The following is a 57669-nucleotide window of genomic DNA, read 5'->3' on the forward strand; positions in this document are numbered from 1 at the left end:
GACTCCGTCATCGCACTCAGCAGCACCGGATGCGGAGAGACCTCGACGAAGATCCGCTGCCCCTCACCCGCCAGAACCCGCACCGCACGGTCGAAGTACACCGTCGCCCGCAGGCTCCGGAACCAGTAACCGGCGTCCAGCTCCTCACCCGTCAGGGTCTCGCCGGTCATCGCGGAGACCATCGGGACACGGCCCCGGCGCGGGGATATCCCGGCGAGGGCCGTGGTGATCTCCTCCTCCAGGCGGTCCACCTGGACCGAGTGCGAGGCGTAGTCCACCGCCACCATCCGCGCCCTGGCACCCTCGGCCTCGAACTCCGCCTTCAACTCCTCCAGAGCATCCGGCTCACCCGAAACCACCGTCGCCGACGGCCCGTTCACCGCCGCCAACGACGCACGCTCACCGAAACGGACGAGACGCTCCTCGACCTCGGAGGCCGGACGGCTGACGGACAGCATCCCGCCCCGGCCCGCCAGCACCTTCAGGGACTTCGAGCGCAGCGCGACCACCCGCGCACCGTCCTCAAGGGACAACATCCCCGCAACCGTCGCCGCGGAAATCTCCCCCTGCGAATGCCCCACCACAGCCTCCGGGGCAACACCAGCCGCCTCCCACACCGCAGCCAACGACACCATCACCGCCCACAGAGCAGGCTGAACCACATCAGCCGCCTCCAGGACCGGAGCCCCCTCCGCCCCCGCCAGTACGTCGTCCAACGACCAGTCCACGTACGGCGAGAGCGCCACGGCACACTCGGCAAGCCGGGCCGCGAACACCGGCGAAACCCCCGCCAGCTCACGCCCCATCCCCACCCACTGCGAACCCTGACCCGGGAAGACAAACACCGGACGGGCACCGGAGCGGGCCGCCGCCGAGACCACCGAACCCGAAGGCACACCAGCCGCCAGACTCTCCAGCCCCGCCACCAACTCCGTACGGTCACCGCCCACCACCACAGCCCGGTGCTCGAACGCCGACCGCGTCGCCGCCAACGACCACGCCACATCAGCCGGCTCCAACGACGGGCGCCCGGCCAGCCACTCCCGCAACCGGCCCGCCTGCGCCGCCAGCGCCTCCACGGACCGACCCGACACCACCCACGCACCGGCATTGGAGACGAGCGGGGGCGCGGTCTTCGTCGGCGCGGGCCTTGACGCCTCGTCGTAGGCGGGCGCCTGCTCCAGGATGACGTGCGCGTTGGTGCCGCTGATACCGAAGGAGGACACGCCCGCGCGGCGCGGCCTGCCGTCGGCGGGCCAGGGGACCGCTTCGGTGAGCAGCCGAACCTGTCCCGCCGACCAGTCGATGTGCGGCGACGGCTCCGTTGCGTACAGGGTCTGCGGCAGCTGCTCGTGCTGGAGCGCCAGCAGCATCTTGATCACGCCCGCGACACCCGCGGCGGCCTGGGTGTGGCCGATGTTGGACTTCACCGAGCCCAGCCAGACCGGACGGCCCTCGGGGCGGTCCTGCCCGTACGTGGCGAGGAGCGCCTGCGCCTCGATCGGGTCACCCAGCGTCGTACCCGTCCCGTGCGCCTCCACCACATCCACATCAGCAGCCGACAGACGCGCATTCGCCAACGCCGCCCGGATCACCCGCTGCTGCGACGGACCATTCGGCGCCGTCAGACCGTTGGACGCACCGTCCTGGTTGACGGCGGTGCCGCGCACCAGCGCGAGGACCGGGTGCCCGTTGCGGCGAGCGTCCGAAAGACGCTCGACCACCAGCATGCCGACGCCCTCGGCCATGCCCATGCCGTCGGCCGTGGCGCCGAACGCCTTGGAGCGCCCGTCCACCGCCAGCCCGCGTGCCTGCGAGAAGCCCACGAAGCCGTCGGGTGTGGCCATGATCGTGGCACCGCCGGCCAGCGCCAGTGTGCACTCACCCGAGCGCAGCGCCTGCGCCGCCAGGTGCAGCGCCACCAGCGACGAGGAGCACGCGGTGTCCATCGTCACCGCGGGGCCCTCCAGACCGAAGGTGTAGGAGAGCCGGCCGGACAGCACGCTGGTCGCGTTGCCGGTCGCCAGGTGACCGTCCACGCCCTCGAAGTCCGAGGCTCCCTCCAGGCTGGCCTCGGCGTAGCCGGAGCCGTAGCCGCCGACGAAGGCGCCGGTCTGGCTGCCGCGCAGTGCGGTCGGGTCGATCCCCGACCGCTCGAACGCCTCCCAGGAGGTTTCGAGGAGCAGCCGCTGCTGCGGGTCCATCGCCAGCGCCTCACGCGGGCTGATCCCGAAGAACGCCGGGTCGAAGCCGCCGGCGTCCCGGAGGAAGCCGCCTTCCTGGGTGTAGGAGGTGCCGGCGTGTCCCATGTCCGGGTCGTAGATGGACTCCAGGTCCCAGCCGCGGTCCTGCGGGAACGGGCCGATCCCGTCCCGGCCCGCGGCCAGCATCTCCCACAGCTCATCAGGGCCGGCGGCGCCGCCCGGGAAGCGGCAGGCCATGCCGACGATGGCGATCGGGTCGTCCACCACCGTGGCGGACGGGGGTACTGGGTCGGCCGCTGCGGGCACCTCGCCCGCCAGCTCGCCGCCGAGCATCGTGGCCAGGGCGGCGGGGGTCGGGTAGTCGAAGACGAGCGTGGCGGGCAGCCGCAGCCCGGTCTCCGTCCGCAGCCGGTTGCGCAGTTCGACTCCGGTGAGCGAGTCGAAGCCGAGGTCGGTGAAGGCCCGTGCGGGCTCGACGGCCTCGGCCGACGCGTGTCCGAGCACTGCGGCCACGAGCGTCCGCACCAGCTCCAGGAGCATCCGGTCGCGTTCCTGGCCGGATCGCCCGGCGAGCCGGCGGAGCAACGCCTGCGCGGCATCCCCGCCGCCGGCCGACCCGGCGGCGGCCGTACGCCGTCCCGGGGTGCCGGCCAGCCGCCTCCACAGCGGCGGGACCTCGCCGCTGCGCGCGGCCAGCGCGCGCAGGTCGGCCACGTCCAGCCGGGCCGGTACCAGGGCGCCCTCGCCCCGGGTCAGCGTCCGCTCCAGCGCCGTGTCCAGTACGGCCAGGCCCTCGTCGGCGCCGAGCGCGGCGAGTCCGGAGCGTGTGATGCGGGAGAGCAGCTGCTCGCCCAGGTCCCGGCCGATGCCGGCCTCGTGCACCCACGGCCCCCAGGCAAGCGAGAGGCCGGGCAGCCCGGCGGCCCTGCGCTGCCGTGCCAGGGCGTCGAGGAAGGCGTTGGCGGCGACGTAGTTGCCCTGGCCCGGGGCGCCGAGTGTGGCGGCCGCCGAGGAGAACAGGACGAAGTTCTCCAGGTCGCTGTCCCGGGTGAGTTCGTGCAGGTGCCAGGCGGCGTCCGCCTTCGGCCGCAGGACCGTGGCCAGCCGCTCCGGGGTGAGGGTGCCGATCACACCGTCGTCGATGACTCCGGCGGCGTGGAAGACGGAGCCCAGCGGGCAGTCGGCCGGGATGCTCGCCAGCAGCGAGGCCAGCGCGTCGCGGTCCGCCACGTCGCAGGCGACGACCCGGACCTGCGCGCCGAGCGCGGCCAGTTCAGCGGCGAGCGCCGCGACACCCGTGGCGGCCGGGCCGGAGCGGCTGGTCAGTACGGCCGTCTGGGCCCGTCCGGTGGCCACCAGATGGCGGGCCACCAGGCCGCCGAGTGTGCCCGTTCCGCCCGTCACCAGCAGGGTGCGCGGGCCGCCTTCGGAACGGTCCCCGGGCTGTTCAACCGCAGTTCCGGCACCGGACGGACGGTTCAGCCGGCGCCCGTACGCGACCTGTCCGCGGAGCGTCAGCTCCGGCTCGCCGGTGGCGAGGAACCTCGGCAGTACGGCGAGCCGTTCGGCACAGCCGGTGGTGTCCTCGTCGGCGGGAAGGTCCACGAGGAGCAGCCGGCCGGGGTTCTCCGACTGCGCGGAGGAGAGCAGGCCGCGCGCCGCGGCCGCCGGCAGGTCCACCACGGGTCCGCCGTCCGCGGCCGCGACGGCGCCGCGGGTGACGACGGCAAGCTGTGCGGAGTCCAGGTGCTGTTCCGCCAGCCACCGCTGGGCCAGTTCCAGCACCTCGCCGGTCAGCCGCCGGGTCGTATCCGGGACGGTTTCGGCGCCGTACGGGGTTCCGTCGACGCAGATCAGCGCTGTATGCGGGGCGACTTCGCCCGCCTCAGCCGCCGCGGCCGCCTCTGCGATACCGGCGAAGGACCGCACCGGGCGACCGGCGGCCCGCAGACCGTCGGCCACACCGAAGCGGTCGTCGCCGAGCAGCACCCACTCGCCGTCCGGGACGGGAGCCTCGGCCAGCGGGGTCCACTCCTCGGTGAAGAGGGTGTCGCCCAGCGTGTTGCCCGCACCCTCCAGCTGGTCCGCCGACACCGGGCGGCTGACGAGCGATTCCACCGTCACCACCGGAGCCCCGGCGGGATCCGATGCGGTCAGCGCCAGGCCGCCCCTGGCGTCCCGGCGCAGCCGGGCCCGCAGCACCGACGCACCACTCGCGTGCAGTTCGACGCCGGTCCAGGCGAACGGCATCCGGACCCGGCCCTGTTCCCCGGCCGCGTCGCCGTCACCACCGGCATCGGTCAGGGGCGAGCCCGCCAGGAGTGCGGCGTGCAGGGCCGCGTCGAGCAGCGCCGGGTGCAGACCGAACGCGGCTGCCTCCCGGGCCGCCTCCTCGGGCAGTGCCACCTCGGCGAAGACGTCGCCGCCGCGCCGCCAGGCGGCCCGCAGCCCGTGGAAGGCCGGACCGTATACGTCGGCGAGCAGCCCGGTGTAGACGTCGTCGACGTCGAGTGCGGTGGCGCCCTGCGGCGGCCATACCGCGAAGTCGTCCACCGGCGTCCGCGGGTCCGCCGGGGACGTGGCAGCGGGAAGGAGCGCACCGCTCGCATGCTGCACCCATGTCTGGGGTGCGTCGGCTGTGCCGGCCGCGTCGGCCGTGTCGCGACGGGAGAAGACCTCGACCGTCCGGCGGCCTTCGGCGTCGGCCTCGGCGAGTACGACCTGGACCTGCACCCCACCGCCGTCGGCGGGCAGTACCAGCGGCGCCTGGAGCGTCAGTTCCTCCAGCGCCCCGCAGCCGACCTGGTCACCGGCGCGTACGGCCAGCTCGACGAAGCCGGTGCCAGGCAGCAGCACGGTACCGCCGACGGCGTGGTCCGCCAGCCACGGCTGCGTACGCACCGACAGACGTCCCGTGCACACCAGACCGGCCCCACCGACCAGTTCGACGGCCGCGCCGAGGAGCGGGTGGTCCACCGCGCCCAGGCCCAGCGACACCGCGTCCCTGCCGCCGCCGAGCAGCGCCAGGGAGAGCGTGCCCTGCGGCCAGTAGCGCTCGTGCTGGAAGGCGTACGTCGGCAGCTCGACCCGCTCGGCGGCGGGCAGTACGGCGCGCCAGTCGACCGGCGCCCCGCCCACGAACGCCCCGGCGAACGAGGTGACCAGCTGGGCCGCACCGTCCTCGTCCCGCCGGAGCGTCCCGCAGACGACGCCCGGTACGGTGCCGGGGCCGGCCTCCTGCGCGGCCTCTTCCAGGGTGTCGTTCATCGCGCCCAGCAGCACCGGATGCGGGGTCACCTCGATGAAGAGCTGATGGCCACGGCCCGCCAGGGTCCGTACCGCACGCTCGAAATGCACCGTCGCCCGCAGGCTCCGGAACCAGTAACCGGCGTCCAGCTCCTCACCGGTCAGGGTCTCGCCGGTCATCGCGGAAACCATCGGGACACGGCCCCGGCGCGGGGATATCCCAGCGAGAGCTGTGGTGATCTCCTCCTCCAGGCGGTCCACCTGGACCGAGTGCGAGGCGTAGTCCACCGCCACCATCCGGGCACGGACACCCTCGGCCTCGAACTCCGCCTTCAACTCCTCCAGAGCATCCGGCTCACCCGAAACCACCGTCGCCGAAGGCCCGTTCACCGCCGCCAGCGACGCACGATCGCCAAAGCGGGCGATGCGCTCCTCGACCTCGGAGGCCGGACGGCTGACGGACAGCATCCCGCCCCGGCCCGCCAGCACCGTCAGGGACTTCGAACGCAGCGCCACCACCCGGGCACCGTCCTCAAGGGACAGCATCCCGGCCACCGTCGCCGCCGCGATCTCCCCCTGCGAGTGCCCGACCACCGCACTCGGAGCGACACCAGCCGCCTCCCACACCGCAGCGAGGGAAACCATCACCGCCCACAGAGCGGGCTGAACCACATCAGCCGCCTCCAAGGCAGGCGCACCCTCCGCACCGGCAAGGACATCGGCCAGCGACCAGTCCACGTACGGAGACAGGGCGGCAGCACACTCAGCAAGCCGGGCCGCGAACACCGGCGAAACCTCCGCCAGCCCGCGCCCCATACCGACCCACTGCGAACCCTGACCCGCGAACGCGAAGACCGAGCGCGCTCCGAGACGGGCCGTACCGGACACCACGGCGGCGGAGGGGACACCACCGGACAGGCTCTCCAGCCCCGCCACCAGCGCGGTGCGGTCAGCGCCCAGGATCACGGCCCGGTGCTCGAACGCGGACCGGGTCGTCGCCAACGACCACGCCACATCAGCCGGTTCAAGGTCAGAGTGTCCGGCCAGCCACTCCTGGAGCCGCTCCGCCTGCGCCGCCAGACCGGTAGCCGAACGGCCCGAGACCACCCACGCACCGGCGCCCGACACCACCGGAAGCGCGCCCGGTGCACCGGTCGGCTCATCGGCGGTCTCATCGGGCTCCGCAGCCGGGGCCTCCTCGATGATGACGTGGGCGTTGGTGCCACTCATCCCGAATGAGGAGACACCGGCCCTGCGGGGGTGCTCCCCCGCAGGCCACGGCACCGCCTCGCTCAACAGCCGGACCTCGCCCGCGGTCCAGTCCACGTGCGAGGACGGTTCCTCGGCGTGCAGGGTCTGCGGCAACTGCTCGTGCTGAAGCGCCAGCACCATCTTGATGATCCCGGCGACACCCGCTGCGGCCTGGGTGTGACCGATGTTGGACTTCACCGAGCCCAACCACAGCGGCCGGCCCGCCGTCCGCTCCTGACCGTAGGTGGCCAGCAGCGCCTGCGCCTCGATGGGGTCGCCAAGGGTGGTGCCGGTGCCGTGTGCCTCGACGGCGTCCACGTCACCGGCGGTCAGCTGGGCGCTGGCCAGCGCTGCGCGGATGACACGCTGCTGGGACGGGCCGTTGGGGGCGGTCAGACCGTTGGACGCACCGTCCTGGTTGACCGCGCTGCCCCGTACCAGGGCCAGCACCTTGTGGCCGTTGCGGCGGGCGTCCGAGAGCCGCTCGACGACGAGCATGCCCGCGCCCTCGGCCCAGCCGGTACCGTCCGCGTCCTCCGAGAACGCCCGGCACCGGCCATCCTCCGAAAGCCCCCGCTGGCGGGAGAAGTCGATAAAGGTGCCGGGGGTGGCCATCACCGTCGCACCACCCGCGAGCGCCAGCGAGCACTCACCCGAACGCAGCGCCTGAATCGCCAGATGGAGCGCCACCAGCGACGAGGAGCATGCGGTGTCCACCGTCATGGCCGGACCTTCCAGGCCCAGTACGTAGGAGACGCGGCCGGAGAGCACACTGGTGGCGTTGCCGGTCAGCGAGTGTCCCTCGGTCCCGGAGTCGCCCTGGTTGGCCAGCGAAAGCCCGAACCCGTAGCCCGAGGTGAAACCGCCCGCGAAGACACCGGTCGCGCTCTCGCGCAGCGATGACGGGTCGATCCCGGCCCGCTCCAGCGCCTCCCAGGAGGTCTCCAGCATCAGCCGCTGCTGCGGGTCCATGGCCAGCGCCTCACGCGGACTGATCCCGAAGAAGTCGGCGTCGAACTCCGCCGCGCTGCCCAGGAACGCGCCCTGGGCCACGTACGAGGTGCCCTCGCGCTCACCGTCCGGGTCGAAGACGCCGTCCAGGTCCCAGCCGCGGTCGGTGGGGAAGGCACCCACCGCGTCGCCGCCGGCGGTGAGGAAGTTCCAGAACTGCTCGGGGGTTCCCGCGCCGCCGGGGAAGCGGCAGGCCATGCCGACGATCGCCAGCGGTTCGTCCACCGCGGCCGCGGCCACGGCGACCACCGGGGCGGCCGTGTCGCCCTGCCGTCCGGTCAGTTCTCCGCGCAGGAACACGGCCAGCGCCAGTGGGGTCGGGTAGTCGAAGACCAGGGTGGCGGGCAGCCGGAGACCGGTCGCGGTGTTGAGCCGGTTGCGCAGTTCGACCGAGGTCAGTGAGTCGAAGCCCAGGTCCTTGAAGGCGCGCCGGTCCTCGACCGCTTCGGCCGAGGGGTGGCCGAGCACCACGGCGGCCTCGCCCCGTACGACGTCGGTCAGCACCCGCTCCTGTTCGGAGCGGCCCATCCCGGCGAGCTGACGGGCGAGTTCCCCTTCCGCGTGGACCACGGTGAGGGTGTTCCCGGCCGCCACGAGCCGTCGGCGGGCCTCGGGGAGGTCCCGCAGCAGCGGCCTTCCCAGCACATCCGCGGCGCCCGCGTCGGATCCCAACTGCTCCCAGTCCACGTCCATGACGGTCACCAGGGCGTCCGGGCCCTCCAGTGCCTCGCCCAGCGCACGGGCCGCGAGCCGCGGGTCCATAGGAGGCAGGGGCATCTGGCGCATCCGCGAGCGGGCCGCCTCACTGGACTCCGCCAGACCGCCTCCGCTCCACGGGCCCCAGGCCACGGCCAGACCGGCAAGACCGCGGCTGCGGCGGTTCTCGGCCAGCGCGTCCAGGTAGGCGTTGGCCGCCGCATAGCTGCCCTGTCCGGGGCCGCCGAGGGTGGCAGCGGCGGCGGAGAACAGTACGAAGGCGTCCAGGTCACGGTCCGCGGTCAGCTCGTCGAGCAGGTCGGCGCCCCGGGCCTTCACCCGCAGCACCGTCTCCAGGCGCGGTGCGGTGAGGCCGTCCACCATTCCGTCGTCCAGCTGCGCGGCGGTGTGCAGGACGGACGACAGCGCCGGGCCCTCGGCGTCGATCCGGTGCAACAGGCCGACCAGTTGGGCCCGCTCGGTCACGTCGCACGCGACGATCTCGACGGCTGTTCCCGCCTGTGCCAGCTCGGCGGCCAGCGCCGCCGAGCCCTCGGCCGAGGGGCCCGAACGGCTCGTGAGCACCAGGCGTTCGGCACCACGGCCCGCCAGCGAGTGCGCCACATGCCCGGCGACCGCACCGGTGCCGCCGGTTATCAGAATGCTTCCGCGTTCCGGCCGGCTCTCCCCCGAACCGCGCCGTGACACACGGGACAGCCGCCGGCCGAGGAGCCCGGTCGACCGGACGGCCATCTCGTTCTCGTCGCAGCCTGCGAGCGCGCCTGCCAGGCGCGAGGCGGCCCGCTCGTCGAGCGACTCCGGCAGGTCGATCAACCCGCCCCAGCGGTCGGGGTGTTCCAGCGCCACGACCCGGCCAAGGCCCCAGACCTGTGCCTGTACGGGACGCGTCGGCGCCTCACCCGGTCCGGCCGCCACCGCGCCGCAGGTCGCCACCCACAAGGGTGCCCCGATTCCGGCGTCCCCGAGCCCCTGCACCAGAGCCAGCGTGGCGGCCAGGCCGCCGGCCACCGCCGAGTGCTCCGGCAAGGGCGTCTCGTCCAGCGCCAGCAGCGACAGCACACCCGACACACCGGAAGCGTCCGCCACCGACTCGCGCAACAGAGCGGCGACATCCGCCCGGTCCACCGTCCCGGACCCCACCTCGACCACCACGACCTCAGCACCACGCGCCTCAAGCGCAGTCGTGCACCGCTGCCGCATCTCATCCCCGGCACCGGCCGCAAGAACCAGCAGCCACGTGCCCGGAAGAACGGGAGAGTCGGGCTCCGTGACCACCGCCCAGGAGGTGCGGTAACGCCAGTTCGCGGTCAGTGAGCGGTCCAGTTCACGGCGCCGCCAGGACGCCAGCGCGGGCAGCACGTCCCTGAACGAAAGGCCGCCGTCCACCTCAAGGGTCTCGGCGAGCCGGGTCAGGTCCTCGCCCTCGACAGCCGCCCAGAACTCGGCTTCCGCCTCGGTACCCGCGACGATCCTGTCCACGCCGCCACCGGCCCGCGGCGGCGCGAGCGAGAGAATGCCCTCGGGCCAGTACCGCTGGTGCCGGAAGGCGTACGTCGGCAACTCCACCGGCTCACCGACCGGCAGCACCCTCTCCCAGTCCACCGGGGCACCGCTGACGAACGCCCGCGCCAGACCGGTCAGCAGGCTCGCGACGCCCTCATCGGTGCGGCGCTGCAGCGGGACGAAGGCCGGCTCCACGCTCTGCACCCCGGCCACCGCGTCCGGACCGAGGGAGGACAGCGAACCGTCCGGACCCACCTCCACGAAGACCGAGACACCCTCACGGGCAAGGGCCGCCACCGCATCGGCGAACCGCACCGCCTGCCGCGTCTGCGCAGGCCAGTACCCCGCATCCGGCTCCGACACCAACTCACCACTCAGCGCACCCGCCCACATGATCTCCGGACGGCAGTACTCGATCCCCTCCGCAACCGAGGCCAACTCCGTCAGCACCGGGTCCATCGCCGGGGAATGGAAAGCGTGCGACACCCGCAGCCGCCGCACCCGACGGCCCTGCTCCCGCCACAACTCCACCACCGCATCCACGGCCCCGGCATCACCCGACACCACCACCGAATCCGGACCATTGACCGCAGCCACCGCGACATCACCGGACACCTCCACGAGAGAGGCGACCACCTCCGCCTCCGACGCATTCACCGCAGCCATCGCACCACCCGAAGGCAGCTCCTGCATCAGACGGGCACGCGTCGCCACGAGCCTGCACGCATCAGGAAGCGAAACCACCCCGGCCACATACGCGGCAGCCACCTCACCCACCGAGTGACCCACCACCGCATCCGGCCTCACACCAGACGCCTCCAGCACACCCGCCAGAGCAACCTCGAAAGCAAACAACCCCGCCTGCGCGAACAGCGTCTGATCCGCAAGCCCGCCATCCACACCATCGGCATCCAGGACCACATCCCGGACCCGAACCGAAGAGCCCAACTCCAGCTCCAACAAACCGCACACCCGGTCGAACACCTCGGCAAAGACCGGGCTGCCCGCATACAGGTCCCGGCCCATACCGGCCCACTGAGCACCCTGACCCGCGAAGATCAGACCCACCCGGGCATCCGCGGGTGCCACACCCGAGACCACCGCACCCGAGGACACCCCGGCCGCCAGATCGGATACTGCGGACATGAGCTCGTCCCGCTCCGTGCCCAGTACCACCGCACGGTGCTCGAACGCGGACCGAGTCGTCGCCAACGACCAGGCCACATCCGCCGGTTCCAGCCCCGGACGGGACGTCACCCACTCCCGCAACCGACCCGCCTGCGCCGCAAGGCCCTCAGCCGTACGACCGGAAACCACCCACGCACCAGCACCCGACACCACCGGAACTGTCGGCTCCGCCGCCTCGCCCGCCTCTACGGCGGGGGCTTCCTCGATGATGACGTGCGCATTCGTCCCACTGATCCCGAACGCCGACACCCCAGCCCGACGCGGACGCTCCCCCACCGGCCACGCCACCGACTCATCCAGCAGCCGCACCTCACCCGCCGACCAGTCCACATGCGACGACGGATCACCCGCATGCAACGTCCGCGGCAACCGCTCATGCTGCAACGCCAACACCATCTTGATCACACCAGCAACCCCGGCCGCGGCCTGGGTGTGCCCGATGTTCGACTTCACCGCACCCAGCCACAACGGAGCACCCCCCGCACGCTCCTGACCGTACGTAGCCAGCAACGCCTGGGCCTCAATCGGGTCACCCAGAGTGGTCCCCGTCCCGTGCGCCTCCACCACATCCACATCAGCAGCCGACAGACGCGCATTCGCCAACGCCGCACGAATCACCCGCTGCTGCGACGGACCATTCGGCGCCGACAGACCATTCGACGCACCATCCTGATTCACCGCCGAACCACGCAACACAGCCAGCACCCGGTGACCCTTGCGCCGCGCGTCCGACAAGCGCTCCACCGCGAGCATGCCGACGCCCTCGGCCCAGCCCGTACCGTCTGCGTCCTCGGAGAAGGCGCGGCAGCGGCCGTCCGCCGAGAGGCCCTGCTGACGCGAGAACTCCACGAACGTGCCCGGTGACACCAGCACCGTGACGCCACCCGCCAGTGCCAGGGAGCACTCACCCATCCGCAGTGCCTGGACGGCAAGGTGCAGCGCCACCAGCGAGGACGAGCAGGCGGTGTCGATCGTGACCGCCGGGCCCTCCAGACCCAGCGCGTACGAAACACGGCCGGAGAGCACACTGGTCGCGTTGCCCGTCATCAGATGGCCCTCGACGCCGGAGCCCTCCTCGCCGGCCGCCCAGGAGAGGCCGATTCCGTATCCGGAGGCGAAGCCGCCGGCGAAGACACCGGTCGAACTCTCCTTCAGGGAGGACGGGTCGATGCCTGCCCGCTCCAGGGTCTCCCAGGCCGTCTCCAGCATCAGCCGCTGCTGCGGGTCCATCGCAAGGGCCTCACGCGGGCTGATCCCGAAGAATCCCGGGTCGAAATCGGCCACTCCCTGCAAAAACGCACCCTGGGCCACGTAGGAGGTGCCCTCGCGCTCACCGTCCGGGTCGTAGATGCCCTCCAAGTCCCAACCGCGGTCGGTCGGGAAGCCACCCACCGCGTCGCTGCCGGAGGCCAACAGCTCCCAGAAGTCCTCCGGACTGCCCACCCCACCCGGGAAGCGGCACCCCATGCCCACGATCGCGACCGGCTCAGCCGCCTGCTCCTGCACCTCACGCAGCCGGCCGCGGGCGTCCTGGGCGTCCGCGATGGCCCGCTTGAGGTAACTACGAAGCTTGTCTTCGTTGGACACGGTGAGCTCCTTGCAATGATTTTGAGCAGAGTCGGAGGTGACCCGTCCCGCACAGGTGCGGGGACGGACCGGTCGGCCGTGGCCGGTCAGGGCCTGAAAGGTGTCACTCGAGTTCCTCGACGAAGGCGAACAGCTCGTCATCGGTGGCGTCGTCGATATCGGCTGTGTGCCGCTTCTCGCTTCGGTCGGCGGCCTGCTCCCCGATGGTGTCCAGCAGCCGCCGCAGCCGGCTGGTGGCCATTTCGCGTACCGATTCGTCCATGAGTCCGGAGCGCATAGAGGCCTCCAGCCGGTCGAGTTCGCCCAGGACCGGTGCTGCCGTCGCCTCTTCCGGGGCGATCTCGGTGCGCAGCCGGTCGGCGAGCGCGGTCGGGGTGGGGTGGTCGAAGACGAGAGTGGCCGGCAGCCGCAGCCCGGTCACGGCGCTGAGCCGGTTGCGCAGTTCGACGGCGGTGAGCGAGTCGAAGCCCAGATCCTTGAAGGCCTGCCGGGCCTGCACCGCGTCCGCCGATGTGTGCCCGAGCACCGCGGCGGCCTCGGCGCGGACCGCGTCGGTCAGCACCCGGATCTGCTCGGAGCGGCCGAGACCGGCCACCCGAGTGGCGAGTTCGCCGTCGCTGGAGCTGCGCGAGACTCCACCCGCTGCGGCCCGCTCCGCTGCCAGTCGGCGGATCTCCGGGATGTCCCGGACCAGCGGCAGGTCCAGTTCGTCCGCCGAACCAGGTGCCGAGCCCAGCTGCTGCCAGTCGAAGTCCATCACCGTCACAGTCGGCTCCGGTCCGTCCAGCGACTCGCCCAGTGCCCGGACTGCGAGCTGCGGGTCCATCGGCGGCATCGGGATCCGGCGCATCCGGGAGCGGATGGCCTCGTTGGACTCGCCCAGACCGCCGCCGCCCCACAGGCCCCAGGCGACTGCCAGACCGGCAAGACCACGGGCCCGCCGGTTCTCCGCCAACGCGTCCAGATACGAGTTGGCCGCCGCGTAATTGCCCTGACCGGGCCCGCCCAAGGTGGAGGCCGCAGAGGAGAACAGTACGAACGCGTCCAGCTCCAGACCCGCCGTCAGCTCGTCCAGCAGCGACGCGCCGTGTGCCTTCACACCCAGCACGGTCTCCATCCGGGCAGTGGTGAGGCGGTCCACCACACCGTCGTCAAGGACGGCCGCGGTGTGCAGCACCGAGGACAGGGCAGGTCCGGTGCGGCCGATCCAGTCCAGCAGCCCGGTCAGGGGTGCGCGCCGGGATACGTCGCAGGAGACCACGTCCACGTGGGCGCCGGCGGTGGCCAGCTCCGCGGCCCGCGCGGCGATACCGGGCGCCGCCGCGCCGGAGCGGCCGGTCAGCACCAGCCGTTCGGCGCCGCGGCTGATCAGCCACTGCGAGATGTGCCCGGCGATGGCTCCGGTGCCGCCGGTGACCAGCACGGTCCCCCGCGGCGTCCAGGGGGTGCGGGGGTCGCGCCGCGGTACCCGGGACATCCGGCGGCCCAGGATCCCGGCGGAGCGGATGGCCGCCTCGTTCTCCCCGCAGCCTGCCAGCAGCGCCACAAGCCGGGCGCCCGCCCGGTCGTCCAGTGTCTCCGGCAGGTCGACCAGCCCGCCCCAGCGCTCGGGCTGTTCCAGTGCGATGACCCGGCCCAGACCCCAGACCTGTGCCTGCGCCGGGCGGGCCAGCAGCTCACCCGGGCCGGCCGCGACCGCACCGCGGGTGGCCAGCCAGAGCGGTGCCTCGATACCCGCGTCCCCGAGCGCCTGGACCAGGGCGAGGGTGCCGGCCAGTCCGGCGTTCACCACCGGGTGGTCCGGCAGCGGTGTCTCGTCCAGCGCCAGCAGAGACAGCACTCCCGAGACGGCGGAGGTGTCCGCCGCTCCGGTCAGCAGCGCGGCCAGTACTGAGCGGTCCGCCGTTCCGGCCGGAACCTCGACCACCACGGACTGGGCGCCGCGGCTGGAGAGCGCGGCAGCGGTCTGCTCGGCCGCACCGCCGTCCCCGCCCGCCGGGGCCACCACCAGCCAGGTGCCGGACAGCAGCCGGGAGTCCGGCTCCGTGATCGCCGACCAACTGATGCGGTAGCGCCAGTTGGCGGCGGTGGAGCGCTCCTGTTCCCGGCGTCGCCAGGAGGCCAGCGCCGGAAGCACCTCGCTGAACGGACGGCCCGCGTCCACGGACAGGGTCTCGGCGAGCCGCGTCGGGTCACCGCCTTCGACGGCGGCCCAGAACGCGGCGTCCACCTCACTGCCGGACCCGTCTCCGGCGGCGACGGCGCCAGGCACCGGCAGCGTCAGGAGACCTTCCGGCCAGAACCGGCTGCGGCGGAACGCGTAGGTCGGCAGCTCGATCTGCTCACCCGTGGGAAGGACCGACTTCCACTCCACCGGGGCGCCGTTGACATATGCCTCGGCCAGCGAGGTCACCAGCCGTTGCGTGCCGCCCTCGTCGCGCCGGAGCGTCCCGCAGACGGCGGCCGGCTCCCCACCCGGTCCGGTTTCCAGGGCGAGGTCCTGCAGGGTGTCGTTCATCGCGCCCATCAGTACGGAGTGCGGGGTGACCTCGATGAAGAGCTGGTGTCCGCGGCCCGCCAGGGTCCGTACCGCGCGGTCGAAGTGGACCGTGGCACGGAGGCTCCGGAACCAGTATCCGGCGTCCAGCTCCTCACCGGTCAGGGTCTCGCCGGTCATCGCGGAAACCATCGGCACCCTGCCCCGGCGCGGGGCCACCTCGGCCAGAACGGAGATGATCTCCTTCTCCAGCCGGTCCACCTGAGCGGAGTGCGAGGCGTAGTCCACCGCCACCATCCGCGCCCTGGCACCTTCCGCCTCGAACTCCGCCTTCAACTCCTCAAGCGCGTTCGGCTCACCCGAAACCACCGTCGCCGAAGGCCCGTTGACCGCCGCCAGCGACGCACGCTCACCAAAGCGGGCGATGCGCTCCTCGACCTCAGAAGCCGGACGGCTCACCGACAGCATCCCGCCCGCACCAGCAAGCACCTTCAGCGACTTCGAGCGCAGCGCCACCACCCGGGCACCGTCCTCAAGGGACAACATCCCCGCAACGGTCGCCGCAGCAATCTCACCCTGCGAATGCCCCACCACAGCCTCCGGGGCGACACCCGCCGCCTCCCACACCGCAGCCAACGACACCATCACCGCCCACAGAGCAGGCTGAACCACGTCAGCCGCTTCCAACGCGGGCGCACCATCCGCACCCGCCAACACCTCGTCCAACGACCAGTCCGCATACGGTGACAGCGCCGCCGCACACTCGGCAAGCCGCTCCTTGAACACCGGCGAGACCTCCGCCAGCTCCCGGCCCATCCCCGCCCACTGCGAGCCCTGACCTGCGAACGCGAACACCGGGCGGACGCCTGAGCGGGCCGTGCCTGACACCACAGCGCCGCCCGGAACACCCGTAGCCAGGCTCTCCAGACCACCGGTCAGCCCGGCGCGGTCCGTACCGACCACCACCGCCCGGTGCTCGAACACCGAGCGAGTGACCGCCAACGACCGGGCCACATCGGCCGGTTCCAACTCGGGACGGCCCACCGTCCACTCCCGCAGCCGCGCCGCCTGCGCGGTGAGGCTGTCCGCGGTCCGCCCGGAGAGCAGCCAGGCACCTGCGCCGGCGACCACCGGGATCACCGGTTCGGTACCCGGCTCGGTGGTGGCCTCATCCGTGTCATCGGCGGGCGCCTCTTCCAGGATGACGTGCGCGTTGGTGCCGCTCATCCCGAACGCCGAGACAGCGGCCCGGCGTACCCGGTCGCCGTCGGAGCACCAGTCCACCTGCTGGTTCAGCAGCCGGACCGCACCGGCCGTCCAGTCCACGTGGGACGACGGTTCGTCCGCGTACAGCGTCCGTGGCAGCTGCTCGTGCTGGAGCGCCAGCACCATCTTGATGATCCCGGCGACACCCGCAGCGGCCTGGGTGTGACCGATGTTGGACTTCACCGAGCCCAGCCACAGCGAGCCGCGCTCGCCGCGTTCCTGGCCGTACGTGGCCAGCAGCGCCTGCGCCTCGATCGGATCACCCAGCGTCGTACCGGTCCCGTGCGCCTCCACCACATCCACATCGGCGGTGGAGAGGCCGGAGTTGGCCAGCGCGGCGCGGATGACCCGCTGCTGCGAGGGGCCGTTGGGGGCGGTCAGACCGTTGGACGCACCGTCCTGGTTGACGGCGTCTCCCCGTACCAGGGCCAGCACCTTGTGGCCGTTGCGGCGGGCGTCCGAGAGCCGCTCGACGACGAGCATGCCCGCGCCCTCGGCCCAGCCCGTACCGTCCGCGTCCTCCGAGAACGCCCGGCACCGGCCATCCTCCGAAAGCCCCTGCTGCCGCGAGAAGTCGATGAACGTACCGGGGGTCGCCATCACCGTCGCGCCACCCGCGAGCGCCAGCGAGCACTCACCCGAACGCAGCGCCTGGCCCGCCAGATGGAGCGCCACCAGCGATGAGGAGCATGCGGTGTCGACGGTGACCGCCGGGCCCTCCAGGCCGAGGGCGTAGGACACGCGGCCGGAGAGGACGCTGGTGGCGTTGCCGGTCAGTACGTGTCCCTCGGCCCCGGACTCCTCGACCTGCCCTGCCAGCGTCACGCCGAGCCCGTAGCCGGAGGCGAAGCCACCCGCGAAGACGCCGGTGGCGCTCTCCCGCAGCGAGGACGGGTCGATCCCGGCCCGCTCCAGCGCCTCCCACGACGTCTCCAGCATCAGCCGCTGCTGCGGATCCATCGCCAGCGCCTCACGCGGACTGATCCCGAAGAAACCGGCGTCGAACCAGGCGGCGTCCCGCAGGAAGCCGCCGGAACGGGTGTACGTGGTGCCTGTGCTCTCGCCGTCCGGGTCGTAGACGTTCTCCAGGTCCCAGCCCCGGTCGGTCGGGAACCCGCCCACGGCGTCACTGCCGGAGGCCAGCAGCTGCCAGAACTCCTCCGGGCTGCCCGCGCCGCCGGGGAAGCGGCAGGCCATGCCGACGATCGCCAGCGGCTCGTCCGCCGGGGCCGCGACCCCGGTGGCGCCCGGAATCGCGGCGGTGTCCGGCTCCCCGTCGGTCAGCTCGCCGCGCAGGAACGCGGCCAGCGCGACCGGCGTCGGGTAGTCGAAGACCAGGGTGCTGGGCAGCCGGAGCCCGGTGGCCGTGTTGAGCCGGTTGCGCAGCTCGACAGCGGTCAGCGAGTCGAAGCCCAGATCCTTGAACGCACGCCGGTCCTCCACCGCCTCGGCCGAGGTGTGGCCCAGCACCACCGCGGCCTCGCCGCGCACCACATCCGCGAGCAGCCGCTCCTGCTCGGTGCGGCCCAACCCGGTCAGCTGACGCGGCAGTTCACCCTCGGCGTGGACGACGGCCGGGACGTCGCCGACGGCGGCCAGCCGGCGCACCTCGGGCAGATCCCGCACCAGTGGCCGCTTCAGCACCTCCGCGGTCCCCGGCCCCGAGGCGAGCTGCGGCCAGTCCACGTCCATGACGGTGACGGTGGCATCCGGGCCGCTCAGCGCTTCGTACAGGGCACGGACGGCGAGCTGTGGGTCCATCGGCGGCATCGCGCCGCGTCCGACCCTCGCCCGCACGGCTCCGCTCGACTCGGCCATACCGCCGCCGGACCAGGCGCCCCAGGCCACGGCCAGCGCGCTCAACCCACGGGCACGCCGGTTCTCCGCGAGGGCGTCCAGATAGGCGTTGGCCGCCGCGTAGTTGCCCTGACCGGGGCCGCCGAGGGTGGCGGCGGCCGCGGAGAACAGTACGAAGGCATCCAGGTCCAGGTCGGCGGTCAGCTCGTCCAGCAGGGCCGCGCCCCGGGCCTTGACCGCCAGCACCGTCTGCAGACGGGAGACCGACAGCCGGTCAACGACGCCGTCGTCCAGCACCGCAGCGGTGTGCAGCACCGACGACAGCGCCGGTCCGCTCCGCGCGATCTGCTCCAACAGGCCGCACAGGGACTCCCGTTCACTCACATCGCACGCCACGACCTGTACGGCGGAACCTGCCTGGGCAAGCTCCGCAGCCAGCACCGCCGCACCTTCAGCCGCCGGACCGGACCGGCTGGTGAGCACCAGCCTCTCGGCGCCCCGGCCGGAAAGACGGCGCGCCACATGGCCGGCGATCGCGCCCGTCCCACCGGTGATCAGGACGCTGCCGCGCGGCGACCAGCCCTCTCCGGAGACGTGTCGCGTCACACGTGCGAGCCGGCGGCCGAGGATTCCGGACGGCCGCAGGGCCACCTCGTTCTCCCCGCAGCCGGCCAGTACCCCGGCCAGCCGTGCACCGGACCGCTCGTCGAGCGTCTCCGGCAGGTCGATCAACCCGCCCCACCGGTCGGGGTGTTCCAGCGCCACGACCCGGCCAAGCCCCCAGACCTGTGCCTGTACGGGACGCGTCGGCGCCTCCTTCGCACCGGCCGCCACCGCGCCGGATGTGGCCACCCACAGCGGTGCCTCGATCCCGGCGTCCCCGAGCCCCTGCACCAGGCCGAGGGTGGCTGCGATACCGCCGGTCACCTCCGAATGGTCCGGCAGCGGCGCCTCGTCCAGCGCCAGCAGAGACAGCACCCCGGACACCGCGGAGGGCTCCGCCACCTTGCCGAGCAGCGCGGCCAGTTCGGCGCGCTCCACCGTCCCGTACGGGACATCGATCACCGCGACCTCGGCGCCTCGGGCAGCCAGCGCAGCCGCACACTGCTGCCGTGGCATCTCCGCGGAACCGGCCGGTACGAGCAGCACCCAGGTGCCGGTCAGCACGCGCGGGTCGGGCTCGGCGACGGGCGACCAGACCGTCCGGTAGCGCCAGTCGGCGGTGGCCGACCTGTCCAGCTCACGGCGGTGCCACGATGCCAGCGCCGGGAGCACCGTGCGGAGCTGCTCCTCGTCGTCGATGGCCAGGGTGTCGGCGATCCGTGCGAGATCGCCGTCCTCCACCGCTGCCCAGAACTCGGCCTCCGCAGCCGTGCTCGCGGCGTCGCCGTGTACAACGGCCGACGGCATGAGCGGGAGAATGCCCTCGGGCCAGTACCGCTGGTGCCGGAAGGCGTACGTCGGCAACTCCACCGGCTCACCGCCCGGCAGCACCCTCTCCCAGTCCACCGGGGCACCGTTGACGAACGCCCGTGCCAGACCGGTCAGCAGGCTCGCAACGCCCGCCTCGTCCCGCCGTTGCAGCGGGACGAAGGCCGGCTCCACACTCTGCACCTCAGCCACCGCCTCCGGACCGAGGGAGGACAGCGAACCGTCCGGACCCACCTCCACGAAGACCGAGACACCCTCACGGGCCAGGGCCGCCACCGCATCGGCGAACCGCACCGCCTGCCGCGTCTGCGCAGGCCAGTACCCCGCACCCGGCTCCGACACCAACTCACCACTCAGCGCACCCGCCCACATGATCTCCGGACGGCAGTACTCCAATCCCTTTGCGACATCACTCAGTTCGTCGAGCACCGGGTCCATCGCCGGGGAATGGAAAGCGTGCGAGACCCGCAGTCGCCGCACCCGGTGGCCCCGCTCCCGCCACAGCTCCACCACCGCATCCACGGCCCCGGCATCACCCGACACCACCACCGAATCCGGACCATTGACCGCAGCCACCGCGACATCACCGGACACCTCCACGAGAGAGGCGACCACCTCCGCCTCCGACGCATTCACCGCAGCCATCGCACCACCCGAAGGCAGCTCCTGCATCAGACGGGCACGCGTCGCCACGAGCCTGCACGCGTCCGGAAGTGAGAGGACACCCGCTACGTACGCGGCAGCCACCTCACCCACCGAGTGACCCACCACCGCATCCGGCCTCACACCAGACGCCTCCAGCACACCCGCCAGAGCAACCTCGAAAGCGAACAACCCCGCCTGCGCATACAGCGTCTGATCCGCCAACTCCGGATCCACACCATCCACGCCCAGGACCACATCCCGCACCCGATGAGCGGTCCCCAACTCCAGCTCCAACAACCCGCACACCCGGTCGAATACCTCGGCAAAGACCGGACTGCCCGCATACAGATCCCGGCCCATACCGGCCCACTGAGCACCCTGACCAGCAAAGATCAGACCCACCCGGGCATCCGCGGGTGCCACACCCGACACCACCGCACCCGACGACACCCCGGCCGCCAGATCGGATACCGCGGACATGAGCTCGTCCCGCTCCGTGCCCAGTACCACCGCGCGGTGCTCGAACGCGGATCGGGTCGTCGCCAACGACCACGCCACATCAGCCGGTTCCAGCCCCGGACGGGACGTCACCCACTCCCGCAACCGACCCGCCTGCGCCGCAAGACCCTCAGCCGACCGGCCGGACAGCAGCCACGCGCCGATGCCCGAACCCACCCGAGCCGATTCCCGCACCGCAGCCGGAGCAACGTCCCACACCGCAACGGCCGCCTCTACGGCGGGGGCTTCCTCGATGATGACGTGCGCATTCGTCCCACTGATCCCGAACGCCGACACCCCAGCCCGACGCGGACGCTCCCCCACCGGCCACGCCACCGACTCATCCAGCAGCCGCACCTCACCCGCCGACCAGTCCACATGCGACGACGGGTCCTCGGCATGCAACGTCCGCGGCAACCGCTCATGCTGCAACGCCAACACCATCTTGATCACACCAGCAACCCCGGCCGCGGCCTGCGTATGCCCGATGTTCGACTTCACCGCACCCAGCCACAACGGAGCACCCCCCGCACGCTCCTGACCATACGTAGCCAACAACGCCTGCGCCTCAATCGGGTCACCCAGCGTCGTACCCGTCCCGTGCGCCTCCACCACATCCACATCAGCAGCCGACAAACGCGCATTCGCCAACGCCGCACGAATCACCCGCTGCTGCGACGGACCATTCGGCGCCGACAAACCATTCGACGCACCATCCTGATTCACCGCCGAACCACGCAACACAGCCAACACCCGGTGGCCGTTGCGCCGCGCCTCCGACAAGCGCTCCACCACCAGAACCCCAGCGCCCTCGGCCCACCCGGTCCCGTTCGCGTCCTCCGAGAACGCACGGCAACGGCCGTCCACCGAAAGACCCTGCTGACGCGAGAACTCCACAAACGAGAACGGAGTCGCCATCACCGTCACGCCACCAGCCAGCGCCATCGAGCACTCACCCGAACGCACCGCCTGCGCCGCAAGATTCAACGCCACCAACGACGACGAACACGCCGTATCCACCGTCACCGCCGGACCCTCAAGACCCAACGCGTACGAAACACGGCCGGAAAGCACACTGGTGGAGTTGCCGGTCATCAGATGGCCCTCGACACCGGAGCCGTCCTGACCGGTGAGTGCCATGCCGATGGCGTAGCCGGATCCGAAACCGCCTGCGAAGACACCGGTCGCGCTGCCCCGCAGCGATGACGGATCGATCCCCGCCCGCTCCAACGCCTCCCACGACGTCTCCAACATCAACCGCTGCTGCGGATCCATAGCAAGGGCCTCACGCGGACTGATCCCGAAGAACCCCGCATCAAACTCCGCCGCACCCCGCAAAAACGCACCCGACTCCGTATACGAAGTCCCCGCACTCTCCCCCTCCGGATCGAAGAAACCCTCCAGATCCCAACCACGATCCGTCGGAAAACCACCCACCGCATCACCACCGGACGCCAACAACTCCCAGAACTCCTCAGGCGAGTTCGCTCCCCCGGGGAACCGGCACGCCATACCCACAATCGCCAACGGCTCATCCACCACAGGGGCCGCCACAGCGGCGACCGGGGCGGCGGTTGCGGCTTCGGCGGCGTTGTCCGGATGTGCGCCGACCAGTTCGCCGTGCAGGAAGGCGGCCAGCGCCACCGGCGTCGGGTGGTCGAAGACCAGGGTTGCCGGCAGCCGCAGCCCGGTCGCCGCGTTCAGCTGGTTACGCAGCTCGACCGAGGTCAGCGAGTCGAAGCCCAGGTCCCGGAACGCCTGCCGGGCCTGTACCAGCTCCGCCGATTCGTGCCCCAGTACGGCGGCGGCCTCGGCACGGACCACGTCGGTCAGCACGCGGTCCTGCTCCGAGCGGCCAAGACCGGCGAGCCGGGCGGCGAGTTCGCCCTCGGCCCTGGGAGCCGCACCGGCGCTGCCGGTACCGGCGCGCGCGGCGGCCAGTCGGCGGATCTCCGCCATGTCCCGGACCAGTGGCATCTCCAGGACGTGCGCCGTTCCCGGCGCCGAGCCCAGCTGCTGCGGGTCGAAGTCCATCACCGTCACGGCGGCGTCCGGACCGTCCACTGCCTCGACCAGGGCCTCCACGGCGAGCCGCGGATCCATCGGCGGCATCGCGGTCCTGCGCATCCGGGAGCGGATGGCCTCATTGGACTGTGCCAGGCCCTCACCGCCCCACAGGCCCCAGGCGACTGCCAGACCGGCAAGCCCACGGGCCCGCCGGTTCTCCGCCAGCGCGTCCAGATACGAGTTGGCCGCCGCGTAGTTGCCCTGACCGGGACCGCCCAGAGTGGAGGCCGCCGAGGAGAACAGTACGAACGCGTCCAGCTCCAGATCCGCCGTCAGCTCGTCCAGCAGCGCCGCGCCCTGGACCTTCACCTCCAGCACGGACGCCAGTCGCGCCGGCGAGAGGCGGTCCACGACTCCGTCGTCCAGGACGGCGGCCGTGTGCAGCACCGAGGAGAGTGCGGGGCCGCTCGCCGCGAGCCACTCCAGCAGCCCGGACAGCGCCGGGCGCTCGCTCACGTCGCACGCGACGATCTGGACTTCGGAGCCGGCTGCGGCGAGTTCGGCCGCCAGGGCCGCCGCGCCCGCGGCGGTCGGTCCGGAGCGGCTGGTCAGTATCAGGCGCTCGGCGCCCCGGTCGGCCAGCCGGCGCGCCACGTGTCCGGCGATCGCCCCGGTCCCGCCGGTGATCAGCACTGCGCCGCGCGGCGTCCAGCCCTCCCCGTGGCCGCCGCTCCGCGGGACGCTCGTCAGTCGGCGGCCCAGGATCCCGGCCCGCCGGACGGCGACCTCGTTCTCCCCGCAGCCGGCCAGCACCGCGACCAGCCGCGCACCGGCCCGCTCGTCCACGGTCTCCGGCAGGTCGACCAGGCCGCCCCAGCGCTCCGGGTGCTCCAGGCCGACGACCCGGCCCAGACCCCACACCTGCGCCTGTACCGGATGCGTCAGCGCCTCACCTCGGCCGGCCGCCACGGCGCCGCGGGTGGCGATCCACAACGGTGCCTCGATCCCGGTGTCCCCCAGGGCCTGGACCAGCGCGAGGGTGCCGGCCAGGCCGGCGTTCACCACCGGGTGGTCCGGCAGCGGAGTCTCGTCCAGCGCCAGCAGAGACAGCACGCCCGAGACGGCGGAGGTGTCCGCATCACCGGTCAGCAGCGCGGCGACCTGGGCCCGGTCGGAGGCCCCGGCCGGGGCCTCGACCAGTACGACATCGGCGCCGCGGGCAGAGAGCGCCGCGAGGCACTGCTCCCCCGCACCGCCGTCCGAGCCGGCCGATGTCACCACCAGCCACCTGCCGGACAGCGGCCGGGAATCCGGCTCGGCGATCGCTGACCAACCGATGCGGTAGCGCCAGTTGGCGGTGGTCGACCGGTCCTGCTCCTGGCGCCGCCAGGACGCAAGCGCCGGCAGTACGTCGTTGAACGGGCGCGCACCCTCCAGTGCCAGCGTCTCACCGAGTCGGCTCAGGTCCCCGCCCTCGACGGCGGCCCAGAAGGCGGACTCCGCGCCGGTACTCGCACCGTCGACTCCGGCGGCCAGGGAGCCGCCGATCGGGAGCGCCAGCATGCCCTCGGGCCAGTAGCGCCGGTGGCGGAAGGCATACGTCGGCAGCTCCACCTGCTCACCTGCGGGGAGGACCGACTTCCAGTCGACCGGTGCCCCGTGGACGAACGCCTCGGCCAGCGAGGTCACCAGCCGCTCCGTGCCGCCCTCGTCCCTGCGCAGCGTCCCGCAGACGGCGGCCGGCTCGGCACCCGGTCCGGAGTGCCGGGCGACATCCTCCAGGGTGTCGTTCATCGCACCCATCAGCACCGGATGCGGCGTCACCTCTACGAAGACCTGGCAGGCCTGCCCGGCCAGCACTCGTACCGCGCGGTCGAAGTGCACGGTGGCGCGCAGGCTGCGGAACCAGTACCCGGCGTCCAGCTCCTCACCGGACAGCGTCTCCCCGGTCATCGCGGAGACCATGGTGACCCGGCCGCGGCTCGGGGATATCCCGGCCAGCGCGGCCGTGATCTCCTCCTCAAGCCGGTCCACCTGAGCGGAGTGCGAGGCGTAGTCCACCGCCACCATCCGCGCCCTGGCACCCTCGGCCTCGAACTCCGCCTTCAACTCCTCCAGAGCATCCGGCTCACCCGAAACCACTGTCGCCGAAGGCCCGTTGACCGCCGCCAGCGACGCACCATCGCCAAAGCGGGCGATGCGCTCCTCGACCTCGGAGGCCGGACGGCTGACGGACAGCATCCCGCCCCGGCCCGCCAGCACCTTCAGGGACTTCGAGCGCAGCGCCACCACCCGGGCGCCATCCTCAAGGGACAACATCCCCGCAACGGTCGCCGCCGCGATCTCACCCTGCGAATGCCCGACCACAGCCTCCGGGGCGACACCGGCCGCCTCCCACACCGCAGCCAACGACACCATCACCGCCCACAGAGCAGGCTGAACCACATCAGCCGCCTCCAGCGCAGGCGCACCCTCCGCACCCGCAAGCACCTCGTCCAACGACCAGTCCACATAAGGCGAGAGCGCCGCCGCACACTCACCCAGCCGCGCCGCGAACACCGGCGAAACCTCCGCCAGCTCACGCCCCATCCCCACCCACTGCGAACCCTGACCCGCGAAGACGAACACCGTGCGGGCGCCCGGCCTGGACGTGCCCGCGACCAGCGAGCCCGAGGGGGTGCCGGACGCCAGGCTCGCCAGGCCCGCCAGCAGCTGCTCGCGGTCGCTGCCGACGATCACAGCGCGGTGCTCGAAGACCGAGCGGGTGGCCGCCAACGACCGGGCCACATCCACCGGTTCGAGCGAGGGGCGGGCCGAAACCCACTCCCGTAGCCGGCCCGCCTGGGCTGCCAGCGCCTCGGCGGTACGACCGGCGACCACCCAGGCTCCGGCACCGGCTACCGGTATCGGCGCCGCTTCCGATGGCGTCTGGCCTTCGGGGCCGTCGACCGCGTCGGGCTCCGTCGCGGGGGCCTCCTCCAGGATGAGGTGGGCGTTGGTGCCGCTGATGCCGAACGAGGAGATGCCTGCCCGGCGCACCCGGCCGTCGGACTGCCACGGAACCGCCTCGGTGAGCAGCCGCACATCACCGCCCTCCCAGTCCACGTGCGAGGACGGCACCTCGGCGTACAGGGTCTGTGGCAGCTGCTCGTGCTGGAGGGCCAGCACCACCTTGATGACACCGGCGACCCCGGCCGCGGCCTGGGTGTGACCGATGTTGGACTTGACCGAGCCCAGCAGCAGCGAGCCGCGCTCGCCGCGTTCCTGGCCGTACGTGGCCAGCAGCGCCTGCGCCTCGATCGGGTCACCCAGCGTCGTACCGGTGCCGTGCGCCTCCACCACATCCACATCGGCGGTGGAGAGGCCGGAGTTGGCCAGCGCGGCGCGGATGACCCGCTGCTGCGAGGGGCCGTTGGGCGCGGTCAGCCCGTTGGACGCGCCGTCCTGGTTGATCGCGGAGCCGCGCAGTACGGCGAGCACCGGGTGCCCGTTGCGGCGGGCGTCCGAGAGGCGTTCCACCACCAGCATGCCGGCGCCTTCGGCCATGCCCATGCCGTCCGCGTCGTCCGAGAACGCCTTGGAGCGCCCGTCCGCCGCCAGGCCGCGGGCGTGCGAGAACGCCAGGAAGCCGTCCGGGCTGGCCATGATCGTGACGCCGCCGGCCAGGGCGAGCGAGCACTCCCCGTTCCGTAGGGCCTGGGCCGCCAGGTGGAGAGCGACCAGTGAGGAGGAGCACGCGGTGTCGACCGTGACGGCCGGGCCCTCCAGGCCGAGGGTGTAGGACACCCGGCCGGAGAGCACGCTCGCCGCGTTGCCGGTCATCAGATGCGCCCCGAGGCTCTCCAGCTCCTCCTCGTCGGTGACGCTGACGGCGAGGTAGGAGGAGCCGTATCCGCCGACGAAGGCGCCGGTACGGCTGCTGCGCAGGGTCGCCGGATCGATGCCGGCGCGCTCCAGGGCCTCCCAGGAGGTCTCCAGGAGCAGCCGCTGCTGCGGGTCCATCGCCAGGGCTTCACGCGGGCTGATCCCGAAGAAGCCCGGGTCGAAGGCGCCGGCTTCCTGGAGGAAGCCGCCGACCTGCGTGTAGGAGGTGCCGGCGTTCTCGATGTCCGGGTCGTAGAGCGCTTCGAGGTCCCAGCCGCGGTCGGTGGGGAAGGTGGAGAGTCCGTCGGCGCCGTCGGCGAGCATCTGCCACAGCTCTTCCGGGCTGGTCACTCCGCCCGGGAAGCGGCAGCCCATGCCGACGATCGCGATCGGCTCGTCCGCTGCGAACGCGGCGGTGGTCTCGGGGGCGGCGGGGGCCGCGTCATCCGAGAGGTCGCCGACCAGCTGCTCCCGCAGCTGTCCTGCCAGCGCGACCGGGTTGGGGTAGTCGAAGACGAGGGTGGTGGGCAGCCGCAGCCCGGTCGCCGGGTTGAGCCGGTTGCGGAACTCGACGGCGATCAGCGAGTCGAAGCCCAGGTCGGTGAAAGGCCGGCCGGCCTCGACGGCGTCGCCGGAGGGGTGCCCGAGCACGGCCGCCGCGTGGCTGCGGACCAGGTCGAGCAGGAGCCGGTCGCGCTCCGGGGCGGGCAGCGCCACCAGTTGCTCGCGCAACTCCTTGGCGGCACCGGCTCCGGTCCCTGCGGTGGCTGCACCGGCAGCGGAAATGACAGCGGCCCTGCGCGGGACGAGGTCGTCCGCCAGCTCCGTCCAGAGTGCGGGGATGCCGGTGGCGCCTGCCTGGGCCCGCAGCCCGGCCTTGTTCAGACGGGCCGGTACGAGGAGTGCATCGGCCCGCTCCAGGGCCAGGTCCAGCAGGGTCAGGCCCTCGTGCTCGCTGAGCGCGGCGAGGCCCGAGCCGGTCATCCGGCGGAGCATCACCTCGTCCAGATCGCGGCCGATTCCGGCCTCCGGCATCCACGGGCCCCAGGCCAGCGCGGTACCGGCAAGGCCGGCGGCCCGCCGGTCGGCGGCCAGGGTGTCGAGGAAGGCGTTGGCGGCCGCGTAGTTAGCCTGGCCCGCACCGCCGAAGACGGAGGCCACGGAGGAGAACAGGACGAAGTGGTCCAGGTCCAGGTGGCGGGTGAGATCGTGCAGGTGGCAGGCCGCGTCCACCTTGGGGCGCAGTACGGCGGCCAGCTGCTCGGCGCTGAGCGAGTCGACCAGACCGTCGTCGATGATGCCCGCGGTGTGTATGACGGAGCGCAGCGGGCGGTCGGCGGCGACAGCGTCCAGGACAGCGGCCAGCGCGTCCCGGTCGGCCGCGTCGCAGGCGATCACCCGGACGTCCGCGCCCTGCGCGGCGACCCCGGCGGCCAGTGCGGCGACACCGGCGGCGGCCGGACCGGAGCGGCTGAGCAGCAGAGCCTCGCGGGCCCTGCCCGTGGCGGCCAGGTGCCGGGCGACGACTCCGCCCAGGGTTCCGGTGCCGCCGGTCACCAGCACGGTGCGCGAGTCCGCCGTGGCGGCCTCCCGCGGGTGACCGGTGGCGTCCCGGGCGCCGGTGGGGCGGACCATGCGCCGGACGTAGCCGCGCTGCTCCCGTACGGCCAGCTCCGGTTCGCCGGCAGCCAGGGCGGCGGGCAGCGCGACCGGGTCGCCCGCTCCGCCGTCCGCGGAGAGGTCGGCCAGTACGAAACGGCCGGGGTGCTCCATCTGGGCCGAGCGCAGCAGGCCCCGGAGCGCGCCGGCCGCCGGGTCCTTCACTTGCTCACCGGGGAGTACCGACACACCTCCACACGTGACCAGGACGAGCTGGGCGTCCGTCAACTTTGTTGCGGACAGCCACTCCTGAATAAGCGTCAGTCCTGCGGTTGCGACCTTCCGGGCGGCCTCGGCGACTCCGTGTCCGTCCGTGCCGCCAGGTCCGCTCTCCGCGTCACTGCCGCTGATGCAGGCGAGCACGGTACTGGGGACGATCTCGCCCGCGCTGACGGCGGCATCGAGTTCGGCGACCCCGGCGTAGCTGTGCACCGGTGTCCCGGCGGCGTTCAGCTGCTCGGCCACGGCGAAGCGGTCGGCGCCGATCAGCGCCCACTGCCCGTGCGATGCCGGGTGCAGGGCCAGGTTCTGGGCGGTCTTCCGGGAGTCGTTGCGGTGCTGCGGAAGCCACTCCACCGTGAACAGGGCGTCCCGGATCCACGCGTCGTCCGTCCGCAGCTGGTCAGCGGAGAGCGGCCGGGTCTCCACCGAGGCCACCGACAGCACCGTCGTTCCGGAGGGATCGGCGGCGGTGAGCGCCAGCGTGCCGTCGGCGTCCCGGCGCAGCCTGACCCGCAGCACGGACGCGCCGGCGGCGTGCAGCTCCACGCCTCTCCAAGCGTGGGGCATACGGATCCGGTCGGGTCCACCGTCCGCCTCCCGTCCCTGTGCCTGCCCGGCCACAAGGTCGGCGAGCAGCGCCGCGTCGAGCAGTACCGGGTGCAGTCCGTACAGGTCGGCGGCGCCGGCGTCCTCCGGCAGTGCCACCTCGGCGAAGACGTCCTCGCCGCGCTGCCAGACGGCTTGCAGGCCCTGGAGGGCGGGGCCGTAGACGTCGGCCATCCGTACGGTGTAGAGGTCGGCGATGTCCAGCGCGCGGGCGTTCCGTGGCGGCCAGGCAGTGAGGTCGGCCGGCGTCCGGGGTGTCTCCTGCGCGGAGTCCCGGGCTGGGGCGACGAGGGCCGTGGCGTGCCTGACCCAGCTGTGCTCCTCCTCCGAGCGGTCCGGGCGGGCGAAGACGTCCACCTGACGGCGGCCTTCCTCGTCGCCCGCGCCGACAACCACCTGGATCTGCATCCCGGCGCCCTCGGTGGGCAGCACCAGCGTTTCCAGCAGGGTGAGTTCGTCGAGATGTGAGCAGCCCGCCTGGTGCCCCGCACTCACCACCAGCTCCACGAAGCCGGTGCCGGGAAGCACCACCACACCGCCGACGGCGTGGTCGGCCAGCCAGGGCTGGGTGCGTACGGACAGCCTGCCGGTGCAGACCAGTTGGTCCTCGCCTGCCAGGTCGACAACGGCACGCAGCATGGGGTGGCCCACTGCCTCCAGGCCCAGCTCGGCCGGGTCTCCGGCTCCCGGCTTCACCGTGCCGGGCAGCGCCATCATGCCCTTGGGCCAGTAGCGCTGGTGCCGGAAGGCGTACGTCGGCAACTCCACCGGCTCACCCACCGGCAGCACACGCTTCCAGTCCACCGGGGCACCACTGACGAACGCCCGCGCCAGACCCGCCTCCAGACCGGTGGCCCCCTCCTCCGTACGCCGCTGGAGCGGGACGAACGCAGGCTCGACACCGCCGACACCGGCCACCGCATCGGGACCGAGCGAGGACAACGACCCGTCCGGACCCACCTCCACGAAGACCGAGACACCCTCACGGGCCAACGCGGCCACCGCGTCCGCGAACCGCACCGCCTGGCGCGTCTGCGCGGGCCAGTACCCCGCCTCCGGCTCCGACACCAGCTCGCCGGTCAGCGCACCCGCCCACAGCACCTCAGGCCGGTGATACGCCAACCCCGCCGCCACAGAACCCAGTTCATCGAGCACCGGGTCCATCGCCGGAGAATGGAAGGCATGCGAGACCCGCAGACGCCGCACCCGGTGGCCCCGCTCCCGCCACAGCTCCAACACCGCATCGACGGCTTCGGCATCACCCGACACCACCACCGAGTCCGGACCATTGACCGCAGCGATCACCGCCACACCCGGCACCTCGGCCAGCGAAGCGACCACCTCCGCCTCCGACGCGTTGACCGCAGCCATCGCACCACCGGCGGGCAGCTCCTGCATCAACCGTGCACGGGCCGCCACGAGCCTGCACGCATCCGGAAGCGACAGCACTCCCGCCACGTACGCGGCAGCCACCTCACCCACCGAGTGACCCACCACAGCGTCCGGCTTCACACCGGCCGCCTCCAGCACAGCCGCCAGAGCAACCTCAAAAGCGAACAACCCCGCCTGCGCGTAAAGCGTCTGATCCGCCAGACCACCCTCCACGCCGTCCACACCCAGGACCACACCCCGCACCGGGTGAGCGGACCCCAACTCCAGCTCCAGCAACCCGCACACCCGGTCGAACACCTCGGCAAAGACCGGACTGCCCGCATACAGGTCCCGGCCCATACCGGCCCACTGCGCACCCTGACCCGCGAAAATCAGACCCACCCGCGCACCCGTCCGGGCCACACCGGAAACCGTGGAACCCGAAGGCACCCCGGCCTCCAGCTTCCCCAGACCGGAAACCAACTCCTCACGCCCCGAACCCAGCACCACCGCACGATGCTCGAAAGCCGACCGCGTAGCCGCCAACGACCACGCCACATCCGCAGGCTCCAGCTCCGGACGGGACGCCACCCACTCCCGCAACCGACCCGCCTGCGCCACAAGCCCCTCAGCCGAACGCGCCGACACCAGCCAAGCACCGGCGCCTTGCAGGATCGGCTCAGCGGTCGGGCCGCCGACGTCCTCGGGCGCGGTGTCCTCGCCATCCGCGCCGTCCGCATCCGCCGAGTCCTCGGCCGACTCCTCGGCCGGCGCCTCCTCCACGATGACGTGCGCATTGGTGCCGCTGACACCGAACGAGGAGACACCACCGCGTCGTACGCGCTCCCCCAGCGGCCAGGGCCGGGCCTCGCTCAGCAGCTCGACGTCCCCGGCCGACCAGTCGATGTGCGGCGAGGGCTGCTCCGCGTGCAGGGTCTGCGGCATCTGCTGGTGCTGAAGCGCCAGCACCAGCTTGATGACGCCCGCGATACCGGCCCCGGCCTGGGTGTGGCCGATGTTGGACTTCACCGAGCCCAGCCAGACCGGCTGGTCGTCCGCGCGGCCCTGCCCGTAAGTGGCGAGCACCGCCTGCGCCTCGATCGGGTCGCCGAGCGTGGTGCCCGTTCCGTGCGCCTCCACCACGTCCACATCGGCGGTGGACAGACGGGAGTTGGCCAGCGCGGCCCGGATGACCCGCTGCTGCGAGGGGCCGTTGGGCGCGGCCAGCCCGTTGGACGCACCGTCCTGGTTGATCGCCGAGCCGCGGACCACCGCGAGCACCGGGTGCCCGTTGCGGCGGGCGTCCGAGAGCCGCTCAAGGACCACCATGCCGGCGCCCTCGGATATGCCCATGCCGTCCGCTTCGGATGAGAACGCCTTGCAGCGCCCGTCCCCCGCGAGCCCCAGCTGCTTGGAGAACTGGGCGAACATGACCGGGACGGTGGTGACCGTGACCCCGCCGGCCAGCGCAAGCGAGCACTCCCCGGAGCGCACCGCCTGGCAGGCCAGATGGAGCGCCACCAGCGAGGAGGAGCACGCGGTGTCCACCGTCACCGCCGGGCCTTCAAGCCCCAGCGAGTACGACACGCGGCCGGAGATGACGCTGGTGGAGGTACCCGTCATCAGGTGGACGTCGAGGTCCTCGTCGGTGCCGAAGCCGTAGCCCGACAGCGAGGCCCCGGCGAAGACACCGGTCTGCGAACCGCGCAGGGAGTCCGGGTCGATACCGGACCGCTCCAGCGCCTCCCAGCACACCTCAAGCAGCAGCCGCTGCTGCGGGTCCATGGCGACGGCTTCACGTGGGCTGACCCCGAAGAAGCCGGCGTCGAACCCGCTGGCGTCCGCGATGAAACCGCCTTCGGGAAGCCGCGTACGGCCGTCCGGGCCCTCCCCCCTCAGCTCATCCAGGTCCCAGCCGCGGTCGGTGGGAAGGTCGGCAATTCCGTCGCGTCCGGTGGCCAGCAGATTCCAGAAGTCCTCCGGATTCTCAATTCCTCCGGGATAACGGCAGCCGATGCCCACGATCGCAATGGGCTCATGGCTGCGCTCCTCGACCTCACGCAGGCGTTGACGCGTGTTGTAGAGGTCCGTCGTTACCCACTTGAGATAATCGCGGAGGGCCTCTTCATCTGCCATCGGATCTCACCAATCCAGTTCGTGAAAAACCCACACGTGCCATCCGCACCTGACGGGGTACCAATTACCGGCCGAGTTCCCGGTGGATAAACTCGAATATCTCGTCGTCGGTTGCGGATCCGATCTTCTCCGCGACTGCCTGACTCTCTTCCGGAGCGCCGGTCTCCTTCCACTGGGTGAGGAGACCCTGCAGGCGCTCGGTGACCATCTCGTACGTCTTCTCGTCCGGCGCCGTCCCGGTCAGCAGCGACCCGAGCCGGTCGACCTCCTCCACCAGCGACACCGGGGCCGTACCGTCCTGGAACTCCTCGTTCCAGAGGTGGCCGGCCACTGCTTCCGGGGTGGGGTGGTCGAACAACAGCGTGGCCGGAAGCTGCAGGCCGGTGGCGCTGCTCACCCGGTTCCGCAGCTCGACCGAGGTCAGCGAGTCGAAACCGAGGTCGCTGAAAGGACGGGTGGCCTCCACGTCCTCCGGCGCGGCGTAGTCGAGCACCGCGGCGGCCTGCGTCTGCACCAGACGGACCAGCGCCCGGTGCTGCTCGGCTTGCGGCAGCCCGGCCAGCTCCTCGCGGAGCGAGGCTCCGGCGGCCGGATCGGTGACCGGCTCGGCCGCCTCCTCCGCCAGAGCTGCGGCGACCTCGGGCAGGCTCTCGATGAGCGGGCTGGACCGGCGCAGCGTGAACGGCACGGCAAACCGTGACCAGTCCACGTCGACAATGGTCAGCGGCCCTTCCCTGCCGTCCACGAGATGCGCCAGCGCCTGCACGGCGCGGTCCTTGTCCATCAGCGCCACACCGCCGCGGGCCAGCCGTCCCGCGGTCTCGGCGTCGGTCATGCCGCCGCCGCCCCAGGGGCCCCAGGCCACCGAGGTCCCTGCCAGGCCCTGCGCCCTGCGGCGCTCGGCGAGGCCGTCCAGATAGGTGTTGGCGGCGGCGTAGGCGGGCTGCACGATGCTGCCCCAGATCGCCGAGATGGACGAGAACAGTACGAACGCGTCGAGTTCCAGACCGAGTTCGCGGGTCAGCTCGTCCAGATGCCGGGCTCCTGACGCCTTGGCCGCCAGGACCGCGTCCGTCTCGGCCAGGTCGGCTTCGGCCACCGGCACGGCCTGCCCGATTCCGGCGGTGTGCAGCACCGCGGAGAGCGCCGGGCCGGTCGTCGCGATCCGGCTGAGCGCCCCGGCCACCTGGGCCCGGTCGCTCACGTCGCAGGCCAGTACGTCCACCCGGCTGCCCAGGGCGGCCAGTTCGGCGGCCCGTGCGGCGACCCCGGCAGCCGCCGGACCTGACCTGCTGGTCAGGACCAGCCGCTCGGCACCCCGGCCGGCTGCCCAGTGCGCCACATGCCCGCCGATGGCACCGGTGCCGCCGGTGACGAGGACACTCCCGCGTGGTGTCCACTCCCGGTCCGATGCGGTCGGCTGCGGGGCATGGGTCAGCCGCCGTCCGAGGATCCCGGCCGGACGGATCGCCGCCTGGTCCTCTCCACAGCCAGCCAGCACCACACCCAGCCGGGCGGTGATCTTCCCGTCCTGCCCGTCGAACTCGGCAGGCAGATCGACCAGCCCACCCCAACGCTCCGGATGCTCAAGGCCGGCCACCCGGCCCAGCCCCCACACCTGCGTCTGCAGCGGACGGACCGGCGACTCGGCGGGCGCTCCGGCCACCGCACCCGATGTGGCCACCCAGAGCGGGGCCTCCACCTCCGCGTCGCCGAGCCCCTGCACCAGACCGAGCGTCGCGCCCAGCCCCACGGTCACCGACGGGTACGCGGCCATCGGCGACTCATCCAGCGCCAGCAGCGAGAACACCCCGGCGAATCCATCCACCGGAAGCACGGCGCGGACCTGCTCGGCCACCACCTCCCGGCCGGCAGCCCCGGCCACCTCCAACAGCTCGACATCCGCCCCGAGAGCGGACAGTGCGTCGCGGCACTGCCGCATCATCGAACCGTCCGCCTGCCCGGCCGGGGCAAGAAGCAGCCATGTGCCGGACAGCCGGGCCGGACCCGTCTCCGGGACCGGCGCCCAGGTGATCCGGTACCGCCAGCTCTCGGTGACCGAACGCTCCCGCTCCCGGCGCCGCCAGGACGCCAACGCGGGCAGTACTCCGCCCAGCTGATCCTGGTCCTCCAGAGCCAGTGCGTCCGCGACACCCGAGAGGTCACCGCCCTCGACGGCCGCCCAGAACCGGGCCTCCGCCTCGGTCGACGCACCATCCGCACCGGCCACCGCCGTGGCGGAGGGCTCCAGCCAGTACCGGCGGTGCAGGAAGGCGTACGTGGGCAGCTCCACCACATCACCGGCCGGGAGGACCTTCTGCCAGTCCACCGTCAGCCCACTCACGTACGCCTGCGCGAAGACCCTCAGCAGACGTGCGGCCCCGGCATCCTCCTGGGCCAACGTGCCGACCGACAGCACCTCACCGGCACCCGCGTCCTCCGCGGTCTCCACCACCGAAGCAGTCAGCACCGGATGCGGTGAGACCTCGACGAACGCCCCGTAACCCGAACCGAGCAACGTACGGACGGCTTCCTCGAACCGCACCATCCGCCGCAGATTCGCGAACCAGTACCCCGCATCCACCTCCTCGCCCGTGAGCCACTCACCCGTCACCGTGGACATCATCGGCACCCGGCCCGAGCGCGGAACGATCCCTGACAACTCACTCCGCAACACGTCCGCCAACGGCTCCACCGCCGGAGAATGCGCCACGAAATCAGTCGACGGAACCCGCCAACGCATCACCTTCCGCGCCGCCAACTCCCGCTCGAACCCGTCCAACGCCTCCGGCTCACCCGAGACCACTACCGAGGCAGGCCCATTCACCGCAGCAACCGACAACCGGCCACCCCAGCCGTCCACCAGCTCCCGCACCGAACCCGACGGCATCACGACCGACACCATCGACCCCGACACCGCCAACCCCGACAACGCGCGAGAACGCACCACCACCACACGGGCCGCGTCCTCAAGGGACAGCATCCCGGCCACCGTCGCCGCAGCAATCTCACCCTGCGAATGCCCCACCACCGCATCGGGAACGACACCAGCCGCCTCCCACACCGCGGCCAACGACACCATCACCGCCCACAACACCGGCTGCACCACCGCAGCAGCCTCCAACGACGGCGCACCCCCCACACCCGCCAGCACATCACTCAACGACCAGTCCACATACGCGGAAAGCGCAGCCTCACACTCCGCGAACCGAGCCGCGAACAACGGCGAGCAAGCCAACAACTCCCGCCCCATACCGGCCCACTGCGCACCCTGACCCGCAAACACAAACGCCGTACGCCCCGTCGAACGCACAACCCCCGACACCACCGAAGGCGACGACTCACCGACCGCCAGACTCCGTACACCCTCCAGCAGCCCGCCCCGGCCATCCCCGACCACCACACCACGATGCTCGAACACCGACCGCGTAGCAGCCAACGACCACGCCACATCAGCAGGGCCCACATCCGAGCGGACGTCGACCCATTCGCGGAGCCGGTCGGCCTGGGCGGTCAGCCCCGCGACGGACCGGCCGGACAACAGCCACGCGGTGGCCTCGCCCGCAGCGAGGAGTGCGGGGACGTTGTCCGTCGGCTCGGGCGCCTGGTCGGCGTCGGCCGGCTCGGTCTCCTCGGCCGGGGCCTCTTCCAGGATGAGGTGGGCGTTGGTCCCGCTCATGCCGAACGACGAGACGCCGGCACGACGTACCCGGTCCTCCGCCGACCACGCGACCGCATCGGTCAGCAGCCTGACATCACCGGCCGACCAGTCGATGTGGGGTGACCGCTCGGCTGCGTGCAGGGTCTGCGGCAGCTCCCGGTGCTGGAGTGCGAGCACCATCTTGATGACACCGGCCGCACCGGCAGCAGCCTGGGTGTGGCCGATGTTGGACTTCACCGAACCCAGCCACAGCGGACGGTCATCCGGACGCTCCTGACCGTAGGTCGCCAGCAGCGCCTGCGCCTCGATCGGGTCGCCCAGCGGGGTGCCGGTGCCGTGAGCCTCCACGACATCCACATCGGCCGCCGAGACACCCGCGTTGGCCAGCGCCGCACGGATCACCCGCTGCTGCGACGGACCGTTGGGGGCGGTCAGACCGTTCGACGCACCGTCCTGGTTGATCGCCGAACCACGCACCACAGCAAGGACCTTGTGCCCGTTGCGCCGCGCGTCCGACAAACGCTCCACCACCAGCATGCCGGCGCCTTCGCCGAGACCCATGCCGTCCGCGTCGGCGGAGAACGGCTTGCACCGGCCGTCCGGTGCCAGTCCCATCTGCCGGCTGAACTGGTCGAACAGCAGCGGGTTGGCCGCCACCATGACCCCGCCCGCCAGGGCCAGCGATGCCTCCCCGGAGCGCACCGCCTGGCAGGCCATGTGGAGCGCCACCAGCGAGGAGGAGCACGCGGTGTCCACCGTCACCGCAGGGCCCTCAAGACCGAGCACGTACGACACCCGGCCGGACACCACGCTGGTGGAGATGCCGGTCACCAGGTGGCCGTCGAGTTCCTTCTGCACGCCGGAGCTCCAGCCGTAACCGGAGGCGGATGCGCCGACGAACACACCGGTCCCGGTACCGCGCAGGGATGCCGGGGCAATGCCGGAGCGCTCCAGCGCCTCCCAGGCGACCTCAAGGAGCACCCGCTGCTGCGGGTCCATCGACACGGCCTCACGCGGACTGATCCCGAAGAAGCCCGCGTCGAAGCCGGTCGCGTCGTAGACGAAGCCACCGGAGCGGATGGGCCCCTGGGCGTCCCCCTCCCGGTCCTCGAAGACCCAGCCACGGTCATCGGGCAGTACGGAGACGGCGTCGGTCCCGGCGGTGACCAGGTTCCACAGCTTCTCCGGTCCCGTCACCCCGCCCGGGTACCGGCACGCCATGCCGACGATCGCCAGCGGTTCGTCCGTGGGCGCCGCCGCCAGGACCGGAGCGGTGCGCATCCCGTCCGGCTGTACGCCGTCCGGCATGCCGGGCAGCTCGGCCAGTTCGGCCAGCAGGAACTCGGCGGACGCGGCGGGCGTGGGGGCGTCGAACATCAGGGTGGCGGGCAGTTGCAGACCGGTGGCGCTGCTCAGCCGGTTACGCAGTTCGACCGAGGTCAGCGAGTCGAAACCGAGGTCGCTGAAGGCGCGGGTGGCCTCGACCTCGTCGGGCGAGGCGTAGTCGAGGACCGCGGCCGCCTGGGTCTGGACGAGGGAGACCAGCGTCCGCATCTGCTCGGTACGGGACAGACCCGCCAGCTCCTGGCGCCAGGAAGCCCCGGTGCCCCGGCCTGCCGTCGCGTCGTCGCTCCCCGGTGCGTCCGGCCGGTCTCCGGCCAGTGCGTCCCGGACGTCCGGCAGGTTCTCGATCAGCGGGCTGGGCCGGCGCAGCGTGAACGGCGGCGCGAACCGCTCCCAGTCCACGTGAGCCACGGTCAGCCGGGGTTCGCCGCTGTCCAGGACCTGGGCCAGCGCCTGTACGGCGAGGTCCTGGTCCATGACGATCAGGCCACGCCGGATACCCTGCGCCGCGCCCGCCTCGTCGGTCATCCCGCCGCCGCCCCAGGATCCCCAGGCCACCGAGGTCGCGGGCAGCCCCTGCGCCCTGCGGTACTCGGCGAGGCCGTCCAGGAAGGTGTTGGCGGCGGCGTAGGCGGGCTGGAGGCCGCTGCCCCAGGTGGCCGAGATCGAGGAGAACAGCACGAACGCATCGAGTTCCAGGCCGAGTTCGCCGGTCAGTTCGTGCAGGTGCAGCGCACCGGTCGCCTTGGCAGCCAGTACGGCGTCCGTTTCGGCGAGGTCGGTGTCCTGCACCAGGGTGGCCTGGTTGACGCCTGCGGTGTGCAGCACCGTGGTCAGCGCGGGGCCTTCCGCGGCGATCCGGCCGAGCACCCCGGCCAGCTGGTCGCGGTCTGCCGCGTCGCAGGCCAGTACGTCCACCCGGCTTCCCAGGGCGGCCAGTTCGGCGGCCCGTGCGGCGACCCCGGCAGCCGCCGGACCTGACCTGCTGGTCAGGACCAGCCGCTCGGCACCGCGGCCGGCCAGCCAGCGGGCCACGTGCCCACCGATGGCACCCGTGCCGCCGGTGACCAGGGCGCTGCCGCCGGGCTTCCACTGCCCGGCCGTGCCGCGGGGACGGCCTGCCCTGCTCAGCCGGCGGCCGAAGATCCCGGTCGGGCGGATGGCGGCCTGGTCCTCGCCGCAGCCGGCCAGCACCGCGCACAGCCGCGCCGCGACCTGACCCTCCACGCCGTCCTGCCCGCCGAACCCGGTCGGCAGGTCGATCAGCCCGCCCCAGCGGTCGGGGTGTTCCAGCCCTACGACCCGGCCGAAGCCCCAGGTCAGGGTCTGCGCCGGGGCGGCGGGCGACTCATCGGGCGTGGCGGCGACGGCGCCGCGGGTCAGCACCCACAGCGGCGCGTCGACTCCGGTGTCGCCCAGTGCCTGCACCACGGCCAGTGTGCGGGCGAGGCCAAGGGGAACCGCCGGGTAACGGACCATCGGGCTGTCGTCCAGGGCGAGCAGGGACACGATCCCCGCGGGTGCCTCGGTGTCCTGCAGCGCACTGCCGATAACGGTCGCCATCGCGGTGCGGTCCACGGCGTCCGCGGGTACACGGACGACCGTGGTGTCGGCTCCGCGGGCGGCAAGTGCCTCGGCACAGGCCCGGGTCGGGCCGTCGCCGTCCGGTCCGGTGAGCAGCAGCCAGCGCCCGGTGAGGACGGCGGCGACCGGGTCCGCCACGGGCGCCCAGCCGACCTGGTAGCGCCAGTCGGCGGTGGCCGACCGGTCCTGCTCCCGGCGCCGCCAGGAGCTGAGTGCGGCCAGCACCTCGTCAAGCGAGTGCTCGTCGTCCAGCTCAAGCACCTCGGCGATATGCGCCACATCGCCGCCTTCGACGGCGGCCCAGAACCGGGCTTCGGCCGCTCCGGACGCCCCGTCCGCAACGGGAGCTGCGGATCCGCCCGTGGCGGAGGGCTCCAGCCAGTAGCGTCGGTACTGGAAGGCGTACGTGGGCAGCTCCACCACATCACCGGCCGGGAGGACCTTCCCCCAGTCGACCCGCAGCCCGCTCACATGCGCCTGCGCGAACACCCGCAACAGACGCGCGGTCCCGGCATCCTCCTGGGCCAGCGTGCCGACCGACAGCACCTCACCGGCCCCCGCGTCCTCCGCGGTCTCGGTGACCGCCGCGGTCAGCACCGGATGCGGTGAGACCTCGACGAACGCCCCGTAACCGGCGTCCAGCAGGCTCCGTACGGCCTCCTCGAACCGCACCGTCCGCCGCAGATTCGCGAACCAGTAGGCCGCGTTCACCTCTTCACCCGTGAGCCACTCACCGGTCACCGTGGACATCATCGGCACCCGACCGGAGCGCGGAACGATCCCGGAGAGCTCACTCTCCAACTGCCCCGCCAACGGCTCCACCGCAGGGGAGTGCGCCACGAAATCAGTCGCGGGAATCCGCCAGCGCAGCACCTTCCGCGCGGCCAACTCCCGCTCGAACCCGTCCAACGCCTCCGGCTCACCGGAGACCACCACAGCGGCCGGCCCATTCACCGCAGCAACCGAGAGCCGCCCCTCCCACCTCTCCAGCAGCTCCCGCACGGAATCGGCGGGCATGACCACCGAGACCATCGACCCCGGCACCGCGAGCCCCGACAGCGCCTGGGACCGGACCGCCACCACCCGTGCGGCGTCCTCTAGGGACAGCATCCCCGCCACCGTCGCCGCAGCAATCTCACCCTGCGAATGCCCCACCACCGCATCGGGAACAACACCAGCCGCCTCCCACACCGCGGCCAACGACACCATCACCGCCCACAACACCGGCTGCACCACCGCAGCAGCCTCCAACGACGGCGCGCCCCCCACACCCGCCAGCACATCACTCAACGACCAGTCCACATACGCGGAAAGCGCAGCCTCACACTCCGCAAGACGGGCCGCGAACAACGGCGAGGAGCCCAGCAGCTCACGCCCCATCCCCACCCACTGCGCACCCTGACCCGCGAACACAAACGCCGTACGACCGGTGGAACGCGCAACCCCGGACACCACCGAAGGCGACGACTCACCGGCCGCCAGACCCTGTACCCCACTGAGCAGAGCATCCCGGCCATCCCCGACCACCACACCACGGTGCTCGAACACCGACCGCGAAGCAGCCAGCGACCACGCCACATCGGCCGGCTCCAGCGACGGACGCTCCGCCACCCACTCCCGCAACCGCCCCGCCTGCGCCGTCAGACCCTCCGCCGAGCGGCTCGACACCAGCCACGCCACAGCCTGCCCATCCGACAGCACCGCCGGCTCAGGGGTTTCCTCGGCCGTCTCGGCCTGCTCAGCGGGCCCCTCCAGCGCATCGGCCTCGTCCGCGTCCTCCGCAGGCTCGGCCTCCCCGACCGGCGCCTCCTCCAGGATCACATGCACATTCGTGCCACTCATCCCGAAACCGGACACACCCGCCCGCCGCACCCGCTCACCACTCGGCCACGCAACCGGCTCAGCCAGCAGCTCCACGCCACCCGCCGACCAGTCCACTTCGTCGGTGGGGTCCTCGACGTGCAGGGTGCGCGGCAAGTGCTGGTTCTGCAGCGCGAGCACCATCTTGATGATCCCGGCCATGCCCGCGGCCTGCTGGGCGTGGCCGATGTTGGACTTCACCGAACCCAGCCACAGCGGGCGCCCTTCCGGCCGCTCCTGGCCGTAGGTGGACAGCACCGCCTGCGCCTCGATCGGGTCGCCCAGCGGGGTGCCCGTTCCGTGCGCCTCCACCACGTCCACATCGTTGGCCGAGAGGCGGGCGCTGGAGAGAGCGGCGCGGATGACCCGCTGCTGCGAGGGGCCGTTGGGCGCGGTCAGGCCGTTGGACGCACCGTCCTGGTTGATCGCCGAACCACGCACCACGGCCAGGACCTTGTGCCCGTTGCGCCGCGCGTCCGACAGCCGCTCGGCCACCACCACGCCGACGCCCTCGGCGACGCCCATGCCGTCGGCGCCGGACCCGAACGCCTGGCACCGCCCGTCAGGGGAGAGCCCCAGAGAGCGGCTGAAGTCGGTGAACAGCACCGGGGTTGCCGCCACATAGGCGCCGCCGACCAGCGCCATCGAGCACTCCCCGGAGCGCAGCGCCTGGCAGGCCAGGTGGAGCGAGACCAGCGCCGATGAGCAGGCGGTGTCCACGGTGACCGCGGGGCCCTCAAGGCCCAGGGTGTAGGAGATGCGGCCGGACAGCACGCTCATGGCGTTGCCCGTCATCACGTGCCCGTCCAGATCGCCCTGTTCGCCGCTGGCCCAGCCGTAGCCGGACGCCGAGCCGCCGGCGAACACGCCGGTGGCGGAGCCACGCAGCGAGACCGGGTCGATACCGGAGCGCTCCAGCGCCTCCCAGGCGACCTCAAGGAGCACCCGCTGCTGCGGGTCCATCGACACGGCCTCACGCGGACTGATCCCGAAGAAGGCCGGGTCGAACCGGGTGGCGTCGTAGATGAAGTTGCCCGCCCGCACCTCGGCGGCTTCCTCGCCCGTGCCGTCCGGGCCGCCCAGGTCCCAGCCGCGGTCCTGCGGCAGCCCGGCCACCGACTCCTCTCCTGCGTACAGGAGTTGCCACAGGGCATCGGGGTTGCGCACCCCGCCGGGGAAGCGGCATCCCATGCCCACCAGGGCGATGGGCTCGCCGCCGGCCGCTTCCACCTCCTGCAGACGCTGCCTGGTCTCGTGCAGGTTGGCGGTCACCCGCTTGAGGAAATAGCGAAGCTTCTCCTCGCTCACTTACGTCACCTCGTCGAAGAAGTCGCGTCGCTGGCTGGTCACGCTGGCTGGTCAGTAGATTCCGAGTTCTTTTCCGATGAAGTCGAAGACCTCGTCGTCGGACGACGATTCGAGCTTCTCGGCAACCCCGGTCTCGGCGATCTGGGCCTGGGTCTCTTTCCACTTGGAGAGGACGACCTCAAGTCGGTTGGTGATCTGGGCGGAGTCGCCGCCGGACACCGCGGCGAGCATGTCCTCCAGCCGGTCCAGTTCGGCCAGTACGGGCTTGGCCGGGCTGGACTCCTCGGTGAGGCGGACCCGCAGATGGTCGGCGAGCGCGGCCGAGGTCGGATAGTCGAAGAGGAGGGTGCTGGGCAGCCGCAGCCCGGTGGACCTGCCCAGCCGGTCCCGGAGCTCGACGGCGGTCAGCGAGTCGGCCCCGAGGTCGTTGAAGGCCCGGTCGGCCTCCACGGATTCGGCGCTCGCGTGGCCCAGCACGGCGGCGGCCTCGGTGCGTACCAGCTGGGTCAGCAGCCGGTCCTGTTCCACCCGGGGCAGGGCGGCGAGCTGGCGGGCCAGCGCGCTGCCCGCTGCCGACTCCTCGTCGGCGCCGTCGCCGTCGCCCCTGGCGGCCAGCGTTTCGGCGACCTCGGGCAGGCTCTCGATCAGCGGGCTTGGCCGGCGCAGCGTGAACGGCGGCGCGAACCGCTCCCAGTCCACGTCCGCGACGGTGACGGTCGGGCGGCCTCCGTCGAGCGCCTGGCCGAGGGCGCGGATCGCCGCGTCCGGATCGATCAGGCGCAGACCGCGCCGCTCCATGTGCCCGGTGGCCTCCTCGTCGGTCATGCCACCACCGCCCCAGGGGCCCCAGGCCACCGAGGTGGCGGCCAGGCCGCGGGCCTGGCGGTCCTCGGCCAGGGCGTCGAGGTAGGCGTTGGCCGCCGCGTAACCGGCCTGCATTCCGCTGCCCCAGGTGGCGGCGACCGATGAGAACAGTACGAAGGCGTCCAGCTCCAGGTCCGCGGTGATCCGGTCCAGGGCGGCGGCGCCTGCTGCCTTGGCCGCGAGGACCGCGGCCAGTTCCGGCACCGACGCCTCGTCCAGTGCGGTCATCTGGCCCAGGCCGGCCGCATGCATGACGGCGGTCAGCGGCGGGCCGCCGGCGCCGATCCAGTCGACCGCGCCGACCAGTGCGGACTCCTCGCCCGCGTCGCAGGCGAGTACATCCACCTGCACTCCGGCCGCTGCCAACTCCACCGCAAGCGCACGGCTGTGGGCGGCGGCGGGACCGGAGCGGCTGGTCAGGACGAGCCGCTTGGCGCCGCGACCGGCCAGCCAGCGTGCCACGCGCCCGCCGATGGCACCGGTGCCGCCGGTGATCAGGACGGTGCCGCGGGGCACCCACGGCGCCCCGCCGCCCCGCGGCTGCGCGGCGCGGGTCAGACGGCGTCCGTAGATCCCGGACGGGCGGATGGCCACCTGGTCCTCGCCGCATCCGGCGATCACCGCACGGAGCCGTTCCGCGGTCCGCTCGTCGAACTGCTCCGGCAGGTCGATCAACCCGCCGCCGTGGTCCGGGTGTTCCAGTACGACAACCCGGCCGAGCCCCCACGCCTGCGCCTGCACCGGGCCGGCCGGCGCCTTCTCCGGCGCGACGGCGACACCGCCGCGGGTCACCCCCCACACCGGCGCGAGCACCCTTTCGGCGACCAGGGCCTGCGTCAGGGTCTGGGAACCGGCCAGACCGTTCGCCAGTGTCGGGTGCTCCGGCAGCGGGGTCTCGTCCACGGCCAGCAGGGATACGACGCCCGCGACACCGTCCTCCGGGAGCGCCGCGGCGATCTGTGCCGCCAGCCGTTCCTGGTCGGTGGTCTCCGCGGTCACCAGGGGCACCACCCGGCAGCCACCGGCGGTCAGCGCCTGCGCGCAGTGCTCGGTGAGCGCCTCCGCGGCCTGTCCTGCCGGGGCCACCAGCAGCCAGTTGCCGGCCAGTTCCACCGGGGCGGGGTCCGTGACCCGCTCCCAGTCCACCCGGTACCACCAGTCGGCGGTGGCGGACCGGTCCCGTTCGCGGCGTCGCCAGGACGCCAACGCTGGCAGTACGTGGGCCAGTTGCTGCTCGTCCTCGACGGCCAGGGTGTCGGCGATCCGGGAGAGGTCGCCCTCCTCCACCGCCGCCCAGAACTGCGCCTCGGCAGCCGTTCCCGTGCCGTCACCCCAGGAGTGCGGGAGGGTCTGTATCCCGTCCGGCCAGTACCGCTGGTGCCGGAAGGCGTACGTCGGCAGCTCCACCGGCTCCGCGATGGGCAGCACGCGCTTCCAGTCCACCTGGACCCCGGTGACGAAGGCTCGCGCCAGACCGGTCAGCAGGCTCGCCACACCGTCGTCCCTGCGCCGCTGGAGCGGTACGAAGGCGGGCTCGGCACGGTCGGCACCGGCCACCGCTTCGGCGCCGAGGGACGAGAGCGAGCCGTCCGGGCCGACTTCGACGAAGACGGAGATGCCCTCCCTCCCGAGTGCGGCCACCGCGTCGGCGAACCGGACCGCCTGCCGGGTCTGCGCAGGCCAGTAACCGGCCTCCGGCTCGGCCACCAACTCACCACTCAGCGCGCCCGCCCACAACACGTCAGGCCGGTGGTACGTCAACCCGGCAGCCACAGAACCCAGTTCACCGAGCACCGGATCCATCGCCGGGGAGTGGAAGGCGTGCGACACCCGCAGCCCCCGTACCCGGGAACCCCGATCCCGCCAGAGCTCCATCACCGCGTCGACGGCCTCGGCCTCACCGGAAACGACCACGGAATCCGGCCCGTTCACCGCGGCGACCACCACATCCCCGGTCACTTCCGCGAACGAGGCGACTACCTCCGCCTCCGGCGCGTTGACCGCAGCCATCGCACCACCGGCGGGCAGCTCCTGCATCAACCGGGCACGCGCCGCCACCAACCTGCACGCATCAGGAAGCGAGAGCACCCCCGCGACGTACGCGGCAGCCACCTCACCCACCGAATGGCCCACCACCGCATCCGGCCTCACACCAGACGCCTCCAGCACACCCGCCAGAGCAACCTCGAAAGCAAACAACCCCGCCTGCGCATACAACGTCTGATCCGCAAGCCCCGAATCCACACCATCCACGCCCAGGACCACATCCCGGACCCGAACCGAGGAACCCAACTCCAGCTCCAACAACCCGCACACCCGGTCAAACACCTCAGCGAAGACCGGACTGCCCGCATACAGACCCCGGCCCATACCCGTCCACTGCGCACCCTGACCCGCGAAAATCAGACCCACCCGGGCACCCGTCCGGGCCACACCGGTCACCGTCGTACCCGACGGCGCACCCGCCGCCAGCTGACGCAGACCCGAGACCAGCTCCGCACGCTCGGTGCCGACCAGGACGGCGCGGTGCTCGAAGGCCGAGCGTGTCGCCGCCAGCGACCACGCCACATCACCCGGTTCCAGCTCCGGACGGGCCGACACCCACTCCCCCAGCCGGTCCGCCTGCGCCGCAAGACCCTCAGCAGAACGCCCCGACACCAGCCACGCACCGGCGGTCGTGTGCGCCAGCACCGGCACCGCGTCCCGCTCCGGCCGGGCCGCCCCGGATCCCGCATCGGCGGACTCGCCGGCCTCGGCGGGGTCCTCGGGCGGGGCCTCTTCCAGGATGACGTGGGCGTTGGTGCCGCTGATGCCGAACGCGGAGGTGGCTGCCCGCCGCGGGCGCTCCCCGGCCGGCCATGCCACCGGCTCCGCGAGCAGCCGCACTTCGCCGGCCTGCCAGTCGATGTGCGGCGAGGGCTCGTCCACGTGCAGGGTGCGCGGCAGCTGCTCGTGCCTCAGTGCCAGCAGCATCTTGATCAGGCCCGCCATACCGGCGGCGGCCTGGGTGTGGCCGATGTTGGACTTCACCGAGCCCAGCCAGAGCGGCCGGTCCGCCGGGCGGTCCTGGCCGTAGGCCGCCAGCAGCGCCTGGGCCTCGATCGGGTCGCCGAGCGGGGTGCCGGTGCCGTGTGCCTCCACCGCGTCCACCTCGTCCGGGGTGAGGCGGGCATCGGCCAGCGCCGCGCGGATCACACGCTGCTGGGACGGGCCGTTGGGGGCGGTCAGGCCATTGGACGCACCGTCCTGGTTGATGGCGGAGCCGCGTATGACGCCGAGGACCCGGTGCCCGTTGCGGCGGGCGTCCGAGAGCCGCTCAAGCACCACCATGCCGGCGCCCTCACCCATACCCATGCCGTCCGCTTCGGCGGAGAACGCCTTGCTGCGCCCGTCCGCCGCCAGCCCGCGCTGCCGGGCGAAGCCGACCATCTCCCACGGGGTGGCCATCACCGCGACCCCGCCGACCAGTGCCAGCGGGCACTCCCCGGACCGCAGGGACCGGGCGGCGGTGTGCAGCGCCACCAGCGAGGAGGAGCAGGCGGTGTCCACCGTCATCGCCGGGCCTTCGAGGCCGAGTACGTACGAGACACGGCCGGAGATGATGCTGGTCGCGTTCCCGGTCACCAGGTGTCCCTCCACCTGGGCCGCGCTCTCCTCGCCGCCGAGCTGCATGCTGGCCAGCGCGTAGTTGGAGGAGTAGCCGCCGATGAACACACCGGTACGCGAGCCGCGCAGGGTTGCCGGGTCGAGGCCGGTGGACTCCAGCGCCTCCCAGGAGAGTTCCAGCATCAGACGCTGCTGCGGGTCCATGGCCAGTGCCTCGCGCGGGCTGATTCCGAAGAAGCCCGCGTCGAACCGGGTGGCCTGGTGGAGGAAGCCGCCCTCGCGGGTGTACGAGGTTCCGGCGTGCGAGGGGTCGGGGTCGAACAGGGCGTTCTTGTCCCAGCCCCGGTCCTTCGGGTAGCCCGAGATCCCCTCGCCGCCGCCGGCCAGCAGTTCCCAGAGCTCTTCCGGGGTGTTGAGGTCGCCGGGGAAACGGCAGCTCATGGCGACGACGGCGATCGGGTCCTCGCCCGTGCGGTCCGGCAGCTCCGGGGTCGCGGCGCTGCCTGCCGACGCGGTGTTCATGTCCAGAGCGCCGAGCAGCGTGGTCCGCAGGTGCTCGGCGAGCACCGCGGGGGTGGGGTGGTCGAACATGAGCGTTGCCGGGAGCCGGAGCCCGGTCATTGCGGCGATGCGGTTGCGCAGCTCGACCGAGGTGAGCGAGTCGAAGCCCAGCTCGCTGAAGGCGCGGTTCGGTTCGACCTCGTCGAAGTCGGCGTGGCCGAGCACTCCGGCGGCCTCGTCCCGGATCCGGCCCACCAGGAGCCGGTCCTGCTCGGTCCTGGACAGTCCGGCCAGCTGCCGGCCCAGTTCGCCCTCGGCCTGCTGTGCGCCACTCTCGGTGCGCCGGACGGCCTTGAGCTGCTGGACCTCGATGAGGTCGCGCAACAGCGGGGCCTCCAGAGCCTGTTCCTGCCCGGGTGCGGAAGCGAAGGCGTCGAGGTCGAGGTCCATCACGGTCAGTACGGTGTCGGTGCCGGCCAGTGCGGTGCCCAGGGCCTTGACCGCGAGCGCCGGGTCCATGAGGACCTCCCAGCGGTTGCGGCGCAGCCGCTGCCGGGCCGCCTCGGTGGCCTGGGACACGCCGTCGCCGGACCAGGGGCCCCAGGCGACGGCGAGCGCCGGAAGCCCACGGGAGCGCCGGTTCTCCGCCAGGGCGTCCAGGAAGGCGTTGGCCGCCGCGTAGTTGGCCTGCCCGGCACCGCCGAAGGTGGCTGCGGCCGAGGAGAACAGCACGAAGGCGTCCAACTCGCGGTCGGCGGTCAGTTCGTCGAGGTGGACGGCTCCTGCGGCCTTGGCGGCCAGGGCGTTCGCCAGCCGGTCGGCGTCCAGCCGGTCCAGCACCCCGTCGTCGAGGACGCCCGCGGTGTGCATGACGGCGGTCAGCGGCGGTCCGTCGGAGGCGATCCGGTCCAGGAGGGCGGCCAGCTGGGAGCGGTCCGCGCTGTCGCAGCGACGGATCTCCACGGTGGTGCCGGAGGCTGCCGCGCTCGCGGCGAGTGCGGCGGCGCCCGGGGCTGCGGCGCCCGACCGGCTGGCCAGCACGAGCCGTTCGGCGCCGCGGCCGGCCAGCCAGCGGGCGACATGCCCGCCGACGGCGCCGGTGCCGCCGGTGATCAGGACGGTGCTGCGGGGCGTCCACTCCCGGTCCGCGGCGGGCTGCGGGGCCCGGGTCAGCCTGCGGGCGAGGATCCCGGCGGACCGGATGGCCACCTCGTCCTCCCCGCAGCCTGCGAGGACCGCGCACATCCGGCTCGCGGCCCGGTCGTCCAGGACCGCGGGCAGGTCGATCAGCCCGCCCCAGCGGTCGGGCTGTTCCAGCGAGACGACCCTGCCGAGTCCCCAGGTCTGGGCCTGTACGGGACGGGTCAGCGGGTCGCCGGGCGCACTGGCCACCGCCCCGGTGGTGACCATCCACAGGGGTGCGGTGATCCCGGCGTCGGACAGCGCCTGCACCAGGGTCAGCGTCCCCGCCAGCCCGCCGGGCAGCGCGGGGTGCCGGGCGGTCGGCTCCTCGTCCAGCCCCAGCAGCGACAGCACCCCGGCCACCGAAGTGGGTGCGTCCTGCGCTGCGTCAGGTCCGGCCGCCCCGGCGTGGCCGGGGTGCAGAGCCCGTACGAGATCGGCGGCCAGCGCTCCACGCTCCGCGGTGCCCGTGGCCACCTCGACGGCCTCGGCCCGGACGCCGCGCGCGGTCAGCGCGCCGACGCACGCCCGGACCAGGTCCGCGGTGCCGCCGGTGTGCTCTGCGGGGACCGCCACCAGCCAGGTGCCGGCCGGCTTGGCCGGTGCCGGGTCGCTGAGCGGCGTCCAGCTGACCCGGTAGCGCCAGTTGCCGGTGACGTCGCGCTCCCGCTCGCGCCGCCGCCAGGACGCCAGCGAGGGGAGCACCTCACCGAAGGGCTGCGCTCCGTCCACGGCGAGGGTGTCGGCGAGCTGCCGCAGATCGCCTTCCTCGACGGCCGCCCAGAAGCGGGACTCGGCCTCGCCTGCCGCACCGGCCCCGCCGATGGCGTCCGTGACGGGTCCGGCCGGGCGGTCGGCGCCGAGCCAGTAGCGCTGGTCGCGGAAGGCGTACGTGGGCAGGTCGACACGGCTTCCGGTGGGCAGCACCCGGCGCCAGTCCACGGCGGTGCCCGCCACGTGCACCTGGGCGAGGGCGGCCAGCAGCCGCTGGGGGCCGCTGTTCTCCCGGTCCACCGTCCCGGTGATCACCGGGGTGCCGACCGATGTCAGCTCCTCGATGCTCTCGCTGATCCCGGTGGTCAGCACCGGCTGCGGGGAAACCTCGACGAAGGTCCGGTTCCCGGCCGATGCCAGTTCCTGTACCGCCTCGTGGAATCGCACGGTCCGGCGTACGTTGGCGAACCAGTAGCCGGCGTCCAGCTCCGCGCCGTCCACCCAGCGGCACTCGACGGTGGAGAACATCGGTATCCGCCCGGCCTCCGGCCGGATGCCGGACAGGCGCTCGGTCAGTACCCCGGACAGCTGCGCCACCCCGGCCGAGTGCGCCACGAAGTCGGTCACCGGGACCGGCCACCGCATGATGTGGCGGGCCGCCAGCTCGGCGCCGAACTCGGCCAGCGCCTGGGTCTCACCGGAGACCACGGTGGCGGCGGGCCCGTTCACCGCGGCGACGGCCAGCCGGTCGCCCCAGGGCTCCAGCAGTTCGCGTACGGCCGCGGCGGGCATCACCACCGACAGCATGCCGCCGCCGGTGCCCAGACCGGACAGCTCCTGGCTGCGCACCGCCACGACCCTGGCCGCGTCCGGGAGGGAGAGGATGCCGGCCACCGTGGCAGCGGCGATCTCCCCCTGCGAGTGGCCGACCACCGCGCCGGGGGTGACACCCGCGGCCTCCCAGACCGCGGCCAGCGACACCATCACCGCCCACAGCGCCGGCTGCGCCACGTCGGCACGCTCCAGCCCCGGCGCCCCGTCCGCACCGGCCAGCACATCGGCCGGCGACCAGTCCACGTACGGTTCGAGCGCCGCGGCGCACTCCGCGAACCGGGCCGCGAACACCGGCGATGCGGACAGCAGTTCCCGGCCCATGCCGGCCCACTGGGCGCCCTGGCCGGGGAAGACGAAGACGGGCTCGTCGCCCTCGACGGCCGCGGCGGTACCGGCGACCACCCGGGGGTCGCTCTCCCCGGCGGCCAACGCGGCCATTCCCGCAGCGAGTTCGGCACTGTCGCCACCGGTCACCACAGCCCGGTACTCGTGCACCGAGCGGGTCGCCGCAAGGGACCAGGCGACATCAGCGGGGTCCGCCCCGGGGTGAGTCGCCAGGTGCTCCGCCAACCGGGCCGCCTGCCTGCGCAGACCGTCCGCCGTACGCCCGGACACCAGCCAGGCGACACCGCCGGTCGCGTCGAGGACCGCGGGGGGCCGCGGGGCGCCGCGCGCAGCGGCCCCGGCCCCGCCGCACGGGCCGGGGGCCGCGACCACGTCCGACCCGGCCGGCTCCGGGGCCTCTTCGAGGATGACGTGCGCGTTGGTGCCGCTGACGCCGAAGGAGGAGACCCCGGCCCGTCGTGCCCGCACGCCGTCGGACGGCCAGGGCTGCGCCCTGGTCAGCAGCCGTACGTCGCCCGCTTCCCAGTCCACGTGCGGCGACGCCTGCTCGGCGTGGAGGGTTTGCGGCAGCTGCTCGTGCTGGAGCGCCAGGACCATCTTGATCAGGCCGCTGATACCGGCCGCGCCCTGGGTGTGCCCGATGTTGGACTTCACCGAGCCCAGCCAGAGCGGCCGGCCGTCGGGGCGGCCCTGGCCGTAGGTGGCCAGCACCGCCTGTGCCTCGATGGGGTCGCCAAGGGTGGTGCCGGAGCCGTGTGCCTCCACCGCGTCCACATCGGCCGTGGTCAGCCCGGAGCCGGCCAGCGCCTCCCGGATCACCCGCTGCTGCGAGGGTCCGTTGGGCGCGGTGAGGCCGTTGGAGGCACCGTCCTGATTGACGGCGGAGCCGCGCACCACGGCCAGTACGGGGTGGCCGTTGCGCCGGGCATCGGAGAGCCGCTCAAGGACCACCATGCCGACGCCCTCGGCGATGCCCATGCCGTCCGCGTCGGCGGAGAACGACTTCGAGCGGCCGTCCGGGGCCAGCCCGCGCTGCTTGCTGACCCAGACGAACAGTTCCGGGGTGGACGCGACGAAGGCGCCACCGGCCAGCGCCAGCGTGCACTCCCCCGAACGCAGCGCCTTCGAGGCCATGTTGACGGCCACCAGCGCCGAGGAGCAGGCGGTGTCCACGGTGACCGCGGGGCCCTCAAGGCCGAAGCTGTAGGCGATGCGGCCGGAGAGCACGCTGGTCGTGGTGCCGGTCAGCAGGTGCGCCTCCAGGCCCTCGGTGGCGTCCGGGCGGGACAGGCCGTAACCGGCGAAGCTGGCGCCCGCGAACACCCCGGTACGGCTGCCGCGCAGCGAGCCGGGGACGATACCGGCCCGCTCCAGGGCCTCCCAGGACGTGCCGAGCAGCAGCCGCTGCTGCGGGTCCATGGCCAGCGCCTCGCGGGGGCTGATCCCGAAGAAGCCCGGGTCGAACCCGGCGGCGTCGTAGACGAACCCGCCCTGGCGTACGTATGCGGTGCCCGGCGCGTCCGGATCCGGGTCGTAGAGGGCGTCCAGGTCCCAGCCGCGGTCCTGGGGGAAGGCCCCGATCGCGTCGGTGCCGGTGGCCAGCAACTCCCAGAGGTCCTCGGGGGACTTGACGCCGCCGGGGAAGCGGCAGCCCATGCCGACGACGACCACCGGATCGTCGTCCGCGGCCACCGTGTCCGGGACGGGGGTGGCGCCGGCACTCGCGGTCCGGCTGCCCAGCAGCTCGGTGACCAGATAGCCGGCCAGCACCGTGGGGCTGGGGTAGTCGAAGAGCAGTGTGGCGGGCAGCTTGAGTCCGGTGGCGGTGGCCAGCCGGTTACGGAGTTCGACCGCGGTCAGCGAGTCGAAGCCCAGCTCGCTGAAGGCCCGGCCGCTGCCGACCGCCTCCGGAGAGGCGTGCTCCAGCACGGCTGCCGCTTCGCCCCGGATCAGTTGGGTCAGGGTGCGCTGCTGCTCGGTCCCGGTCTGCTCGGCCAGCTGCTGCACCAGCGGGCTGCTCGCCCCGGGCTCGACGTTCTGCTCGGAATCGGTGCCCGCGAGGGCCTCGACGACCTCGGGCAGTCCGTCGATCAGCGGGCTCGGCCTACGCAGGGTGAACGGCGGGGCGAACCTCGCCCAGTCCACGTCCACCACCGCCGGCCGGGTCTCGCCGCAGTCCAGGATCCGGGCCAGTGCGCCGGTGGCCAGGTCCGGGTCCATCAGCCGCAGCCCGCGCCGCTCCAGCTGGACGCCGTCGTCACCGGTGCTGGTGGTACCGACGTTCCACGGGCCCCAGGCCACCGATACCGCGGTCGCGCCGCGGGCCCGCCGTTGCTCCGCCAGCGCGTCCAAGTAGGCGTTGGCCGTCGAGAAGCCGGGCTGGCGGCCGCCGCCCCAGACGGCGGCGACCGAGGAGAACAGAACGAAGGCGTCGAGGTCCGATCCGGCGGTCAGCTCGTCCAGTACGGCTGCCGCGCCCGCCTTGGCCGCGAGCACCGGGGCGAGCTGCGTGGCGTCCAAGCCGTCCACCGCGACGCTGTCGACCACCTCCGCGAGATGGAAGACCGAGGACAGCGCCGGTCCGGACGCCTCGGTCCAGGCCAGTGCCCCGGCCGTCCGGGCGCGGTCGGCCGCGTCGCAGTCCAGTACGTCCACCCGGCATCCCCGGGCGGCCAGTTCGGCGGCGAGCGCGGCAGCACCCTCGGCCTCGGGGCCTGCGCCGCCGGTGAGCACCAGCCGGGCGGCACCGCGTGCGGCGGCCCAGCGCGCGACCTGCCTGCCCACGGCTCCGGTGCCGCCGGTGACCAGGACGCTTCCGCGTGGCCTCCACTCCTGGTCCGCCGCGCTCAGCTGCGGGGCTCGGGTCAGCCGCCGTCCGAGGATCCCGGCCGGACGGATCGCCGCCTGGTCCTCTCCGCAGCCCGCGAGCACCGCGCCCAGCCGGGCAGCGGTCTTCCCGTCCTGCCCGTCGAACTCGGCAGGCAGATCGACCAGCCCGCCCCAACGCTCCGGATGCTCAAGACCGACCACCCGGCCGAAGCCCCAGATCTGCGCCTGCACCGGGTCGGCAGGCGCCTCACCGGGCCCGGTCGCGACGGCGCCGCGGGTGGCCACCCAGAGCGGGGCCTCGACCTCGGCGTCGCCGAGACCCTGCACCAGGCCGAGCGTCGCACCCAGCCCCACCGTCACCGCCGGGTACGCGGCCATCGGCGTCTCATCCAGCGCGAGCAGCGAGAACACCCCGGCGAATCCGTCCACCGGGACCACCGCGCGGACCTGCTCGGCCACCGTCGACCGCCCGGCGGCCCCGGCCACCTCCAGCAGCTCGACATCCGCTCCGCGCGCCATCAGCACCTCGCGGCACTGCCCTGTCCGACCGCCCTCGGCGGAGCCCGCGGGAACTACGAGCAGCCACGTACCGGACAGCCGGGCCTGGCCCCTTTCGGCAACCGGCGTCCAGCCCACCTGGTAACGCCAGTCGGCGGTGGCCGTACGCTCCTGCTCCCGGCGCCGCCAGGACGCCAACGCAGGGAGTATCTCGGCCAGTTGCTGCTGGTCCTCCAGAGCCAGTGCGTCCGCGACACCCGAGAGGTCACCGCCCTCGACGGCCGCCCAGAACCGGGCCTCCGCCTCGGTCGACGCACCATCCGCACCGGCCACCGCCGTGGCGGAGGGCTCCAGCCAGTAGCGATGACGCTGGAAGGCGTACGTGGGCAGCTCCACCGCCGCACCGGCCGGGAGAACCTTGCCCCAGTCGACGGGGAGCCCGTTCACATGCGCCTCTGCAAAGGACCGCAGGAGACGCGCGGCCCCGGCATCCTCCTGAGCCAGCGTGCCGATCGACAGCACCTCACCGACCCCGGCGTCCTCCGCCGTCTCCGTCACCGAAGCAGTCAGCACCGCATGCGGCGACACCTCGACGAACGCCCCGTAACCGGCGTCCAGCAGGCTCCGTACGGCTTCCTCGAACCGCACCATCCGCCGCAGATTCGCGAACCAGTAGGCCGCGTCCACCTCCTGACCCGTGAGCCACTCACCGGTCACCGTGGACACCATCGGCACCCGACCGGTACGCGGGACGATCCCGGACAGCTCCCCCTCCAACTGCCCCGCCAACGGATCCACCGCCGGGGAGTGCGCCACGAAATCCGTCGCCGGAATCCGCCAACGCATCACCCTGCGAGCGGCCAACTCCCTCTCGAACTCAGCCAACGCCTCCGGATCACCTGAGACCACCACGGCGGCCGGGCCATTCACCGCGGCTACCGACAACCGGCCGTCCCAGCCGTCCACCAATTCCCGCACCGGATCGGCGGGCATGACCACCGACACCATCGACCCCGACACCGCGAGCCCGGACAGCGCCTGAGACCGCACCGCCACCACACGGGCCGCATCCTCCAGCGACAACATCCCCGCCACCGTCGCCGCAGCGATCTCACCCTGCGAATGACCCACCACCGCGTCAGGGGCGACACCCGCCGCCTCCCACACCGCGGCCAGCGACACCATCACCGCCCACAGCGCGGGCTGTACGACTTCGGCCGCCTCCAGCTCGGGAGCCCCGTCCGCGCCCGACAGAACACCACTCAGCGACCAGTCCACATACGGGGCAAGCGCAGCCTCACACTCCGCGAGACGGGCGGCGAACAACGGCGAGGAGCCCAACAGCTCCCGCCCCATCCCCACCCACTGCGCACCCTGACCCGCAAAAACAAACACCGTCCGACCGGTCGAACGCGCCACCCCCGACACCACCGAAGGCGAAACCACCCCCGAAGCCAGCCCGTCCAGACCGGACAACAGCCCGTTCCGGCCATCCCCGACCACCACACCACGGTGCTCGAACACCGACCGGCCGGCAGCCAACGACCACGCCACATCAGCCGGCTCCAGCGACGGGCGACCCGCGACCCACTCCCGCAGCCGGTCGGCCTGCGCGGTCAGCCCCGCGACGGACCGGCTCGACACCAGCCACGCAGCAGCCTGCCCATCCGAGAGCACCGCCGGCCCGGCAGATCCCACAACTTCCTCGGCGGGCCCATCCAGCACATCGGCCTCGCCCGGCTCCGCAGGCCCGACCTCCCCGACCGGCGCCTCCTCCAGGATCACGTGCACATTCGTGCCACTCATCCCGAAACCGGACACACCCGCCCGCCGCACCCGCTCACCACTCGGCCACGCAACCGGCTCAGCCAGCAGCTCCACGCCACCCGCCGACCAGTCCACGTGCGGCGTCGGCTTGTCCACATGCAGCGTGCGGGGCAACTCGCCGTACTGCAGGGCCAGTACCGTCTTCATCACACCCGCGACGCCCGCGGCGGCCTGGGTGTGGCCGATGTTGGACTTCACCGAACCCAGCCACAGCGGCCGGCCCTCCGGACGCTCCCGGCCGTAGGTCTCCAGCAGCGCCTCGGCCTCGATCGGATCACCCAGCCTGGTCGCCGATCCGTGTGCCTCCACCACGTCCACGTCGGACGCCGATACACCGGCGTTGGCCAGTGCCGCTCGGATCACCCGCTGCTGCGCGGGCCCGTTGGGCGCCGTCAGACCGTTCGACGCGCCGTCCTGGTTGATCGCCGAACCACGCATCACAGCAAGGACCTTGTGCCCGTTGCGCCGCGCGTCCGACAAACGCTCCACCACCAGGAGGCCCACACCCTCGGCCCAGCCCGAGCCATCCGCCCCCTCGCTGAACGACTTGCAGCGCCCGTCCACCGACATGCCCCGCTGCCGGGAGAAGCCCACGAACACGGAGGGTGCGGAGATCACCGTGGAGCCGCCGGCCAGCGCCAGCGAGCACTCCCCGGAACGCAGCGCCTGGGCCGCCATGTGCAGAGCCACCAGCGAGGACGAGCAGGCGGTGTCCACCGTCACCGCCGGGCCCTCCAGGCCGAAGGTGAACGCCAGCCGCCCCGAGGTGACGCTGGTCGACACGCCCGTGAGGAGGTGACCCTCGGAGCCGCCGGACCTGGTCGAGGGGTCGGTGCCGTAGCCCTGTCCGTAGGAGCCGGCGAACACGCCGGTGGCCGAGCCGCGCAGCGAGTCCGCGTTGATGCCGGCCTGTTCGAACGCCTCCCAGGCCACTTCGAGCAGCACCCGCTGCTGCGGGTCCATGGACACGGCCTCACGCGGACTGATCCCGAAGAATTCCGCGTCGAAGCCGGTGGCGTCGTAGACGAAGCCGCCGTGCCGCGCGTACGAAGTGCCCGGGTGGTCCGGGTCGGGGTCATAGAGGTTCTCCAGGTCCCAGCCGCGGTCCTGCGGGAACGGGCCGATCGCGTCGGTGCCCGATGCGAGCAGCTGCCACAGGTCATCGGGGCCGTGGACACCGCCGGGGAAGCGGCAGCCCATCCCGACGATCGCAATCGGCTCCTGGCCCCGTTCCTCGACCTCGGCCAGCCGGCGGCGGACCTGACGCAGATTGGCCGTCACGAGCTTGAGGTAATCGCGGAGCTTGTCTTCGTTGGCCATCTGAATCCGCCATCCCTGCTTGCCGAGAATACGCCGCTGCTGATCTCCGCGACCGCGATGCGGGTTACCTGGGAATTACGCAAAATTGATGCAAGGGCAACAGGGGAAGAACACCCGCGCCCGGCTGTGGAATACAGTCACGCTTTCACCGCGGAAAGGCCCCGGGGCCCCTGCCGCACAACACGCCACCTCACGATTGCCGTCAGTAACTTCAAGACAGAGATACCGGGTGACGTTGATGAATACCCTGAGAGTCGAGCCCACCGGCGACAGGAACATATCCAGAGCCCATGAGTGCCGCAACGTCTCAGTTGAACGCCCGCGACCAGGGTGAGAAGGCCGGAGCCGGGCGTTCGATCTGCTCACTGAGCAGGGAAGTCACGCACTCTTCGGCGGCCCCCGGATCGCAGTAATTACTCGTCGGAAAGGGCGCAGGACTCGGCGGGCGTGGAAGCGGCGGACAACGGGCGCGGAACGGCGGTATTCGGGCGGGGAACGGCGGCCCGTGGGCGCTCGGCGGAGATGAACGGGCTAAGGGCTGTCCCGTGATCCCTGGTGGATCAGCGCGCGGCGTCAGATGCGGTGCATCGCAAGGCGGAGGGGCGTCCGCATACTGGTTGTATTCGGGCGTTCCGACAACGCGGTGAGGTGCCGTAGCTGTCGTCGCGCGCCCGCCAGGGATTACG

At 72.4% G+C, this 57669-nt stretch carries 4 protein-coding genes; all 4 read right to left on the reverse strand.

Translation table 11 applies throughout. The features are described 5' to 3' along the window. A partial coding sequence (locus tag ACFXBC_RS18460) for a type I polyketide synthase (protein ID WP_385024847.1) occupies positions 1-12707 on the reverse strand: 12707 nt, incomplete at its 3' end. A 103-nt stretch (positions 12708-12810) separates the two neighbouring features. Next, positions 12811-32706: a type I polyketide synthase gene (locus tag ACFXBC_RS18465; RefSeq protein ID WP_385024850.1), complete on the reverse strand. Its 19896-nt coding sequence runs from the start codon at positions 32704-32706 to the stop codon at positions 12811-12813. Positions 32707-32770: 64 nt separating this feature from the next. Further along, the gene (locus tag ACFXBC_RS18470) at positions 32771-42463 is read right to left on the reverse strand and encodes a type I polyketide synthase (RefSeq protein WP_385024853.1); all 9693 of its coding nucleotides are present in this window, start codon (positions 42461-42463) and stop codon (positions 32771-32773) included. Positions 42464-42514: 51 nt separating this feature from the next. Beyond that, positions 42515-56983: a type I polyketide synthase gene (locus tag ACFXBC_RS18475; RefSeq protein WP_385024856.1), complete on the reverse strand. Its 14469-nt coding sequence runs from the start codon at positions 56981-56983 to the stop codon at positions 42515-42517. Between the last annotated feature and the right edge of the window lie 686 nt (positions 56984-57669).

The organism is Streptomyces sp. NPDC059398, from assembly GCF_042751845.1.
Classification (GTDB): domain Bacteria; phylum Actinomycetota; class Actinomycetes; order Streptomycetales; family Streptomycetaceae; genus Streptomyces.

Coding starts and splice junctions, on each gene's coding strand:
- ACFXBC_RS18475 (WP_385024856.1), bottom strand. CDS start 56,983: ATGGCCAACGAAGACAAGCTCCGCGATTACCTCAAGCTCGTGACGGCC.
- ACFXBC_RS18465 (WP_385024850.1), bottom strand. CDS start 32,706: ATGGCAGATGAAGAGGCCCTCCGCGATTATCTCAAGTGGGTAACGACG.